Raw genomic sequence first — 57,671 nt, 5'->3', positions numbered from 1 at the left:
GGCAGCCCACCAGCAGCGACAGACGCGCACCGAACATCAGGCGCGACAGCGTGTCGCGGCCCACGTCATCGGTGCCTAACAGATGCGTCCATGTGCCGCCGTCCTGCCAGACCGGCGGGGCCAGCAGCGCATCACGGAACTGCTCCGCCGGGTTATGCGGCGCGATTACGTTCGCAAAAATGGCAATCAGCAGCATGATGACAACATACGCCAGGCCGACAACCGCGCCTTTATTGCGTTTGAAGTAATGCCAGAATTCCTGCAGCGGGGTCATAGGCACCGGCGCAGCGATAACTTTAGTTTCAGTGGTTTGTGACATGATGGCCCCTTACTTCTTATGCCGAATACGCGGGTTCACCACGCCGTAAAGCAGGTCGACCAACAGGTTGACGACAATAATCATCGTCGCGACCAGCAATACCCCGCCCTGCACAACCGGATAGTCACGGCGTTGCAATGCGTCAATCAGCCAGCGCCCCAGGCCCGGCCACGAGAAGATGGTTTCCGTCAGAATAGCCCCGGCCAGCAAGGTGCCTACCTGTAAACCGATAACGGTGACCACCGGCAGCATTGCATTACGCAGTGCATGGACGATGATGACGCGCATACGGGTCAGGCCCTTAGCACGCGCGGTACGGATGTAATCTTCACCCAGCACTTCCAGCATCGAGGAGCGGGTCATACGAACGATTACCGCCAGCGGGATGGTGCCCAGCACAACGGCAGGCAGGATCATGTGCGCCAGCGCATCAATGAAGTTGCCCTCTTCACCCCAGATAGCCGTGTCAATCAGCATAAAGCCCGTCAGCGGATTGCTGTCGTCGAGGAACACCATATCGCTGACGCGCCCGGAGACCGGGGTCAGGTTAAGCTGCACCGAAACCAGCATAATCAGCATCATGCCCCACCAGAAGATAGGCATGGAGTAGCCGGTCAGCGCGATACTGACGGCGGTATGGTCAAAAATGGAGCCACGTTTTACCGCAGCCAGCACGCCTACCGGGATCCCCACGGCAACGGCGAAAATCATGGCGCAGATACCCAGTTCCATGGTCGCTTTAAAGCGCGGCACGAACTCGTCCCACACCGGAAGACGGCTCTTGAGAGAGATGCCTAAATCACCGTGCAAGACACCCCAAACATAATTGACGTATTGCTCCCATAGCGGCTTGTTAAGACCAAGCTCCGCCAACAGCTGAGCATGACGCTCAGGGGAGAGACCACGCTCGCCCGCCATGATCATCACCGGATCGCCGGGGATCATATGAACAAAGGCAAAGGTGAGAAGGGTGATACCGATAAACGTAGGGATAACTAACCCTAAACGTCGGAGGATGAACTGCAACATAACCCGGATTCTCTGTAGTGACGCACCGCCTGGAGGCGAGACGTCTTTATTGCTCACAAATGTAAATTCCCTCTCCTTTTAGAAGAGAGTGAGGGTGAGAGGGTGCATGCACCGCCCCCACCCCTGCCCTCTCCGGGAGGGAGAGGGAGAACATCCTGCTTATTATTCTACTGACACGTTTTCGAAGTGGTGTTTGCCCAGCGGATCAACCACATAGCCTTTGACTTCTTTACGTACTGGCTCGTAAACGGTGGAGTGCGCGACGATCAGTGCCGGAGCCTGATCATGCATCACAACCTGAGCCTGTTTGTAGAGTTCAATACGCTTGTTATGGTCGTCGGTAGCACGTGCCGGCTGAATCAGGTCTTCAAACGGCTTGTAGCACCAGCGAGAGTAGTTGGAACCGTCTTTCGCAGCCGCACAGCTGAACAGGGTAGCGAAGAAGTTGTCCGGATCCCCATTGTCCCCGGTCCAGCCCATCATCACTGCCTGGTGTTCGCCAGCTTTAGCGCGTTTCAGGTACTCGCCCCACTCGTAGGTCACGATTTTGGCTTGCACGCCCACTTTCGCCCAGTCAGCCTGAATCATCTCAGCCATACGGCGAGCGTTCGGGTTGTACGGACGTTGTACCGGCATTGCCCACAGCTCAACGGTGAAGCCCTGCTCGTGGCCCGATTCTTTCAACAACTGTTTCGCTTTCTCAACGTCGTAGGTGTAATCCTTAACGTCGTCGTTGTAGCCCCACATGGTCGGTGGAATCAGGTTTTTCGCCGCAGTGCCAGCGCCCTGGTAAACCGCTTTGATGATCGCTTCTTTGTTCACCGCGTAAGTCAGCGCCTGACGGACTTTCACGTCATCAAACGGTTTCTTCTCGGTGTTGAAGGACATGTAACCGACGTTCAGGCCAGCCTGCTCCATCAGGTTAATGTTTTTGTCCTGCTTCATACGCGCGATGTCAGCCGGGTTAGGGAACGGCATAACCTGGCACTCGTTTTTCTGCAGTTTGGCATAACGTACGGATGCGTCAGGCGTGATGGAGAAGACCAGACGATCGATCTGCGGCTTGGTGCCCCAGTAGCCTTCGAAGGCTTTGTACAGAATGCGGGAGTCTTTCTGATACTGCTGCAACTGGAATGGCCCGGTACCAATTGGGTCCAGATCCACTTTATCCGGCGTGCCGGCTTTCAGCATGTTATCCGCGTACTCTTTGGAGAGAATTGACGCGAAGTCCATGGCGAGATCGGCCAGGAACGGAGATTCCGGACGAGTCAGCACGAACTGAACGGTATTGTCGTCAACTTTTTTCACTTCGCTGATGAGCTCAGGTAAGCCCATGCCTTCGAAGTATTCATAGCTGCCGCCAGAGATTTTGTGGTACGGGTTCTGATCGTTTTTCTGACGATCGAAGGAGAACACCACGTCGTCCGCGTTAAATTCACGCGTCGGTTTGAATGCTTTATTATCCTGCCACTTCACGCCTTTACGCAGGTGGAAGGTATAGGTTTTACCGTCTTCGCTGATTTCCCACTTCTCAGCCAGGCCCGGAATCACTTCAGTGGTGCCGATTTTGAATTCAACCAGACGGTTATAGATAGGCACAGAGCTTGCGTCGTAAGTCGTACCAGAGGTGAAAAGCTGTGGGTTAAAGCCCTCAGGGGAACCTTCTGAACAATAAACCAGGGTTTTTGCCTGCACGCTTGCTGCCACAGTCATCGCCACCAGGCTAAGACCGAGCTTCAGCATCCCTGACTTCTTCAAGGAAATACTCATTATTCTGCTCCAATGTGATATGTGTTGTTACCCTTGCGCTGGGTTATCCGACAGGCCTTTATTTGTTTTTTACCTGGACTTATCGGCAGTTATGAGAGATGGGAAATCCTTTCACGGGGTGAACTGAGTTGCAGTGCAGATTCTCCATGAAATGCCCCTCATGCCCTACAATCTGTCAATAGAATGTCAAAACGTCAATACAGGTAACGGGGATTTACATCGTTGATGAGAATCAACAAACAAAGTTAAAAAAAACTTCAGGGTGCTATTTTCAGCAGGTAAATTTGTGCTATGCGCCACATGGCAGAATAATGCGCTTAAGAATTTGCTGTATATGGTGTTTATCGTTTGTACAGATTATGCAAAATTTCTTAAGAAACGATGAATATGTGAGCGATAAATACCGCGAACGTTAAAACGCACAGCGGAAAATGCTGCCTCTATCCATAAGCAACGCGAAAAAAGATTTAACTATATATAAAAAAATACAATGGAATATGTCACAAAACGGTGAGCTGGCAGGGTGAAATAAGGTTACGGATGGGTTAAAAAAGGGGACTTTTTTTGCCCGACGATGTGAGAAACGTAACATTCGCCGGGCAAAACCCAGGGCAGCTAAACGGAATTAAGCAATCCCGGTGGTGACCGTAAACGAGCGGGTCTGCCGTGGTGCTAACTCAATTAACGAACCATTACGCCGGGCGGCCAGAAAACCTTCCGGGCGACAGGTTGCCGGTAGCGCAAAGGCCGCCACCTGCTGATCGCCGTTGTACAGAATCCAGCGGGTAACATAATTCAGCTCGGCACTTGAGAAGCGGGTGACGAAGGCAGTGCCATCCGGTGCTTCCATGCGAAATTCTGGCGTAGCGGTATACCCCTCCAGCTTATCGGCAAAGAAGACGATTTCCGGATCGTACAAACCGGGTTCACTGAGCGTCCTCAGCGAGGCCTCACCCTGTAAAATCCGCTGATTGAATGCCAGCCACTGCTCGGTCGGTTTTACGTGTGCAGGCACCGACTCGCGCAGTGTCAATGCCTCATCCGGGATGTTCTGGCTGAAGGTGGCGTCCGGCACGTACGCATAGTTCATATGGCACATGTACTGCAACGGCATCGCCACCGACGCCAGGTTGGTCACCGCCATCTGAATATCAAACAACGCGCTCGCCTTACGCACGACCACCGCCGGTTGCGCCTGATAGTGATGGCCAAAGCCCATCACATATTCGTAGCGCCCGGTAATGCGCAGCGCGCACTCCTCCAGTTCCAGCCAGGCGTCGTCCATTGCCGCACAGGCCATTTCACCGTGCAGCGGGTGGGTATCCTCCGGCGAAGGGCAGCCGTTCGCCAGCAGGCCCGAATGAAAGGCAAAGCAGCCGTAGGTCGCCACCACTTCCGTCGCGGGTTTTGGCTGGCTGAACATGTTGCGCATCGTCAGGTCATGACCATCAAACTCGGCATCCCAAATCATCTGCCCCATCCAGGGCAGAATAACGAGGTGACCACGACTGTTCTGCACTTTCAGCCCCTCCACCCCGCTGGCATAGCGAAAGGCGGTGACCGTGAAATCACTGTTTTCCAGCAGGATGCGCGGCTGTTCAGTAAACAGTGAACGCCATAAGGGAAGACGCGTTGTCATGATGTTTCTCCTTAAGAAGCAGTGGCTGCGGTCACATCATCACGCACTTTGCTTTCGCGCCAGAAATAGAAACCGACGTAGACAAAGCACAGCATGGAGACCAGGAACGAGAGCTGCAGCGAGTGGAACATGTCTGCCATATAGCCCTGGATTGCCGGAACGACCGCCGCACCGACAATCGCCATCACAATTACCGCGCCCGCCATTTCGGTATGTTCGTTATCCACGGTATTCAGCGTGCCCGCATAGATGGTGGCCCAGCAGGGTCCAAACAGCACGCTCACCAGCACCGCGACATAGACCGCGCTAAAGCTCGGGGCCAGCGACACATACGCCAGGAACAGCGCACCGATGACGGAGTATAAGATCAACACTTTCTCCGGATTAAAGCGCGTCATCAAAATATTGGCGATAAATTTGCCGATGAAGAAACAGACAAAGCTGTAGACCATGAAGTTGGAGGCATCGCGTTCGTTGATGTCACCCAGTTCCAGGGCCAGACGAATGGTGAACGACCAGACGGCAACCTGCATGCCAACGTACAGGAACTGCGCCACGATGCCGCGACGAAAACGCCCGTTGCTTGCCAGGTAACGCAGCGTATCCATTGCCGTCGGGCGTTTATGGTTCACCGTCTGCGCCACTTTGCAGGTCGGGAAGCGGGTCAGCAGGAACAGGACCATCACCACCACCAGTACCATGATCATGTACTTATAGGGTTCCAGCGTATTTTCCAGCATCAGCACTTTGAAGTTGTGGATCTGCTCAGCGTTCATCCCGGCCATCTGTTTTTCCAGACTTTCCCCTTCGGAGAAGACCAGGTATTTGCCCAACAGAATGCCCGCGACCGCGCCAATCGGGTAAAACGTCTGACTGATGTTTAAACGCAGGGTGGCATGCGCCTTCGGACCGATCATTGAGCTGTAAGTATTGGCAGCCGTCTCCAGGAAGCTCAGGCCAATCGCGATGGCAAATATGGCGGCAAGGAACATGGTGTAAGTCGCCATATGCGATGCCGGGAAAAAGAGCGTACAGCCGACGATATACAGCGTCAGACCGGTGAGTATCGCCACTTTATAACTGGTTTTTTTAATCACCAGCGAGGCCGGAATCGCAATTAAGAAATAGCCGCCATAGAATGCACTCTGCACTAATGCAGAGGCAAAGTTGCTGAGTGAAAATACACTTTTAAACTGCGTAATCAGAATATCATTTAAAGCTGCTGCGCATCCCCACAGCGGGAATAAACAGGATAACAAAATAAACTGGAACAGAGGGGTCTTATTCAGATATCCATCGGGCATCTGAATGATGTTTTTATTGTTCATAGTGCTACCTTTTACTTTGCAGGGTGATTGTTATTCGTTTAAGGACAGATATTCACTAAATTGTTCAATGCTCGGATAAGATGATTGGGTGCCCTTTCCCGTGACGCTAAAGGCGGCAAAAAGGACGGCTTTTTTCATGGCGGCTTCAACGTTGCCGCTCTGGACGTAATAGTGGGCGAAGCAGCCGATGAAGGCATCGCCGGCACCACTGGTATCAATGGCGTTAACTTTGAAGGCAGGCACATGCACCTCCTGGTCTCGGGTCATCCATAACGCGCCTTTTTCGCCCATAGTGACGATAATATTATTCAGCCCCTTGTCGAGAAGGCTACGCGCGGCGGCACGAATATTATCGTAACTGTCGACAGGCATGCCGGTAAGTATTTCCAGCTCGGTTTCGTTTGGCACAAAGAAATCACATTTACAGGCATATGACATATCTAATTCACGTAATGCCGGTGCCGGATTTAATAACACTTCAATACCGTGTTTTTTACCAAACTCAATCGCGTGATATACCGTCTCCAATTGCACTTCCAGTTGCAGAACGATCAACTGACATTTTTTTAAATCTTCCGCCGCGCGATCGATATCTTCCGGCGAAAGGAATTTGTTCGCGCCTTTAATAATCAGAATACTGTTGCTGGAGTTAGCATTAACAAAGATCGGTGCCACACCGCTGCTGGTGCAGGGGACTTTTTCAACATAGGTCGTATTGATGCCCCAGGATTCGAGGTTACGGATGGTGTTATCGGCAAAGATATCGTCACCCACCTTGGTCAGCATCAGCACTTTGGAGTTGAGTTTGGCGGCGGCTACCGCCTGGTTAGCCCCTTTGCCGCCACAACCGATTTTGAAAGCCGGCGCCTCAAGCGTTTCTCCTTCTTTCGGCATCTGGTTGGTATAGGTGATGAGATCCACCATGTTTGAGCCGATCACTGCGATATCCATTTTTACTACCTCTCAGAAACAATCACGTAACAATGATATTTAAATAACATTATCATGTTACTTTAGTATCATTTGTGATTGTGATCGCGATTAGAGGATCATTTTAATGTTTATTTAATCACCACATATTGTGTTTCTTGTCACACCCCTTGTCGGAAAATAAAACACATCCGTTTGAAATCAATGAATTTAATCACAATAAAAAGGGGTGTGACCGTGCTTTTAATTATGGTGCCTGGGCAGTATAGTATTGCAACAACGTGATGTTCCTGAAGCCACACAAATGTTACTAATGGAACATACGCAAGCTAAATGGCGGGGAAGTGAATGGAAACTAAGCAAAAAGAGCGCATCCGGCGCTTAATGGCGCTGCTTAAAAAGACTGACAGAATCCACCTCAAAGAGGCTGCCCGCATGCTGGAAGTCTCGGTGATGACGATTCGCCGCGACCTGAGCCAGGACGATGAACCTCTGCCGCTCACGCTGCTCGGTGGCTACATCGTGATGGTCAATAAACCCGCCTCCTCTTCCCCTTCCCCTGTACCGGTTAAACATCCCCATCATCGGGATGATTTGCCTGTCGCGATTCTGGCAGCCGGGCTGGTCAGTGAAAACGATCTGGTCTTTTTTGATAACGGGCCGGAAATGCCGCTGGTAGTGAGCATGATCCCGGATGACATTACCTTTACCGGCATTTGTTACTCGCATCGGGTGTTTGTGGCACTCAATGAAAAACCCAATGCCACGGCAGTGTTATGCGGCGGCACCTATCGGGCTAAAAGTGATGCGTTTTACGATTCCAATAACCCTTCCGCACTGGATTCCCTTAACCCCAGGAAAGTGTTTATTTCCGCCAGTGGGGTGCATGAGCATTTTGGGGTTAGTTGGTTTAATCCAGATGATTTAGCGACAAAACGGAAAGCGATGGAGCGCGGGCTGCGCAAGATTTTGCTTGCCCGCCATGCTTTGTTCGATGAGGTCGCGCCCGCGAGCATTGGGTCGCTGTCGGCGTTCGATGTGTTGATCAGTGATAAGCCGCTGCCGGTGGATTATGCGGCGCACTGCCGGAATGGTTCGGTGAAGGTGATTACGCCGGATTCAGAGGGGGAGTGAGGGGGCATTTTATTTCGGTGGCATTGTTCAGCCGGACCTACCACACCTGACCTTCTCTGCAAAATTTCGATTGCCGGATGGCGGCTTTCGCCTTATCCGGCCTACAGAAAAGTCATGCACATGGGCAAAACAGGGCGCGCTTTTCCCCCCTCGCCCCTCTGGGGCTGAGGAATCCCCACAAAATAATGCGAGCACGGACAGTCCCCTCTCCTCTTTGGGGAGAGGGTGAGGGTGAGGGGAAACATGCGGCTCTGAGGGGCATTCCGTTCACCTTATGTTTCTTGCTTTTCTGTCGCTCCAAAACCCGTGAACGTGCCAGGGCGGTTCACCGCCACCGCCCTGGCGACCCGGGCTCCCGGCCAGGAAAATCGCCGCTGGCGCGGTCCACTCAGCGCATTCCTTCAGGCTTATCGGGGACGGTCGAAGGTAACGTCCCTGTAAAGTCGCCCTCGCCGCGCATCCCTGCGCGTCGCCCCGGCCCTGCGGATACGCTTCGTCGATTTTCAGCCGGACCCACCACACCTCACCTTCTCTGCAAAATTTCGATTGCCGGATGGCGGCTTTCGCCTTATCCGGCCTACAGAAAAGCCATGCACATGGGCAAAACAGGGCGCGCTTTTCCCCCCTCGCCCCTCGGGGGAGAGGGTCGGGGTGAGGGGTACGGAACGATCCGCCGAACCGTCATATTGGCCCCATAACGCAAAAAGCCTGCTCAAGAGCAGGCTTTTCAAAATTGGTCGGTGATAGAGGATTACTCGCCACTGCGTGGCTCACCCTTCGGGCCGTTGCTCACGCAACGTTCTCTCGCTTCGCTCGAGTCGAACCTCTACCCCCGGAGGTTCTCATCCTCACTGGCCCCATAACGCAAAAAGCCTGCTCAAGAGCAGGCTTTTCAAAATTGGTCGGTGATAGAGGATGACTCGCCACTGCGTGGCTCACCCTACGGGCCGTTGCTCACGCAACGTTCTCTCGCTTCGCTCGGGTCGAACCTCTACCCCCGGAGGTTCTCATCCTCACTGGCCCCATAACGCAAAAAGCCTGCTCAAGAGCAGGCTTTTCAAAATTGGTCGGTGATAGAGGATTCGAACCTCCGACCCCTTCGTCCCGAACGAAGTGCGCTACCAGGCTGCGCCAATCACCGAATGCGGGGCGCATCTTACTGCCACGCCCCGCGATCGTCAATCCCTTAATGTTAAAAAACTAACTGACTGGTGAGAAAGCCATCAGGCCTTATTTTGCTGCTCCGGCAGGCAAATGGCACCAGTTGTTATTTTCATTTATCCCGCCGTCTGGCGAGGTGTAACCGAGGCAACCCATGATGGTGTCGTACAGCTCAACATGGCGACGTGGCACCTTCATGTCCGCTTCCTGTTTCAGGTGGGCAAACATTTTGGCTTTATCCGGATCGGCCAGGTATTTATCCGACATCCAGACCATCATCGGCACACGGAACTGCTCTGGCGGCGCCATTTTACGCGGCGTACCGTGCAGATGTTCCTTTTCATTAATGGATTCACCATGGTCAGCAGCATAGAAAACAATCGCTTTCTTATCGCGGACTTTATCAATCACGCTGTCGATAAAGTGATCCACGTAGGTCACTGAGTTATCGAACGAGTTGATAAGCTCCTCTTTGCTGCACTTGTCGTCGACGCTGACACACTCGGGTTTCCACTGGGCGAAACTACGCGGATAACGCTGGGTGTAATTAAAGTGCGACCCCTTGGTGTGCATAATAATCAGGTGCTTACCACCGATGTTATTATCCAGCGATCGCTGCATTTCGTTAATCAACAGCATGTCATCAACGTTTTTGCCACGGTTACGCGGCTCAGCGCCAATCTGCTCGCGATAGGCAATGTTGTCGGCCATGGTGTTGCTGTAGAACCACATCTCGCTTTGCATCGCATACAGGTCGGAAGAGAACCCGAGCTGCTTGAGCACCGCAAACACGTTCTGCTCCTTCAGCGTACGCTGCGGATTGTCATCAGCCCCGCCCTCGCGCACAAACATGCAGCGCAGCGACAGCTTAGTGGCGGTATCACAGGAGTAGCCACGGAAGGCCACCAGATTTTTCTCCTGCGACAGCTTAGGCGTCGTGTTACGTGAGTAGCCGAGCATCCCCATATGGTCCCAACGCGTCGTCTCACCGATCACAAACACCACAAAGGTATCATCGAGGCCTTTTGGCGCCACGTAGGTATATTTTTTGGCAGGGTTAATCAACGATTTATAATCAGAAGACTCATCCACCTGCGCCCAGGCATACAGCCCAAGAGCGGAAAGCCAGTTAGAGGGCAGATAGGAGTTTGCCACCACGCCGCCGTAGCTTGGCATATCCACGCCCGACGTTCGCTCCTCATGCTTTTGTTGCAGATCCAGCAGACGAATCGGTCCCCAGACCATCAACGCCGCCACCACAACCAGCGACAAGCTTTTCACCCGCTGACCCGGTGTGCGAAGCTGACGCAGCAGCGTATAGCGAGATTTGTTGTTCCAGATAGAGAGCAGCGGCAGGATGCTGACGATAGCCACCCAGACGATAAGCTGCCAGCCCACCACCTCTTTGGAGAGATCGATATCCGTCGTCATCACCGACGCGATAATCCCATAACCAATGACCACATTAAGAAACGTCATGTAGTAACTGGCTGCCGCCGAAAAGACCACCACCAGCGACGCGAGCACGCGCCAGGCGCGGCGTCCACACAATGAAAGCATACGTAATAAAAAGAAGGTCACTAAAACAGTGCCAACCAATTCCACAACCGCAGAGAGTCCTTTCCAGACGGTGAACGCTTGCGCATAACCATCAAACCGACGGAAAAAAACTGCGCTATTCATAAATAAGCCGATATACAACGCCAGCAGAAAGCTAAGCCTCTGCTGAGTCATTGATTTTATATAACTCATGCAAGCAACCCTGGAAAAAGGGGGGGATAACACTGCCGTGCTTACGCCATTCCGAACGTTCGCAGACAGATACAACGCGGGAAGTTAATTGAGGAACTTCTTATGCGCGGGTAAGTAGACCACAAGGTCGCTTAAAAGTGTCTACCGGGAATGCGATCCGGTCATTTATTTACAAAAATATATGACATACAGCAGATTATTTCTTAGATGAATCATTATCAGCATCTCATCACGCGTTTCTGCCGTGCTTTTTTCACGGCGCCTGCCGTTTTTACTCCCGAATGCCGGGGCGAGAGAAACGGTAAATAGCAGGCACAAAAAAGCCGCCAGTATAAAGGCGGCTTTTGTCACGGTTTTAGTTATCAGGCATGCGCATGGCTGTAAGTACGACGCTGCGGCTGACGAATAGTGGTCGACAACGCCAGCGAGAGAATCAGCAGAGCAAAAATGACGCAGAAGGTGACGTAGAAGCCGCCAAACAGGGAGGCAATAATGGACCCGCAAATGCTGCCGATACCAAAGCCTAAGTAAATCACGCCATAGTTTTTCGCCAGGTTATTCAGACCAAAGAATTCGCTGACCAGTGACGGGAAGACGGTGATTGTTCCGCCGAAATTAAAGGCCACGCAGGCAATCGCGGCAAAGAAGGTAGTCGCATTCAGCGGCGCGAACAGGAGCGCGGCCATTCCCACCAGTGAAATCACCTGACCGATGGTAATGACACGGATACGGGACATTTTGTCAGACAAGATACCCAACACCAGGCGGCCGGTCAGATTGGCGATAGAAATTACGGTGACGGCGTTCGCGGCGGTCGCCACGTCCAGATGCACCATACCCTGTGCGATATCTTTTGCGACGCCAATGACGTACAGGCCACTCATGCAGGCGGTGAGGAACATCACGGCCAGCATCCAGTACTGCGGTTTACGCATGGATTGCGCGAGGGTGAAATCGTTCTCGACCACACCGTTGACCGACCCCACCTTCTGCTGCGGTGCATCTGTCATCAGCGTTGCCCCGAAGACAATCATCACCAGCACCATCACGCCCCAGATCATAAAGGTTTTTTCCAGCCCGACGGTGGCGAGCAGATGGCTGTCGATAAACTTAAAGCCCAGGCTACCAAGGCCATATGAACCAATGGAGAACGCCGAAATAAGTCCTTTACGTTCCGGGAACCATTTCACGCAGTTGGACAACGTCAGTAAATAACCCGCGCCGTCGGCCAACCCTACCAGCACACCCGCGCTCAGCCACAGCATCATCAGGCTACCGGAGTGAGCGGTCAGGAAGAAGCCAATACCCAGCAGCACACCGGATGCCATGGTCACGCGTTTGACACCGAAACGCTCCTGCAATTTCCCGGCAACGGACGATGAAATTGCCAGCCCAAGGCTTAACAAACCAAAGGAAAACGCAACCTGGCTGACCGGCTCATCGAGCTTATCCGCCAGTGCGCTGTTGAACAGACTCCAGGTATAGACAGATCCCAATGCAAACTGCGTAATAATGGTGCCGATAAGCGTGAGCCAGCGAGTGCGGTGAGAAAAGGATGTATTCATGGCAGTTGTCCTGCAGAAGAAATTAAAGGAATTCACTGCCAACAAAGATAACGAAGCGCATTTCATGCCAGGGCAAAAAAGGCATGAAATGCAGTGGGGAAGGAATGAAATGCCGCTGAGCGGGAATGAATGACCGCGCGAAATAGCATCCTGACGAATTAATTAAGTAAGTTAGTGCACACTATCGCGCCAGAGTGCGTACTTATTGTTTATATTTTGTAAACCAGATGTACTGAATATGCTTAAAAACGCGCACTCACGCCCATGCTATAAAGATAGTTTTGCCCGACCACCCAGTTTTCAGACTGCGACAGAGAGGCATAGGCGGCGAGATGCTGATTAAGCAACATATCGGCACCCAGGGTCACATCCATCCAGTTGCCATATTGATTAGCGGCAGAGAGACGATTCAGGCCCGACTGAATTTTCCAGACATTTTCGCCAAACTGCTGGTTATAGCTGATTTGTGCCCAGGGTCGAACATCACCAAGCTGGGTATCGACGCGCCATCCCAAAGAGCTAACGCTGGCGTGCCAGAGCGGATCGCTATAGTGATTACTTACAACGCTGTCGCCAAATTCATTGTAAGTTGACGGGGTGGAACCATCGTAATGCCATGTCGCGACAGGCCCGGTAACCACGCCCTTCATCAGCGGAATATTCCAGCCGACGCTCATCGTGCTGACGGCATCCAAAGGGGTGTCATCCGGCAAATTAAAGGTCACGCCAGGGGTATTTTGCGAGGAACGTATTCGCTCTTCGAGGATATCGTTATAACTGGGCTGGTGATCGCTGTCCCATGTATAGCGTTCCACCATATTATTGTGCAGGTCCGGCGCGATATATTCTTGCTGCCAGGCGAATGCCACATGACTAAAAAGCAGACAAGCGGACACCACCGCCAGCACACGGCCACTGTAAAATATTTTCATCAATGCGACTCCAGAAGAGAGCCGAATTCGGCATGGTTGTTATCGTTTTTTTTGGAACGTTTAAAAGGGTAAAATCCCTAACCTAACTATTGTCTTTTTCACAGGTACGTCAAGACACACTTTTAGATTATTTTGATCAAAATCAGCTACGGAGAAGGATATGCAACGCTGCGGTTGGGTGACTCAGGATCCCCTCTATCTCGCCTATCACGATGAAGAGTGGGGCGTGCCACAAACGGACGGACAAAAGCTCTTTGAGATGATTTGCCTTGAGGGGCAACAGGCGGGATTATCCTGGATTACGGTGCTTAAGAAACGCGAAAACTACCGTCATGCCTTTCATCATTTCGACCCACAGCGCGTTGCGGCAATGGGGCCTGATGACGTTGACCGGCTGGTGCTTGACGCCGGGATTATCCGCCATCGGGGAAAAATCGAGGCCATTATTGGTAACGCGCGCGCCTACCTGGCGATGGAGCAAAACGGCGAGCCTTTTCGCGAATTTGTCTGGTCGTTTGTTAACAATGAGCCTCAATTGACCACCGCCACCGCGCTCAGTGAATTACCGACCTCCACCCCGATTTCAGATGCTCTCTCCAAGGCGTTGAAAAAACGCGGCTTTAAGTTTGTCGGCACCACTATTTGTTACTCCTTTATGCAGGCCTGCGGTCTGGTGAATGACCACGTTGCAGGCTGTATCTGCCACCCTGGAGGGCCGCATGATTCGCAAATGGCAAAATGACAATCTCTCTCCTCTGCTCACCCTGTGGCTGGAAAGCACCATTTTTGCGCATCCGTTTATTGCTGAAAAATACTGGCAGGACAGTGAGAAACTGGTGCGTGAGGTCTACTTACCTTCGGCACAAACCTGGGTCTGGGAGGAACATGGCACGCTGCAGGGGTTTGTCAGCGTGATGGAAACACAGTTTATAGGCGCGCTTTTTGTTCGCCCGACCACGGTCAGGCGTGGCATTGGTAAAGCGCTGCTTGACCACGTCAAACAGCACTTTAGCGCCTTAAGCCTGGAGGTGTACCAGAAAAACGAACGGGCCGTGAATTTCTATCATGCTCAGGGCTTTCGTATTGAAGACAGCGCCTGGCAGGAGGATACCCAATCCCCGACGTGGATCATGAACTGGCAGGCGGATCAAACGCCGTCAGCGTAAGCGCAGGCCCGGTGTATTTTTCCATCCATGCCAGCGCCGTATTGCCCGCGCAGCCATTCCCCAGCTTCGAGCTGGGGATATCTTTGGTCAGCACGTTAACCGCACCGTTTTTACAGATCCCGCCTTCATCACGCTCAAGATCCGGCCAGGCTCCCTGATGAATACAGATAACACCAGGCTTGATCCCCTCGCTTACCACCGCTCCGGCCAGCACCTGCCCACGCTGGTTCCAGACGCGCACCAGGTCACCATCAGAAATACCACGCGCGTTGGCATCAATCGGGTGTAACGTCACCGGCTCACGCCCTGCTACCGCATACTGCTCGCGCAACGAAGAGTAGTTCAGCTGACTATGCAGACGGTGCGCGGGGTGCGCCGACAGCACCTGTAACTGTTCAGCCTCGGCGTTGCCGTGCCACTCATCCGGCTCCAGCCACATCGGATGTGGCGGGCAGTCGGCATAACCGAATCCGGCGATGCGCGCCGAGTAAATTTCGATTTTGCCGCTATCGGTTTTCAGCGGATGCGCCTGCGGGTCACGGCGGAAATCGCCAAAGCGAACAAACTTCGCATTCTCGGCGTTCTCCGGCATTTCCAGAATGGCGTTCTCTTCCCAGAATTGTGCGAAAGGCGGTAGCGTCACCCCCTGTGCCGCACCACGCTGACCCGCTACCTCATAGAACGTCTCCAGCCATTGCAGGTCGGTTTTGCCCTCAGTGAACCGCTCGCGCCCGCCTGCTTCCCACAACTCGCTGAGATCGGCAAAGACCTCAAAGTCATCTCGTGCTTCGCCCTGGGGCGCCACCACCCGCTTCATTGGCACCATATGCTGGTTACTGTAATCACCGGTCATCGTCAGATCGTTGCGCTCAAACGAGGTGGTGGCGGGCAATACGATGTCGGCGTGTTTCGCTGCCGCCGTCCAGAAGCACTCGGAAATCACAATCAGCTCCGGCTTTTGCCAGGCGCGGATCAGGCGGTTGGTATCCTGGTGATGGGTAAAGTTTGCCCCACCCGCCCACCAGATAAACTTGATATCCGGGAAGTGGCGATCCATCCCGTTGTGCTGATAGAAAGCACCGGGTTTTTCCAGTGCCTCGATAATGCGGGCCACGGGGATTTTCTCGACCGCTTCAATACCGTCTTTCACCGCACCCTGCATGGAAGCCAGCACCGCTGCACGCCGCGTTGGGTTGCCGCCGTTGGCAAAGTGATAAGAGAGGCCAAAGCCCGTTCCCGGCAGGCCAATCTGCCCGAGCATGGCGGCAAGGGTAACCAGCATCCAGTGTTTTTGCTCACCAAACTGCTGACGCTGCATGCCCCAGCCAGACATCAGCATGGTCTTATTTTCGTGGAAGAGTTGCGCCAGTTCACGGATTTTCGCCGCCGGAATACCGCAAATGCCGGCCGCCCACTCGGCGGTTTTGGCAATGCCGTCGCGCTTACCGGTCAGGTATTCAGCAAAGACGGCATACCCCTCGGTACAGCGGCTGAGGAAATCATCATCCTGCCAGTTGTTTTCCACCAGCGTATGGGCTATCCCCAGCATCATCGCAACATCGGTGCCCATATGCGGGGCCAGCCACTCAACGCTGTCACCGAGGAAGTCGACGGTTTCCGATCGCATCGGATCAATGCAGATCAACCGTTTGCCGCTTTTACGCAGCGCGTCGAAATAAGGAATGCCTTGTTCATCCGTGGCGTTCCAGGCGATTTTCAGGGTATTGAGCGGGTTGGCGCTCCAGAGGACCACCACATCGGCATGCTCCAGCACCAGGGGCCAACTGGTCTGCTGCTGATAGACCTCATTGCCGCCGACCACGTAAGGCATGATGGCCTGCGCCGCGCCGGTCGAGTAATCGCCCAGATGCCCGGTATAACCGCCCGCCAGACTCATGTAGCGCTGCAACAAGGTCGCGGCTTTATGCAGCACGCCGTTGGAGCGCCAGCCATAGGATCCGGCGAAAATCGACGCCGGGCCATGCTGTTCGCGAATGCGTTTATGCTGCTGATGAATCAGCGCGAGCGCATCATCCCAGGAGACACGAACAAACTCGTCCTGCCCACGTAGGCCCTGTGGGCTGTCAGGCGAGGCCAGAAAGCCTTTGCGTACCATAGGGAAACGTACACGGGTTTTACTGTGCACCTGATCGCGCACAACCGTTTGCAGCGAGTTCGGATGGTCAGTGGGTAACGCGCCACGGGAGGAGAAGACCGTTTCGCCGTCGGTGTCGACCAGCATCGGCCCCCAGTGGGCAGCCGTCAGAATGGTTTTAATGTCAGAGTTTGCCAACGCGCGCTCCTGGTGCATGCAGGTGATGGCCGCGTCGTTGTCGCAGCCTTATGGAATAGGAAAGTCGCGCTCTATCATCCACAGGCGCGGCCAATTGGCAAAGAATTAAACGTCATGACGGCGATACACACGGAGATAAGCGGGATTTCCCCCTTGCCTGCTCCATTTTTCGCGCTATGGTGTGGTCACATTCTTCAGGCGAGAGAAGCAGTCATGGCGAAAAAGACGCGCGCGACGATCAGTGATGTCGCGAAAGCCGCAAAAACGGGCAAAACCAGTATTTCACGCTATCTGAACGGCGAAAAACACCTGCTGTCAGAGGCGCTGCTGGCGCGTATTGAAACCGCCATTGCTGAACTCGACTATCGCCCGAGCCTCATGGCTCGCGGCCTGAAGCATGGGCGAACCCGCCTGATTGGGCTGATCATCGCTGACATCACCAATCCCTATTCGGTGCATGTGCTGAGCGGCATCGAAGCCGCCTGCCGGGAGATGGGATTCACGCCGCTGGTGTGTAATACCAACAATGAAATCAACCAGGAGCTGCACTACCTTGACCTGCTGCGCAGCTACCAGGTGGAAGGCATTGTGGTCAATGCTGTCGGGATGCGCGAAGAGGGGCTTAACCGCCTGCAGCAATCCTCACTGCCGATGGTGCTTATCGATCGCAAAATCCCGGACTTTGCCTGCGATGTGGTCGGGCTGGATAACACCCAGGCCGCCACGACGGCCACCGAGCATCTGGTCGAACAGGGCTTTGAAGCGCTGCTGTTCCTGAGCGAGCCGCTGGGCACGGTCAATACCCGCCGCGAACGTCTCGCTGCCTTTCGCGCCACCCTTGCCCGCTACCCCGGTGTGGTCGCCGAAAACGCCGAAGTGCCACTGCATGAAGCCGAGCAGATGGATAACACCTTGCGTCAGTTCCACACCCGTCACCGCGGCATGCGCAAAGCCGTCATCTCCGCCAATGGCGCGCTGACCCTTCAGGTCGCCCGCTCGCTAAAACGCGTCGGTCTCCACTGGGGCAGCGATATCGGCCTGCTCGGGTTCGATGAACTGGAATGGGCAGAGCTGGCCGGAGTCGGAATCACCACCTTAAAACAGCCCACCTGGCAAATCGGCTATGCCGCTGTTGAACAAGTAGTGCAACGCATTGAAGGGAAAAGCGATACCGTGCGTGAACGGGTTTTTTCCGGCGAGTTAATCGTGCGCGGCTCTACCGCACGATAATTCCCCTTCGTGATGACGATCATAAATTCAACACACTAAACTTTTCTTTGGAACCGGTTCCATTTAGCGTTAAAGGCAGATGCAGTCTTTAACTCCGAGGAGCCGGAAGATGAAAAGAAAGATCATCGTGGTTACCGCCGCCTATGGCAACGAACAGATTCGCGCGCTCGGTGGGCAGCTTGCTGTTCTGCCGATCATCGCCGAAGCGGGCGCTGACGGCGTGGAAATTCGTCGTGAACTGCTGAGTCCGAAAGAGCTCAGCCACCTGGCCTCACTCTCCTTTGCTATCGAAGCCCATAACCTGCTGGCTTGTTACTCCGCACCCGAGCCGTTGTGCCTGCAAGATGGCTCGCTGAACCCACGCCTGCCAGCCCTGTTGGAAGAAGCCTACACCCTGAAGGCGCTGTGGCTGAAAGTCTCGCTGGGCCACTATCAGCAAAAAGCAGCGCTTGAGCAGCTGCGCGACTGGCTGGAAGAGAGCGGTATGGCGCTGGTGGTGGAAAACGATCAGACCGAATGCGGCCAATTAGCCCCCATGCAGCGCTTCAAAGCCGCCTGCAGCGTGCTGAATCTTCCGGTCACGCTGACCTTCGACACCGGCAACTGGCTGTGGGTGGGGGATGCCCCGGAAGAGGCCGCTCGCCACCTGGCCCCTGCCGTGAGCTATATTCATGTTAAGGCCGCCGTGCCACATCACGATCGTTTTCGTGCCGTAGCGCCCGACAGGGCCGATGAGCGCTGGCTCTCATTGCTGAACCAACTGCCCCCCGATGCCCCCCGCGGCATTGAGTTCCCGCTTGAAGGGGACGACCTGACCGCCGTCACCCGTCATTACGTTAATTTGTTACGTGAGGAGTAACGCCATGCATAACCCGCTTGATGTCATCACTATCGGCGAAGCTATGGCTATGTTCGTTGCCACCGAGACCGGTGACCTGGCCGATGCCGAGCATTTTGTAAAACGCGTGGCAGGTGCGGAGCTGAATGTGGCTACCGGGCTGGCGCGTCTTGGCATGAACGTAAGCTGGGTCAGCCGCGTGGGTGACGACAGCTTTGGCCGCTTCGTTCTGAATTCCCTGAAAAAAGAGAAAATCGATACCTGTGGCGTCACCGTAGACTGCCGCTTCGCAACGGGCTATCAGCTTAAATCTAAAGCAGAAAATGGAACCGATCCCATTGTGGAATACTTCCGCAAAGGGTCCGCTGCCAGTCACCTCTCGACCGATGATTTTGACGCTGCCGTCTTCCTCCGGGCGCGTCATTTGCACTTGAGTGGCGTGGCGGCGGCACTCTCTTCCACCTCTTATGCGCTACTGGAACATGCGGCGGCAACCATGAAAGCGCAGGGTAAAACGATCTCCTTTGACCCGAACCTGCGGCCGGTGCTGTGGAAAAGCGAAGCGGAAATGGTGGAGAAGTTAAATCGCCTCGCTTTCCAGGCCGACTGGGTACTGCCAGGGCTGAAAGAGGGGGTCATCCTCACCGGCCAGCAAACGCCGGAGGGTATTGCTGATTTCTATCTTGAGCGCGGCGTAAAAGCGGTGGTGATAAAAACCGGTCCGGATGGCGCCTGGTACAAAACCGCTAATGGCGAGCAAGGCGCAGTCGCCCCGGTGAAGGTGGACAACGTAGTGGATACCGTAGGCGCGGGAGATGGCTTTGCCGTTGGCGTTATCAGCGCTCTGCTCGAAGGTAAAACGCTGCAACAGGCCGTACAGCGCGGTAACAAGATTGGCTCGCTCGCCATCCAGGTGTTGGGTGACAGCGAAGGGCTGCCGACTCGGGAAGAGTTGGGCGAATAACGAGTTTTACATCCTCACTCTGACGTTTTCTCCCTCGCCCCTCGGGGAGAAGGCCGGGGTGAGGGGAACATATAATGCGACACAGCCACCCAGGCCCTACAACCCGGCGGCGCAAACCTCAACCATAGAGGCAACCTTATGAAAAGCTCGACAAATGCAGCAAAACGCTGGCTTTACATCATGCCGATTGTTTTCATCACCTACAGTCTGGCCTACCTCGACCGCGCAAACTTCAGCTTCGCCTCCGCCGCGGGTATCAACGACGATCTGGGGATAACCAAAGGGGTCTCTTCCCTGCTGGGCGCGCTCTTTTTCCTCGGTTACTTTTTCTTCCAGATCCCCGGCGCGATTTATGCAGAACGCCGCAGCGTGCGCAAACTGATTTTCGTCTGCCTTATTCTCTGGGGTGGCTGCGCCTCCTTAACCGGGATGGTCACCAACATCCCGATGCTGGCCGCCATTCGTTTTATTCTCGGGGTGGTGGAAGCAGCGGTCATGCCCGCGATGCTGATTTACATCAGCAGTTGGTTTACCAAATCAGAACGCTCGCGGGCGAACACGTTCCTGATCCTCGGTAACCCGGTCACCGTACTGTGGATGTCGGTGGTGTCCGGTTACCTGATTCAGGCGCTCGGCTGGCGTGAAATGTTCATTATTGAAGGGGTCCCGGCCATCATCTGGGCCTTCGCATGGTGGATGCTGGTTCGTGATAAGCCCACGCAGGTAGGCTGGTTATCGGCAGATGAAAAATCGGCGCTGCAGACACAACTGGACCAGGAACAGCAGGGAATTAAAGCAGTACGTAACTATGGCGAAGCCTTCCGCTCGCGTAACGTTATCCTGCTGTGTATGCAATATTTTGCCTGGAGCATTGGTGTTTACGGTTTCGTACTGTGGCTGCCGTCAATTCTCCGCAACGGTGGGGCCAATCTCGGTATGGTCGAAGTGGGCTGGCTCTCCTCCGTTCCGTACCTGGCCGCAACCATTGCCATGATTCTGGCATCCTGGGCTTCTGACAAACTGCAAAACCGTAAATTATTCGTCTGGCCACTGCTGTTGATTGGTGGACTGGCCTTTATCGGCTCCTGGGCCGTGGGCGCCAACCACTTCTGGGTCTCCTACACCCTGCTGGTGATCGCCGGTGCCGCGATGTATGCCCCGTACGGTCCCTTCTTTGCCATTATTCCGGAAATGCTGCCGCGTAACGTGGCGGGTGGCGCGATGGCCCTCATTAATAGCATGGGGGCGCTGGGGTCCTTCTTTGGTTCCTGGTTTGTCGGCTACCTGAACGGCGCAACCGGCAGCCCGTCTGCCTCGTACATTTTTATGGGGGTGGCACTTTTTGCATCCGTGTGGCTTACTTTAATTGTAAAGCCGAGTCCTAAGCCCGCTAACGATAAAACGATTTCCACAGGTGCACGACACGCCTGAATCATACGAGGGAGAATTCATGAAGCCGTCCATCATCCTGTACAAAGCACTGCCTGAAGAGTTGCAACGTCGTCTGGAAGCACAGTTCACTATCACGCAGGTGCCGAACCTGCGTCCTGAAACGGTAGAACAGAACATTGATGCGTTTGCCAATGCTGAGGGGCTGCTGGGTTCCAGTGAAAAGGTGGGAAGCGCCCTGCTGGAGAAGATGCCGAAGCTGCGTGCAGCATCGACCATCTCCGTCGGCTATGACGCTTTCGATATGGATGTGCTGAATGCGAAGAAAATTGTGTTGATGCACACCCCGACCGTGCTGACCGAAACCGTGGCCGATACCATCATGGCGCTGGTGCTCAGTTCCGCACGCCGCGTGGTGGAAGTGGCCGAACGCGTGAAGAAAGGCGAATGGACCAAAGGCATCGGCCCGGACTGGTTCGGTGTCGATGTCCACCATAAAACGCTGGGTATTGTCGGCATGGGCCGCATTGGCCTGGCGCTGGCTCAGCGCGCCCACTTTGGTTTCGGCATGCCGATTCTTTACAACGCACGCCGTCAGCATGAGGAAGCTGAAACCCGCTTCCAGGCGCGCTACTGCGACCTCGACACCCTGCTAAAAGCGTCTGACTTTGTGGTGGTCGTCCTGCCTTATACCGATGAGACACACCACCTGATTAATGCAGAGAAATTTGCCCTCATGAAATCGTCCGCCATCTTCGTCAACGCCGGGCGCGGTCCGGTGGTTGATGAAAATGCGCTGATTGAGGCGCTGAAAAAGGGCGAAATTCATGCCGCCGGGCTGGATGTGTTTGAGAAGGAACCGCTGCCGGTCGACTCTCCGCTGCTGACCTTACCTAATGTGGTCGCACTGCCGCATATTGGTTCCGCCACGCATGAAACGCGATACGGTATGGCTGAATGCGCGGTCGACAACCTTATTGCCGCACTGAACGGCAAGGTCGAGAAAAACTGCGTTAACCCGCAGGTCACGAAGTAATCCCTTCCCTGTAGAAACAAAAAAGAGGCGAACCTGTCGCCTCTTTTTTATTACGGTCTTCGCGCTTACTGGGTCGCGTTTACCGTGGCCGTCCACGCCTGAGTAAATGCCTGATGCTGTGCCGCAAGCGGTCCAATCAGCGTATTGTACTGGCTGGCCTGCTGCGAGGTCGGGAACTGAATGCCGTTCGCCACAAAGCTCACCTGCGTGCCCTGCTGCGCAATAAAATCACCCACCTGTACCAACTGCTGCGTGAAAATTTGTGCTGCCGGGATAAGCGGTTGCAAGGCATTAGCCGGGCTGCTCACCACTTTCGAGTAAATCTGATCAAAGACCGGCTTGAGATCGTCAGACTGTTTCAGGGCAGAATGCGCAGCATCCGCCTGCATTTTTGCATTCTGTAACTGCTGGCTTAACACGCCCAGAGAACCATTCGCCTGGCGCAGTGGCTCGCGTTGAGTCATGTAATCCTGCGGCACACGAATCGCGTTCACGCTGTCGACAACCGGACGCAGACCGGAATCCATCGCCTGATTCACCTGCTGGGAATAGCCGTACAGGATCGCGTAATCGGACACGAACGGACCAAATTGTTTTTTCTGGTCAGCCGTCAGCGCGGGAAGACGTTCGCTACTACGCATTGCGGTGTTCTGCAGGAAATCGATAAACGCTTTACGCTGATCGCCTTCTTTGTCAAAACACCCACTCAGGCCAACCACCATCAGTAACGCCGCAAGTGGCGCAAACCAGCGAGAACAGGACGTTCCTGTCGCCATTTTAAGCTCCTTAAACCCATAAAAAACACAGACTGGCACCCGCGTGCCCAACGCTGACAAGGATAGTCCAGGTCGGCCTCAGAGGATACCCTTTTCCTTGTATTCTTATTGACGTAACCGCAAACACAACGCTTACGTATTCACCGCGTTTCGTCATGCGACTTTTTGCTAACCATTTACAAAAAAATACTGACTTAACACAGATTGTGCGTAATCAAGCAATTAAGGTGTAGCGAAACGTTTGAATATGCATTCTGAAAGCATCAAAAGACCCTTAGCATGCAATATATCTCTTGCAGGGCCCTGCACACGGCGTTTTACCGACTATTCTTAGTCTTGCTGTATCTCTATCCGCTGTGTGATTTTGAGGAGTTCTCAATGGAATATAAAGATCCGATGTTTGAGCTGCTAAGCAGTCTGGAACAGATTGTTTTTAAAAAAGATGTAACGCAAGCGGTAACACTTACCCAGAAGCCGAATACATTCAATGAGCTGGAACAACTCCGCCGTGGCACTGGGTTAAAGTTAGACGACTTTGCTCGTGCGATGGGCGTGACCGTATCGATGGTCCAGGAATGGGAATCGAAACGCGTGCGTCCCTCAGCAACCGAAATGAAACTGATGCGCCTGATTCATTCCAATCCGACGCTCAGTAAGCAGTTGATGGACTAAAGTAGTATGCTCAGGCCCCCGCGATGTCGGGGGTTTATGTTTTCAGACTCTTGCTTCGCCAATAATCTCTGACTCGCGCCACTCAAGACTGTGCGTCAATTTTAACCCCCGCAAAAACGCCTCATCATGTGACACCACTAACAGGGCCCCCGGAAAGGTGGCTAATGCCGTCTCAATCGCGCTCGTCGACGCCAAATCCAGGTGGTTGGTCGGTTCATCAAGCAGTAACAACTGGGTGGCCTCGCGCCGCCAGAGCACACAGGCCAGCGCGGCTTTCAGACGCTCTCCCCCGCTGAGTGCCGACAGCGGCAACGTGACCTTGTCCGCACTCAGCTGCAACTGCGCCAGACGCGTACGTAGCGTGCCCTCTTCCAGAGGCGTGTCTTCAAGGCGGAGATGCGCAAGCACGGACAGTGAGAGATCGAGATGCGAAAGATGCTGATCGAGATACGCCGTCGTGACCGGTACGTGACAGTGGCCGGCAAGCGGCGCCATTTCACCCATGATCACCTTCAGCAGCGTCGATTTTCCACAACCGTTTGGCCCTCGCAACGCCACCCGCATCGGCCCATCCATTCGCCAGCTGAGCGGCGCGCGGGGTACATGCGGCAACACCAGGTCTTCCATGACCAGCACCTGCTTGCCTTCCGCAATCCGACTTCCCGGCAGCGTAAAGAGTACCGGGGCCGCCGCCTCCACCCTCTCCCGCGCTTCGTTTATCGCCGTATTGAGCGCCTCGTTCTGCTCACGATGTTGATGACGGAAGGCACCAGGCCGCTCCTTTGCCGCCCCCTTGTATTTCACCCGCTCAAACGAGGCGATATTCAGCGTATCGACGGTACGTAAGGTCTGGGCAGAGCGCCGCTGGCTGGCATCATGCTCTTTTTGCAGTCGAAGACGCGTGCGGCGGCGTTCAGTGGCGGCATGGTCCAGCGCCGCCTGTGCGGCCTGCTGTTCCGCATCACGCAGGCGCAGGTAATCTGCGTAATTGCCACCATAACTGCGCAATCCTGAGGGGGTAAGTTCAAGGATGCGTGGCAACAGCGCCAACAGTTCGCGATCGTGGGTCGCTACCAGGGTGCCGCCGCGTCTGCGGGTGAGTATGGCGTAAAACCACTCACGCCCCTGCCGATCAAGGTGATTGGTGGGTTCATCCAACAACAGATAATCCGGTTCGTGCATCAATGCAGCGCACAGCAGCGCCCGCATACGCTCGCCGCCGCTGAGCTGGGCGGCCAAACGTTCCGCGGCGAAGGGCGGTAGACTGGCGTCAGCAAAGGCGGCGTCCAGACGCTCCTGCAGATCCCAAAAACCGTCCATTCGCTCAATATCGTCGGCTTGATAATCGCCCTGTTCGATACGTTTGCGGGCGGCAAAGAGAGCGTCATAGCCGAGCAGTTCAGCCATTGTTGTTTCAGGTGTTACCGTCTGCTGTTGCGCAACATATGCCAGCGAGCCGAAGCGCTCGATATGCCCGTGAGCAGGCGAATCCAGCCCTGCCAGCAAACGTAGCAGACAGGTTTTGCCACTGCCGTTACGGCCAACAAGACCACATAGCTCAGTCTCAAGCGTGAGCGTTAACGGGCCAAAAAGGGTGTCGCCCGTCGCAAACTGACAGGTGAGCTGATGCAATATAAAAGAGGGGGATTGGGCGCAATGAGCCATAAGCACTCCTGATTGAAATCAATACCTCCCTGCCCGCACTCAGTGCGTTGCAAGGCGTGAAATTCATCAGTCGTGTTTGTTCATTTTTGGTGTGCGCTCCAGAATGACGAGGGCTTCGTCGGGGCAAAGGATAGACGCAGACCGGTCAGGATTTCAAGGTTAAATTTCGGCCAGTTTATTAATTTAAAAAAAAGCCCCACTTTATGGGGCCGTCTTCAATAATGAATAATATAAAAAGGATGCATTGAGAATACCCGACACCGAAAGAATGGCGGGGATCGCTCCCCGCCATAATCCCTTACCGTTTAATATCGCAGGCTAAAAACACCGCTAACTCCGTGTCATGATGTTTAAATTTAAGTTCACATAATGAATCGTGAACCATCCATATAGATAATAGAACAGTGAAACATATCACTATTAAACTACACAACAACGACTTTCGCGGCATCCTTTGCCTCTTTAGTTGATTTTCAACGAGTAAGAGGCTACCTTTATGGGGTCTAGGCATAGAGGGCCTCACTTTGATTTATAGTCAGGTGGGGCTTTTCTCTGTCTGCCTTTCAGCAAATGCCTGAGACAAACAGTCTCAAGCACCCGGCAGCATTCTAACGTAAATAACGCCACTACCGATGTTGATAGATTCTTAAATTAATTCTGCATAATCAATAACAACTTACCAATATATTTACACGAGTATTATTAAAGGAACATTTAATATTAATTTCAGATAATAAAAAACCCGCCGGGAGGCAGGTTTTTTTAATTAACGTAACCGTTACTGCAACAGCGAAATATCCGCGACCTGCAGGAACAATTCACGCAGTTTGGCGAGCAGCGTCAGACGGTTCAGACGTACATCTTTCTCTTCCGCATTGACCATCACGTTTTCGAAGAACTCATCTACCGGCTCGCGCAGTGCTGCCAGCTCAATCAGGGCTTCCTGATAGCGACCTTCAGCAAAGTACGGCTGCAACTTGTCACGTAATACAACCAGGTTGCCGGCCAGTTTAATCTCTGCCGCTTCTTTCAGCACGGAAGCATGCACAATGTCGTTCAGCGTTTCATCTGATTTCGCCAGGATGTTCGACACACGCTTGTTGGCTGCGGCCAGCGCAGAGGCCTCTTCCAGAGTGCGGAAGTGGGACACGGCCTTCATACGCGCATCGAAATCTGCCGGACGAGTCGGACGACGCGCCAGCACCGCCTGGATGGTATCGACGGTGTAACCTTCGTCCTGGTACCAGGCGCGGAAGCGACCAAGCATAAAGTCGATAACGTCATCCACAACCTTCGCGTTGGTCAGCTTGTCGCCGTACAGACGCACCGCTTCTTCGGTCAGCGTTTGCAGATCCAGATTCAGGTTCTTCTCAACGATGATACGCAGCACGCCCAGCGCAGCACGACGCAGCGCAAACGGGTCTTTGTCGCCTTTCGGATGCTGACCGATACCGAAGATACCCGCGAGGGTGTCCATCTTGTCGGCAATCGCCACGGCACAGGCGACCGGATTAGACGGCAGCGCATCACCCGCAAAGCGCGGCTGATACTGCTCGTTCAGCGCCACAGCCACATCTTCTGCTTCGCCGTCATGGCGAGCATAGTGCATGCCCATCACGCCCTGAGTGTCGGTGAATTCGAAGACCATGTTGGTCATCAGGTCACATTTAGACAGCAGGCCCGCGCGGGTCGCATGGTTAACGTCAGCACCAATCTGACCGGCAATCCAGCCCGCCAGCGCCTGAATACGGTCGGTCTTGTCGCGCAGCGTACCCAGTTGCTGTTGGAACAGCACGGTTTGCAGACGTGGAAGATTATCTTCCAGACGTTTTTTACGGTCGGTGTTGAAGAAGAACTCAGCATCAGCCAGACGCGGACGCACAACCTTCTCGTTACCGGAGATAATCTGAATCGGATCTTTAGATTCGATGTTGGCAACGAAGATAAAGTTCGGCAGCAACTTGCCGTCGTTGGCGTAAACCGGGAAGTACTTCTGGTCGCCTTTCATGGTGTAGACCAGCGCTTCAGACGGAACCGCGAGGAATTTTTCTTCGAATTTCGCCGTCAGCACCACCGGCCATTCCACCAGCGAAGTGACTTCTTCCAGCAGGCTTTCACTGAGATCGGCGTTGCCGCCAATTTTACGTGCGGCCTCTTCGGCATCGGCTTTGATTTTCGCTTTACGCTCAGCGTAATCCGCAATCACTTTGCCACGCTGACGCAGAATCTCAGGATACTGGTCGGCGTTGTCGATGGTGAATTCCGGCTCGCCCATAAAGCGATGGCCGCGAATGACGCGATCGGACTGAATGCCCAGAATGGTTGCCGGAATGAGTTTGTCACCCAGCAGCAAAGTGACGGTGTGCACCGGGCGCACAAAGTGGACGTCGCTTGCGCCCCAGCGCATCAGTTTAGGCACTGGCAGCTTAGCCAGCGAAGAGGCAATCATGTTCGGCAGCAGCGCTTCGGCACTTTCGCCTTTCACGTGCGCACGGTACAGCAGCCATTCGCCTTTGTCGGTCACCAGACGCTCAGCCTGGTCAACGGTGATACCACAACCGCGCGCCCAACCTTCTGCTGCCTTGCTCGGTTGACCGCTGGCATCGAACGCCTGGGCAATGGCCGGGCCGCGTTTTTCCACTTCGCGGTCTGGCTGAGAAGCGGACAGGTTAGCCACTTTCAGTGCCAGACGACGCGGGGCCGCAAACCATTCAACGTTGCCATGCGCAAGGCCAGCCGCGTCCAGTTCTGCCGTCACGTTGGCAGCAAAAGATTCCGCCAGGTTACGCAGGGCTTTTGGTGGCAGCTCTTCGGTGCCGATTTCCACCAGGAAAGTATTCTCAGACATGGCCGCCTCTTATTTATTCTTGTTGCACATCGGGAAGCCGAGGGCTTCACGGGAAGCATAATAAGCTTCAGCTACCGCTTTGGTCAGGGTACGAATGCGCAGGATATAACGCTGACGTTCGGTGACGGAGATGGCTTTACGCGCATCCAGCAGGTTAAAGCTGTGGGCAGCCTTCAGAATGCGCTCATAAGCAGGCAGTGGCAGCGGATTTTCCAGCGCCAGCAACTGCTGGGCTTCTTTCTCATACTGCTCAAAGCAGGAGAAGAGGAAATCCACATCGGCGTATTCGAAGTTATAAGTGGACTGTTCCACTTCATTCTGATGGAACACGTCGCCGTAGGTAGTTTTACCCAGCGGGCCGTCGCTCCAGACCAGATCGTAAACGCTGTCTACGCCCTGGATGTACATGGCCAGACGTTCCAGACCGTAGGTGATCTCGCCGGTCACCGGTTTACACTCCAGGCCACCAACCTGCTGGAAGTAAGTAAACTGCGTGACTTCCATGCCGTTCAGCCACACTTCCCAGCCCAGACCCCAGGCACCCAGCGTTGGGTTTTCCCAGTTGTCTTCAACGAAGCGAATATCGTGGATGGTCGGGTCCATACCCAGCTCTTTCAGCGAACCCAGGTACAGCTCCTGAATGTTGTCCGGGGAGGGCTTAATGACCACCTGGAACTGATAGTAGTGCTGTAAACGGTTCGGGTTTTCGCCGTAGCGACCATCGGTCGGGCGACGGGAAGGCTGCACATAGGCGGTCGCCATTGGCTCTGGCCCTAACGCGCGCAGACAGGTCATCGGGTGAGAGGTGCCGGCGCCAACTTCCATGTCCAGTGGTTGAACAATGGTGCAGCCCTGGCGAGCCCAGTAATCCTGTAAGGTCAGGATCAGGCCCTGAAAGGTCCTGGTATCAAACTTTTGCATATTATTTCGTGCTGGATACGTGTGGATTTAAGGAAGGGGTCAGTATACCCGCTGAGTGCAAGATATACAGTATGAAACAGGTCTGTTTAGGGAAAATTGAACATCTAGCGCATGGAAAGGTGTAAAAACTGCCCTTCCGGGTCAAAAGCGCAGACAAAACGCTCCTTCAGTGGGGTAAAGCCGCGCATTTCATAGCTACTCTGGAACTGTTCAAACCCCGTAACCGCAATCTTCTTTCTGTCGGTATTATAGCGAGACGCCGCATTCTGCCGGCACAGTTGTTCCATTTCCAGAGAGAGTGACGGGCTGACTTTCGCTTTCTGCGCCTTCTGCATCGGTTCAGGGTGCTGGCCACTGCAACCCGCCACAACCAGGAATAACGTAGCCGTCAAAACTTTGAAAATCATTTTTTCACCGTCAGGCTAACCTGCTGTTATTTTTAGTGGGGATGCATTTGAATAGCGGATTTTGCAAAGCCAGAGCCTGCTCTACAAGCGCAGGCGGGAAAACTCAGAATTATCCAATGAGAAACGGGAATAAATCATAAGTCTGAGTCTATTTAACGGGAAAACTGAGGAACTGATGTCGGCGAAAATTGACTGGATTGAAAATCTGCGAGGGATAGCCTGTTTAATGGTGGTAATGATTCATACCACTACCTGGTACATCACCAACGCCGCGAGCGTCAGTGCGTTTAACTGGGAAGTCGCCAATCTCCTGAACTCAGCGTCGCGGGTCAGTGTACCGCTCTTTTTTATGATTTCAGGTTATCTCTTCTTCGGCGAGCGCAGCGCACAACCCCGCCATTTCTTGCGTATCGGTCTCTGTTTACTGTTCTACAGCGCTCTCGCCTTTGCCTATATTTTCTTCTTCACCTCAATCAATAGCGATCTGTCGCTGAAAAACCTGCTGCAAAAACCGGTGTTCTATCATTTGTGGTTCTTCTTCGCGATTATTGTGATTTACCTGGTTTCACCGTTAATTCAGGTGAAAACCGTCGGCGGGAAAATGCTGCTGGCGCTGATGCTGGTGATTGGCGTCATTGCCAACCCGAATACGGTCTCGCAAAAAATAGGGGGCTTCGAATGGCTGCCCATCAATCTCTATATCAATGGCGATACATTCTATTATGTGATGTATGGCCTGCTGGGTCGCGCGTTGGGAATGATGGACACCAACAAAAAGCACCTCACTGCACTTAGCGCCGTGATCTTCGTGCTGGCGGTCTGGGCCATCTCGCATGGCACCTTGCATGAGCTGAAATGGCGCGGCAATTTTGCCGACACCTGGTATCTGTACTGCGGGCCGTTGGTCTTTATTTGCGCCATCTCCCTGCTAACCCTGGTGAAAAACACGCTCAACACCCGCGTTCTGCCGGGCCTGAAAACTGTTTCACGTCACTCACTGGGCATTTACGGTTTTCATGCACTCATCATTCATGCGCTACGCACCCGGGGGGTTGAAATTCAACGCTGGCCGGTGCTCGATATCGTCTGGATATTCAGCGTGACGCTTGCAGTAAGCCTGGTGTTGTCGATGCTGTTGCAGCGCGTTGATACGCGGCGCTACGTCAGCTAGGGATGCGCTGACGTGCACGGTGCAACTGTCGTGGAGAGGAAAAGCCTGCCGCCATTGCCGCCTGCTCCACGCCTCGTCCTTGTAAAAGCCATTGTTCTGCCACCGCGAGACGCAGCTTTTCGAGATAATCGCGCACGCTAATGCCCAAATGCTGCTGAAAAAGGCGTGTCAGGTGACGAGGGCTAATATGTGCCTGAGCGGCAATGTCCACCAGCGGCCACGCTTTTTGCGGCTCCGCAGTTAGAGCATCCTGTACCCGATGGATGGCAGGATGCATATGATTGCGATAGCGTAACCAGGGAGATAACTGCGGATCGTCACCGGAGCGGCGAAACCAGACCACCATCTCGCGGGCTACGGTCAGCGCCACTTCCGCACCGCACAACCGGTTAATCAGATGCAGCGCCAGATCGATGCCAGAGGTGATGCCCGCGCTGGTCCAGATACCCTGATCTTCTATAAAAATGCGATTTTCTTTCACCAGCGCAGCCGGGGCGGCGGTTTTTAATCTGCCGATAAGATTGTGGTGAGTGGTGCAATGAATACCGCTCATTAAGCCCGATTTTGCCGCCAGCAGTGCCCCCGAGCAGACGCACATGAGCTGGATCTTCTGCCGGTGGATTTCGGGTTGCAGCCGCATCAACCAGTGGCTTACCCGCGTCGCCTGAGGCGTGGCAAAGGCATTCGCGGAATCCGTCACACCGGGTAAAACCAACAAACTCCCTTCCGGTAATGTCTCCGGAAGAGGAGCAATACCCGTCATCGTGATGCCAATGGAGGTGGTGATTTCCGCGTCGGGCCCGATGTAATGCAGCCTGAAAGCCCCCTTCGCCAGCACAAAGGTCTCTGCCGGGCCGGTTAAATCCAGCGCCAGCAAGCCGGGCAACATCACAAACCAGACGTCGGTTGTCATAGGGATTTCAGAACCTCACTGACCGTTTTGATGGTGGCAAAACGGCCGTCCAGCACCGTCTCTGTGCGATGCCGAAGCGCATCGGAATCCAGCGTAATGCCTTTGTGCGTCATCGGGAAGGTTAATGTGGCTTCGCTGACAAAGGTCACTTTATAACCCAAATCGGAAGCCACCCGCGCCGTGGTTTCGCAACACTGTTCGGTGCGCATTCCGCAGATCATCACATGGTTGATATCACGCGTGCGCAGCCAGTGATCCAATCCGGTGTCGGTAAACGCATTGTGCACGTGCTTGTAAAAGGTCACCGCAGGCTGATGCGTCAAAAAGGACATCGGCGCCACAAAGCCATTTTCCGAAGAGAAAGGGCCGCCGTTGTCATTCACATGGAAAATATCCACCACCGGCACGCCATGTGACAAAGCCCCCTCAATCAGCGCGGTCATGTTCTGGCGAAACACGGGGAAATCATCCTCCTGCCAGAAATCACAATGCAGGAACGAAAGCTGGGTATCAATGTTGATGAGTGCAGTACGAGACATTTCAGGACTCCTTACGACATGGGTGTAACACCATTGTGACAAGGAGAATCCGCATTGCTAAGACCAAAAAAGGACATCTTCAGGTGAATTACGGACGGGGTGTTTACTTCCCTCACCCCCTGGGCTGAGGGAACCCCGTAATATTACGTTTTGCAGCGATGACACAGCGCAATGTGAATAAAACAGTCACCGCGATGACAGGGTCCGGCTGAAAATCGACGAAGCGTATCCGCAAGGCCGGGGCGACGCGCAGGGATGCGCGGCGAGGGCGACTTTACACGGACGTTACCTTCGCCCGTCCCCGATTAGCCTGAAGGAATATGCGTAGTGGACCGCGCCAGCGGCGATTTTCCTGGCCGGGAGCCCGGGTCGCCAGGGTGGTGGCGGTGAACCACCCTGGCACGTTCACGGGTTCTGGCGTGACAGAAAAGCAAGGAACATAAGGTGAACGGAATGCCCCTCAGAGCCGCATGTTTCCCCTCACCCTCAACCTCTCCCCAAAGAGGAGAGGGGACTGTCCGTGCTCGCATTATTTTGTGGGGATCCCTCCCCCCTGGGTGAGGGAACCCGGATTCAGGACATCAAAGGTAAAAGCTGCTGATAAATACGGCGGAAGGTTTCACGACGCGGCTGATACGCCGCATGACGAGTCGCATCTGGCACGTGCTGCTGCTCAATGGTCAGTTGGGGCAACAGACTCGCCGGAGAGACGTCCGGGTGAAGCGCAATTTGTGCCAGGCGAGCCGCACCCAGCGCGGGACCGACATCGCCACCGGTGCGGTAATCCAGCTGCTGACCGCTGATATCTGCCAGCATTTGTCGCCAGTAGCTGCTGCGCGCGCCACCACCAATCAGGGTTACGCTTTGCGGCGTCACTCCGCAGGCGTGTACCGCGTCCATGCCATCCGCCAGCGCATAGCCCACGCCCTCCAGCACCGCTTTTGCCAGCTCATTCGGACCGTGCTGATGGGTCAGACCAAAGAAAACGCCCTTCGCTTCAGGGTTGTTATGCGGGGTGCGTTCGCCCGACAGGTAAGGCAGGAACCATACATCGCCCGCGCTCTCATCGGCCTGTTCTGCGGCAGAGATAAGCGCCTGCACTGAAGGCTGACCGGTGAGCTTAGCCGCCCAGTCGAGGCAGGACGCCGCACTGAGCATCACCGACATTAAATGCCAGCGCCCAGGCAACGCATGGCAGAAGCTGTGCACCGCGCTCTCAGGTTTGCTGAGGAATCCTTCGCTTACCGCGAAATAGACGCCAGAGGTGCCAAGAGAGAGCATCGCCTGGCCAGCATCCGCCATGCCCACCCCCACCGCACCGGCGGCGTTATCTCCGCCACCTGCCACCACGGGCACCGGGGCTAATCCCCAGCGTTCGGCGACGTCGGGTAACAATGTACCCGTGATTTCGCTGCCTTCAAACAGCGCTGGCATATGGTCACGACTGAGGCCGCAAGCTGCAAGCATGTCGTCACTCCAGTCGCGTTTTGCGACATCCAGCCACATCGTTCCGGCGGCGTCTGACATATCGCTGGCGTACGTACCGGTCATCTGCAACCGCAGGTAGTCTTTCGGCAGAAGCACTTTCGCCACCCGTGCAAACACATCAGGCTCATGGCGTTTCACCCAGAGTAGCTTTGGCGCGGTAAAGCCCGGCATCATCAGGTTCCCGGTGATGGCACGGGAAGGTTTGACCTGGGCTTCCAGTAACGCACACTCCTCAGCACAGCGGCCGTCGTTCCACAAAATAGCCGGACGCAGCACCTGGTCTTCTTTATCCAGCAGCGTAGCGCCGTGCATCTGCCCGGCAAGGCCAATGGCCTTCACCTGCTGTAATGAATGTTGTTCGCCTAATGCGCGAATAGCGCGATCCGTCGCCTGCCACCAGTGACCGGGATCCTGTTCAGACCACAGGGGACGCGGGCGCGACACCGTGAGCTTTTCCGTTTGCGAGGCCAGAACGGTGCCCTGCTCATTGAGCAAAATCGCCTTTACCCCGGATGTACCAAGATCGATCCCGATATACATAGCGATAACTCCTTTAAAAGAAAGGCCCGGTTGCGCAGTGCAAACCGGGCTCACACGCTGCGACTAAACGCTTATTTATCGAACAAATAGTGATTAACCAGATTTTCCAGCAGTTCCTGATGCCCGCTCTGGTGGGACGGCGCGAGGTTCTGCTGTTCAGCGTACTTCGCCAGTTCAGCAAGCGTTAGCTGACCCTGCAGAATTTGCTGGCCCAGTTCACCATTCCAGCCTGCGTAACGTTTGGCGACGCGTTTGTCCAGTTCACCCGCTTGCGTCATTTTTGCTGCCACTTTGAGCGCCAGCGCCATGGTATCCATCGCACCAATATGGCCATAGAACAGGTCATATTTATCGGTACTCTGGCGACGGACTTTGGCATCAAAGTTAAGGCCGCCGGTGGTGAAACCGCCCGCTTTGATGATTTCATACATCACCAGCGCATTCTCTTCGACGCTGATTGGGAACTGGTCGGTATCCCAGCCCAACTGCGGATCGCCACGGTTCGCATCCACTGAACCAAAGATCCCCAGCGCAATGGCAGAGGCGATTTCATGATGGAATGAATGACCTGCCAGGGTGGCATGGTTGGCTTCGATATTCACTTTGATCTCTTTTTCCAGACCAAACTGTTTCAGGAAACCATAGACGGTCGCCACGTCATAATCGTACTGATGCTTGGTCGGTTCCTGCGGCTTCGGCTCGATCAGCAGCGTGCCACGGAAACCAATTTTATGTTTATGCTCGACCACCATCTGCATAAAGCGGCCAATCTGCTCACGCTCCTGACGCAAATCGGTATTGAGCAGCGTTTCGTACCCTTCACGACCGCCCCACAGGACGTAGTTTTCGCCGCCTAATTTATGGGTAGCGTTCATGGCGGTGACCACCTGCGTCGCAGCCCAGCTGAACACTTCGGGATCCGGATTCGTCGCCGCACCCGCACCGTAACGTGGGTTTGTGAAGCAGTTCGCCGTGCCCCACAGCAGTTTGACGCCACTTTGCTGCTGTTTTTCTGCCAGCACATCAACCATGTGTGCGAAGTTGTTCAGGTACTCTTTCAGTGATGCGCCTTCGGGGGAGACATCAACATCGTGGAAGCAGTAGTACGGCACGTTCAGCTTGTGGAAGAATTCAAACGCAACGTCAGCTTTACGCTTTGCCAGCTCCAGCGCTTCACCCGGCTGTTGCCAGGGGCGGTCGAAGGAACCCACACCAAACATATCGGCCCCATTCCAGCAGAACGTGTGCCAGTAGCAGGCAGCAAACCGCAGGTGATCTTCCATTCGCTTACCCAGCACCAACTCATCCGGGTTGTAATGGCGAAACGCTAAAGGGTTGGTCGTATTCGGGCCTTCAAAACGAACGCGTTCGAGCTGGTCGAAATAAGCTTGCATATTGAGCTCCATAATCAGGTGTGCGGCAAAGTTTCGTTCACGAACTAATACTGAATTTTCTCTTTGCCTGGCTCAATTACGTTATTTCACACTGCCATTAAGAGAATACGCAAATGTGCGCTGCATCGCAAAATCACGGTTATTAATTTTGCGGCGTGCCTTCCTGTTTTTTTCGCAAAACCGATTCCGCTTATTTTAAAATCAGATCACGGTCAAAATTCCACAAATAAACCAAAAATCATAACGCCTGGATAAAAACCAGCAATTGCCAGCACTCGCCGACCTGTTAAAAATTTGCAACGTTCAACGCAGTGCATGTTTCTTTTATCTCAGCTTTGTCACCCTACAAAAGGTATTACTATTATGAAGATAAAGAACCTTTGCCTTACTCTCTGTGCTTCATTGCTGCTTGCCAGCATGGCGGGTCATGCGAAAGAAGTGAAAATTGGTATGGCGATCGATGACTTACGTCTCGAACGTTGGCAAAAAGACCGTGATATTTTCGTGAAAAAGGCCGAATCGCTGGGCGCAACGGTGTTTGTGCAATCAGCCAACGGCAATGAAGAAACACAAATGTCGCAAATCGAAAATATGATAAATCGCGGCGTTGATGTGTTAGTGATTATTCCTTACAACGGTCAGGTTTTAAGTAATGTGGTAAAAGAAGCCAAACAGGAAGGGATTAAAGTGTTGGCTTACGATCGCATGATCAATAACGCCGATATTGATTTTTATATCTCCTTCGACAATGAAAAAGTGGGTGAATTACAAGCACAAAGCCTGGTCAGCAAAGTGCCACAAGGGAATTACTTCTTAATGGGCGGTTCGCCGGTTGATAATAATGCCAAGCTGTTCCGTGCAGGGCAGATGAAAGTATTAAAACCTTACGTGGACAGTGGAAAAATAAAAATTGTCGGCGATCAGTGGGTTGACGGCTGGTTACCAGAAAACGCGCTCAAAATTATGGAAAATGCGCTGACCGCTAACAACAACAAAATTGATGCGGTTGTGGCCTCTAACGATGCCACCGCAGGCGGGGCGATTCAGGCTCTGAGCGCCCAGGGTCTCGCCGGGAAGGTCGTCATTTCCGGCCAGGATGCAGACCTTGCTGGCATTAAACGCCTGATCAATGGCAGCCAGACAATGACAGTCTATAAACCGATCACTCAACTGGCCAATACCGCCGCAGAAATTGCCGTTGAGTTGGGCAATGGCAAGACGCCAAAAGCCGATGCCACCCTCAACAACGGTCTGAAAGACGTGCCTTCCCGTCTGCTTACACCGATTGAAGTCACCAAAGACAATATCGACGCCACGGTCATTAAAGACGGCTTCCATCAGAAAGATCAGCTTTAAGCCTCACGGCATGTCTCCCGCTCGGAGGCATGCCGGGTTGTCTCTTCAGGCGCTGTGAATACCTCGAATTACGTGGAGCAGTTATGCCTTATTTACTTGAAATGAAGAACATCACCAAGGCCTTTGGCGCCGTCAAAGCCGTGGATAATGTGAGCTTACAGCTGAATGCGGGGGAAGTGATGTCCCTGTGTGGTGAGAATGGCTCCGGCAAATCCACGTTGATGAAAGTACTCTGCGGTATCTATCCGTGGGGGAGTTATGACGGTGACATTGTTTTTTCCGGAGAAACGCTTCAGGCGGGCCACATCCGCGATACCGAACGCAAAGGAATTGCGATCATTCACCAGGAACTGGCACTGGTGAAGCACCTGACGGTGCTGGAAAACATCTTCCTGGGCACCGAAATCACACGGCATGGCGTGATGGATTACGACACCATGACGCTCAGGTGCGAAAAACTGCTCGCCCAGGTGAGCCTGAATATTTCGCCGGACACCCGAGTGGGCGATCTCGGTCTGGGGCAGCAACAGCTGGTGGAAATAGCCAAAGCGCTGAATAAACAGGTCCGTTTGTTGATTCTCGACGAACCGACCGCTTCCCTTACCGAGCAGGAAACCGCCGTCCTGCTCGACATTATCCGTGACCTGCAAAACCACGGTATTGCGTGTATTTATATTTCGCACAAGCTCAACGAAGTCAAAGCGATATCGAACGTCATTTGTGTTATCCGCGACGGTCAGCACATCGGGACCCGTGATGCTGAAGGCATGAGCGAAGATGACATCATCACCATGATGGTCGGGCGAGAATTAACAGCGCTCTATCCGAACGAACCGCACACCACGGGCGATGAAATCTTGCGTGTTGAGCACCTGACCGCATGGCATCCGGTAAACCGGCATATCAAGCGGGTCAATGACGTTTCGTTTTCCCTTAAGCGCGGTGAGATTCTGGGGATTGCCGGGCTGGTCGGCGCCGGGCGCACCGAGGCCGTTCAGTGCCTGTTTGGGGTCTGGCCGGGGCGTTGGGAGGGCCAAATCTATCTGGACGGCAAACAGGTGCACATTAACAATTGCCAGCAGGCCATTGCGCACGGCATCGCCATGGTGCCGGAAGATCGCAAAAAGGATGGCATTGTACCGGTGATGGCCGTGGGCAAGAACATCACCCTGGCCGCCTTGAACCAGTTTACCGGCAAGCTCAGCAGCCTGGACGACGCTGCCGAGCAGCACTGCATTTTGCAGTCGCTGCAACGTCTCAAAGTCAAAACCTCCTCCCCCGATCTGGCGATTGGTCGCCTGAGCGGTGGGAACCAACAGAAAGCTATTCTGGCACGCTGCCTGCTGCTCAACCCGCGCATTCTGATCCTTGATGAGCCGACGCGTGGCATTGATATCGGCGCGAAATACGAAATCTACAAACTTATCAACCAACTGGTCCAGCAAGGGATTGCCGTTATCGTCATCTCGTCCGAACTGCCTGAGGTGTTAGGGCTGAGCGACCGGGTGCTGGTGATGCACGAAGGCAAGCTAAAAGCCGACCTTATTAATCATCAACTGACCCAGGAGCAGGTTATGGAAGCGGCGCTGAGGAGCGAACATCATGTCGAAAAGCAACCCGTCTGAAGTGAAGTTATCCGCCCCGCTGCCTGGGGCATTTTCCGGGCTAAAATCCCTGAACTTCCAGGTATTTGTCATGATCGCCGCCATCGCCGTGATCATGCTCTTTTTCACCTGGATGACCGACGGCGCCTACTTAAGCGCACGCAACGTCTCCAACCTGCTGCGCCAGACCGCCATTACCGGCATCCTGGCGGTGGGCATGGTCTTTGTCATTATTTCCGCGGAAATTGATCTTTCCGTAGGCTCAATGATGGGGTTATTAGGCGGCGCGGCGGCTATTTTTGACGTCTGGTTGGGCTGGCCGTTGCCGTTAACCATTCTGGTGACGCTGGTGCTGGGCCTGCTGTTAGGTGCCTGGAATGGCTGGTGGGTCGCCTATCGTAAAGTGCCATCGTTCATTGTTACCCTGGCGGGTATGCTCGCCTTTCGCGGTGTACTGATTGGCATCACCAACGGCACCACCGTATCGCCCACCAGCAGCGCTATGTCACAAATCGGTCAAAGTTATTTGCCTGACAGCGTCGGCTTTGGTGTCGGGGCGCTGGCGTTAGTGGCGTTTGTTTTGTGGCAGTGGCGTGGCCGTTTACGCCGTCAGTCACTGGGGCTGGCCACACCGGCCTCCACGTCAGTCGTTGGTCGCCAGGCGCTGATCGCCGTACTGGCACTCGGCGCTATCTGGCTCTTAAATGACTATCGTGGCGTTCCGACACCGGTGCTGTTGCTCGTTTTCCTGTTGATGGCAGGCATGTTCATGGCCACACGCACCGCGTTCGGTCGCCGCATTTACGCTATTGGTGGCAACCTCGAAGCCGCCCGTCTTTCCGGGATCAACGTGGAACGTACCAAGCTGGCGGTCTTTGCCATTAACGGCCTGATGGTGGCGATTGCCGGTTTGATCCTCAGTTCACGCCTCGGTGCAGGTTCTCCTTCGGCGGGTAATATTGCTGAACTGGACGCCATCGCCGCCTGTGTGATTGGCGGCACCAGCCTCGCAGGCGGTATCGGCAGCGTGGCGGGAGCCGTGATGGGGGCCTTCATTATGGCCTCGCTGGATAACGGCATGAGTATGATGGACGTGCCGACGTTCTGGCAGTACATCGTCAAAGGGGCGATTTTGCTGCTGGCAGTGTGGATGGATTCCGCCACCAAACGTCGGGCATGATCGCAATAATGGTCACACTGCCGGAAAATTTTCCTCCGGCAGTGTGATGAATATGATAAGCAAGGTTGATGATTCACTCGCGACGGAACCGACATGTTTGAGAAGCGCCACCGCATTACGTTGTTATTCAATGCCAACAAAGCCTATGACCGCCAGGTCGTTGAAGGCGTTGGTGAATATTTGCAGGCGTCACAATCTGAATGGGACATTTTTATCGAAGAAGATTTCCGCACCCGTATCGAAAACATTAAGGAGTGGCTCGGTGATGGCGTCATTGCGGACTATGACGACCCTGAAATCGAACGACTGCTGGCCGATGTGGACGTACCTATTGTCGGCGTAGGGGGGTCCTACCACAGCGCGGAGCACTACCCTCCGGTGCACTACATCGCCACTGACAACTACGCGCTGGTTGAGCAGGCTTTTTTGCATCTCAAAGAGAAAGGCGTACACCGTTTTGCCTTCTACGGCCTGCCGTCCTCCAGTGGCAAGGGTTGGGCCACCGAGCGAGAGCATGCATTTTGCCAGCTCGTTGCCCAGGAGAAGTACCGTGGCGTGGTTTATCAAGGGCTGACCACGGCCCCGGAAAACTGGCAGCACGCGCAAAACCGGCTGGCGGATTGGCTGCAAACGCTGCCGCCGCAAACCGGTATTATTGCCGTTACCGATGCCCGCGCGCGCCATGTTTTACAGGTCTGCGACCATCTTCATATTCCTGTACCGGAAAAGCTCTGCGTGATTGGTATCGATAACGAAGAGCTGACACGCTATCTCTCCCGCGTGGCGCTTTCGTCCGTGGCGCAAGGGACACGTCAGATGGGTTACCAGGCCGCAAAGCTGCTGCATCGCCTTCTGGATAACGAATCCATGCCGTTACAACGCCTGCTGGTGCCCCCCGTCCGCGTGGTTGCCCGACGCTCGACGGATTATCGCTCGCTTAACGATCCGGCGGTTATCCAGGCCATGCACTACATTCGCAACCATGCCTGCAAGGGAATCAAAGTGGACCAGGTGTTGGATGCCGTAGGGATTTCGCGTTCGAACCTCGAGAAACGTTTTAAGGAGGAAGTGGGAGAAACCATTCACGCGGTGATTCATGCGGAAAAGCTGGAAAAAGCCCGTAGTCTTCTGATCTCCACGTCCCTTTCGATCAATGAGATTTCCCAGATGTGTGGTTATCCGTCGCTACAATATTTCTATTCGGTGTTTCGCAAAGCGTATGACAGCACGCCGAAGGAGTACCGCGAACGCTACGGGGAAGTGTTGCTGCCTTAGGGTAAATCAGAGCGTAGAAAGTAAAAGGCCTTCCAGTTGGAAGGCCTTTTTGCATTCAGAAGCGCAATTACATATGCGCGGCGATGAGCTGCTGATTGTCCTGATACATGGCAAACAGATAATTGTTATAGCTTGCGCCCTTCGTTGAATACCCTTTCAACTTATGAATCATGTTGCTCGCCGTCACTTCCTGATCCGCTTTACGCAACTGCGCACGGGATTTACGGAAGGAGGAGTAAGCCGGATGGGTGTTGAGATTCACCACATACGCGCCGACTGACTGTTCAACAGAGTCGAAGTGCGAGTAACCCTTCACTTTGCCTGGACCGTTGGTGCAACGCCCTTTCCCGCATTTCATGCCGAACAGGTTGTTGTTATTGCGCGCCAGTTTGGAGGTGCCCCAGCCGCTTTCAGCTGCTGCCATGGTCGCCACCATGCTGTCCGGAATGATGTCCACGCGTTCCATTAAGGCATTCCAGGGGATACGGCGGGTATTGCCAGACCAGCTGATTTTATAGCGTTTGGCAATATCCTTCAGGCGCGCACGATCCGTCGTCGACCATTGCTGGCTGTATTGACGTTCCATCAGCCAGTTACGGTCGGCGGTGATTGCCGCATTTTGACGAGTAATATAGGGCATTACGGTCCGGAGAAACGCTTTCTTTCTTGGTGCTCCGGAAGGGTATTTTCGCAAATCAGGAAGTGAACTGCCATTTACACTATTGCGAGAATACTCTTGTTTACTGCTTACCTGTTTTTTACCGGTCGTCTTTGAGATTTGGGCCTTCTGACTCACTGTTTTGCTGTGCGTTTGCGCAAGCGCCTCACCTGAAAATGCTATGGTGAGAACCATGAGTATCGTAGCCCCAAGTCGTCGCAAGGGAATCGATATCATTAAGTCTCCTGGTCGGATATATGCATTCCAACACCTTATTTTTTTCACAATTTTGAGAGCGGAATCTCAAATCATACCAAAAATAACGCCTCAGGGCACGTACACAAATAAGCCAAATCCGAAAGCCTGTCATCACCCACCTGCGACAAAGCGAAAAAATTGCGCCAGTTTTGCAGCGTTTCTCGCAAATTCTGGGCAAAATTTGCGCGCGATCACTCACCCTTCGCCCTCATCCCTGGCGATACCGCGCATGGGATGAGTCTCGTGCGCCCTGCTAATGGCAAGATGGCGGAAACTGACGTCATGAGAAGGTTTCAGATGAGATACAGCGCCCTTTTACTCCTGCTTTTACCGGCGGTGGCCAGCGCCAACTGGTCCGCACCCGGCCTTGCTGACTTTAAAAACGATGGCACCGGCGTCTGGCGCAGTGAGACTCCCCTCAAAAAAGGGGCGTATCCGCTGAAGTTGCAAGCCGATAACCAGTGCTGGCAACCGTCCGCCGACGTTAAACTCAACCAAATGTTGTCGTTAAAACCCTGCGAAGGTGACGCCCCCCAGTGGCGCGTGTTCCGTGAAGGCGATTATCGCATTCAGGTCGATACCCGCTCAGGCACACCCACATTGATGCTGTCGGTGAAAAGCGAGGCGGCGACGAAAGTGGTGAATGTCATGCGCCAGTGCCCGGTGTGGGACGGGCAGCCCCTTACCCTGGATGTCAGTAAAACGTTTCCGGAAGGGAGTGTGGTACGGGATTTCTACAGTCAGAAAACAGCCACCGTGGAAAACGGCAGGATTACGCTGCAACCGGCAGTGAACAGTGGTGGGCTATTGCTACTTGAACGTGCCGAAACCCATGTTGCCGCTCCCTTTAGCTGGCAGAACGCCACCGTCTACTTTGTATTGACCGATCGTTTCGTCAACGGCGATCCGTCTAACGACAACAGCTATGGCCGGCACAAAGATGGCAAGGAAGAGATTGGCACCTTCCACGGTGGTGACCTGAGAGGGCTGACCAGCAGGCTCGATTACCTGCAACAGCTCGGCGTTAATGCGCTGTGGATCAGTTCACCACTGGAACAGATTCACGGCTGGGTGGGTGGTGGAACCAAAGGGGATTTCCCTCATTATGCCTATCACGGCTATTACATTCAGGACTGGACGAAGCTTGATGCCAACATGGGAACCGAGGCCGATTTACGCCAGCTGGTCGATGAGGCCCACAAGCGCGGCATCCGTATTCTGTTTGATGTGGTCATGAACCACACCGGCTACGCCACGCTCGCGGATATGCAGGAATACCAGTTCGGCGCGCTGTACGTGCAGGGTGAAGAACGTAAAAAAATCCTCGGCGAGCGCTGGACTGACTGGCGACCGGGTCCAGGGCAAAGCTGGCATAGCTTTAACGACTTCATTAACTTTAGCGATAAAACCGCCTGGCAAAACTGGTGGGGCAAGAACTGGATCCGCACCGACATCGGCAACTATGACAATCCCGGCTTCGACGACTTAACAATGTCGCTGGCGTTCCTTCCGGATTTGAAAACCGAGTCGACCACGCCGTCTGGCCTGCCGATTTTCTATCAGCACAAACCCGATACCGCAGCCCGCGAGATACCGGGCTATACCCCACGTGATTACCTGACCCACTGGCTGAGCCAATGGGTACGCGAGTACGGCATCGACGGTTTTCGCGTCGACACGGCCAAACATGTAGAGCTCGCGGCCTGGCAGCAGTTGAAGACGCAGGCCAGCGAGGCACTGGTCGAATGGAAAAAATCGAATCCGCAGAAAAAACTCGACGATGCCCCGTTCTGGATGACCGGGGAATCCTGGGGGCACGGCGTGATGCGCAGCGATTACTACAACCACGGTTTCGATGCGATGATCAATTTTGACTATCAGGAGCAGGCCGCCAGCGCGGTTAATTGCCTTGCCGACATGGATCTGGTCTGGCAGCAGATGGCGGAAAAACTGCAAGGCTTCAACGTTCTGAGCTATCTCTCCTCTCATGACACGCGCTTGTTCCGCGACGGCGGGCAGGAGGCGGCTGAACTGCTGATGCTGGCACCGGGCGCGGTACAAATTTACTACGGCGATGAGACCAACCGGCCGTTCGGCCCTACGGGCTCAGACCCGTTACAAGGCACGCGCTCGGACATGAACTGGCAGGACGCTAACGGTAAGGAGGCGCAAACGTTGCATCACTGGCAAACGCTGGGGCAGTTCCGTGCGCGTCATCCGGCGCTGGGTGGCGGAAAACAGACCACGCTAAGCCTGAAGCAGGGTTACGGTTTCACCCGTGAACAGGGCGATGACAGGGTTATGGTCGTCTGGGCCGGTAATCACTAAGACTCACCAGGCTCCCTCTACCCGGAGGGAGCCGCCTCACTCAAACAAAATAAAACCCCATCTAACGGTAAATATTTGGAATAAAGCGTCACGCAACCCGCTCTCATCCGATTTGCACAGCAGGGTATGTAGCGCTATGGTGAGCCATTTTTAAAATCAGACCGACAGAATAACTGCTATGACATTTTCCCTTTTCGGCGACAAATTCACCCGCCATGCAGGCATTACGCGCCTCATGGAGGACCTTAACGACGGTCTGCGCACCCCCGGTGCCATCATGCTGGGCGGCGGAAACCCCGCACAAATCCCGGCCATGACCGATTACTTCCATAACCTGCTCGCAGAGATGCTGGAAAATGGCAAAGCCACTGATGCGCTTTGTAATTACGATGGCCCACAGGGCAAGTCTGAGCTGCTGACGTTACTGGCGGCTATGCTGCGTAAAGAGCTTGGCTGGGATATTGAACCGCAGAATATCGCGCTGACAAACGGCAGCCAAAGCGCATTTTTCTACTTGTTCAACCTGTTCGCAGGCCGACGTTCCGATGGAAGTACCAGAAAGGTGCTGTTCCCGCTGGCACCCGAGTACATTGGCTACGCAGATTCTGGCCTCGAAGAGGACCTTTTTGTCTCCGCCCGCCCCAATATTGAATTGCTGCCGGAAGGCCAGTTTAAGTACCACGTCGACTTTGAGCATCTGCATATCGGCGAAGAAACGGGGATGATTTGCGTGTCGCGCCCGACCAACCCGACCGGCAACGTGATAACCGATGAAGAGCTGATCAAGCTCGATGCCCTGGCCAACCAGCATGGCATTCCACTGGTTATTGATAATGCTTACGGCGTTCCCTTCCCGGGCATTATTTTTAGCGAAGCACGTCCTCTCTGGAATCCGAACATTATTCTCTGCATGAGCCTGTCAAAACTGGGCCTGCCGGGTAGCCGCTGCGGCATCATTATTGCGAATGATAAAGTGATTTCCGCCATCCGCAACATGAACGGCATTATCAGCCTTGCCCCGGGCGGCATTGGGCCAGCGATGATGTGTGAAATGATTAAGCGTAACGATCTGCTGCGTCTGTCGGACACCGTTATCAAACCCTTCTACTACCAGCGTGTGCAGGAGACCATTGCCACTATCCGCCGTTATTTGCCGGAAGATCGCTGTCTGATCCATAAACCAGAGGGCGCTATTTTCCTGTGGCTGTGGTTTAAGGATTTACCGATAACCACCGAGCTTCTCTATCAACGACTGAAAAAACGCGGCGTGCTGATGGTACCGGGTGACTATTTCTTCCCTGGCCTCGATAAACCCTGGCCACACACCCACCAGTGCATGCGTATGAACTATGTCCCGGACCCGGATAAGATCGAAGCGGGGGTGAAAATTCTTGCTGAAGAGATTGAAAACGCCTGGCGCGAGAACAGTTAAATAAATTAGCCCCTCTCCTTGAGGGGCAGTTATAACCTCGCCAATAACCATGCCTATTTAATGGTTAATTATTATTGTCTTGTTTTCCCATCAATATATCGTCAATGCAGATCTCTATATAATTTCAAGGCAAATGAAAAATATATTTCTAAGTTAAACAAGACTACACAACAAAAGACCTGTTAAGCCACGCTAAACTGTTAAATGCATTATTTAACACATTGTTTTTAATGATATTTAATATTGGCAAAATAAATCAAGATTAAGAATAATCATATTTTTTAACTTACTCACAAAATATTTCTAACAATTTCCACCGAGGCCGAAAACCCCATTTACACTGATTAATACGCCAAGCGGCGTTTTATTTCAGAGGGTCTTATCATGGCAACAGATAAAATTAGCCACCTGAGCGCAATCGCGGTGGCGGTCATTCTTGCATTCTCCTTATCGGCCTGCAGTGGGAGCAGCGGCGGGTCATATTCCAAACTGAAAGATAATCAAACCTCGGGTACAGACGGCCAGACCGCAGGTAATGGCTCAGATGGCAGCGGCGGAAGCGGCAGCACCGATGGGGGTACGGGTAGCGGCACTGACGGCGGCACCGGCGGCACGGGTGCCAATAATGGGAGTGGCAGCGGCGGAGGCACGGGTGGCAACAGTGGCGGCAGCGATGGGGGAACCGGTGGGAATAACGGCGGCGGCTCCACCGCCTCTAATGCGCCCTTAAATACCGTTGTCAGCGATGCAGGGACGGCAGTTTCCAACGTCGGCGGCACACTGGATAGCCTGGGCAGCCAGCTCCCGAGCGACAATCCGGTCACCTCAACGGTTGCCACGACGGTCACGGGTCTGGGCGGCGCGTTGAATACCACCGGTACCGGGGTGACCACCGGGATTGGCAATTCAAACAACCCGAATGGCGTCGGCACCACAGTACAGGGGGTCACTTCAACGGTGACGTCGCTTGGCACCACCGTCTCCGGCGTCGGCACCAACCTTGCCAGCACAACAGCGTATACGGGCCTCGCACCGGTCACGGGACTTGCAGGCACGGTTGTCGACAAAACCGGTCAGGTGGTCAGTACCACCGGTAATTCATTGACGAATGTGGTGGCCAGCGATGGCGTCACCAAACTCACCACCGGTACAACAACACTGGTGAATAACACCACCAGCGGCGTCAGTAAATTGACGCAGGGCGTCGGCACCACCACCGGGCTGGGCACGCCGGTGAACAATCTGTTGACCACGGTCGGTAACGGCGTCAGCGGCGTAGGCAGCAACGTCACTGCCTCTAATCCGAACCTTGCAGGCGTTGGTCAGGTTGTACAGACCGTTGGTCAGACGGTGACTGACGTCGGCGGTCTGGTGAAACCCGCGTCAGCGTCGACAGGCAACGGCACCTCCACCGCCAGTACGGGTGGCATTTCAGCAACCGCGGACGTGGACGCCAGCAAGAACGGGCTACTCGCCAACGTCGGGGCGACGGTCAATACCTTAACGGCGGATGTTAACGCTTCCGTCACTAATAACGTATCCAACACCAGTGGGACCACCACCAGCCAGCCGGGATTAGTGAACGGTTTAGTTGGCGGCATTCTGAAACCAAAAAGTCAGTAAGGCCTTTTGTGCCCCCTCACGGGGGCACTTCTTCACAGCACGTGCGTTCACCCGTGCTTTAAAAGGGTGACAAGAACATAAAAGGGACTGAGCGATGAAACTGCCACTCTGCTCCGTGCTGCTCTGCACCGGCATACTGTCACTGGCTCATGCAGATACGCTTCCAGCGATTGTCGATTCCGCAAACCCGGCCAAATCTTCACGCACTACTCAGGAATCTGATACGCGCCCCACTTCCGCACCCAAAGTCTCGGTGACAAAGCCAGAGAGCAAACTCACCCCGAATACGCCAGTACAGGTCAGGCACATTCAGTTCGTCGGCGGCACGGTGTATCCGCTGAAGTCCCTGCTTCAGCCCTTTCGCCCCTATGCCGGAAAGACCGTGCCATTGAAAACCATTATCGCGCTGGCGAACGACATCACCGCACGCTACCGGGCAGACGGTTACCCGCTCTCTTACGCCTGGCTACCGGACGATAATTTTCATGACGGGACGATAAAAATTATTCTCGTGGAAGGCTACGTCGCACACAGCGAAATCAACAGTAACAACGCGAGTATTGCCGCACGTCTCAAACGACTGGCGGAAAAAATCATGGCCGAAAAGCCCCTTTCGCAGGCGCTGTTCGATCGCTACAGTCAGTTAATGACCCGCACACCGGGAACCAAAGTCGACGTCAATGCGCAGTTGCCGAAGAACATTTATGGCGCGGCGGTGATGGACGTTAACGCCGATCAGCCGCACATCTGGGACATCTCGTCGACGCTCGACACCCGCCGTGGGCAAAGCCTGGCGCTGGTGAATGGTACGTTGAGCAATCTGACGAGCTATGGCGATCAGCTTGGGGTTGCCACCTTCGTGCCCCTGGGTGATGGCGATGAACAGGATTATGTCGGACTTAATTATCAGCAGTTCCTTAACGATGAGGGACTGAATCTGCAGCTTAAAGGCAGCTATTACCGCGATGATCCTAAGGGCTACGATCCCATACTTTATCTGCCAAACGGTATCGCGGTTGATGCCCGACAGAAAACCACCCAATACAACGGTGGCTTGAGCCTGAATTACCCCTGGCTGCTGACACGGCAAAAACAGCTCAGCGTTTTTGGCGGCATTGATTACACCGATCGGCGTAACGACTACCGGCTGCGGGCACGCGGATTTGGACAGACGCTGGCTTTGCCGGAGCAAAATCAGCACGTGCGTTACCCGGCGCTGGAGTTTGGTGTGAATGGGTTTCGCGAGTTTACTGCCTCAAAAAGTAGCCTCAGCGGCAGCGTTTCCGTTCGGCATGGGCTGGACGCCTTAGGCGCAGACGCCTCCCCCACCCAGGGTACCGATATCGACTTTACCCGCTGGAAAAGCAATCTCGACGCCGCCTGGCTGGTGGCGGAGAACGTGCGCCTGTCCAGTTCACTGGAAGGTGTATGGTCAGATAACGACCTGCCCGAGGCTGAACGCGTCAGCTTTGGCGCGCAACGCTTTGGCCGCGGCTACCAGGATGGAGAAGCGCAGGGGGATTACGGCTATGGTGGACAAGTTGAATTGCGCTATCTGCATAACCGCAAAGAGAGTAAATGGCTGGCAACCGTGCAGCCCTATCTCCTCGCCGACACCGCACGTACCTGGTTTAACCAGCCGGGTTTTCGTCATCAACGTTTAAGCTCTGTCGCGGCAGGGGTGATGGTGGGTGACAATCGCCACTATAGCGTCGCCGTTGAAGCCGCACGCCCGACCGGGGACATGCCCACCGATACGCACGGGCGCGACTGGCGTTACAGCCTGACGGTGACCTGGAACTTCAATAACTTACGCTAAGTGATTATTAAGGCGCACCTGCCGCAGTCTGGCAGGGTCAATGCAGCTCAGCGCCTGAGTGGGGCAAGCTTCTACGCAAGCAGGCCCGGTCTCGCGGTGCAGGCAGAGATCGCATTTCAACGCCTGTACCTGCCCCTCCTGACTTGTCACCTCCATCGCGCCAAACGGGCAGGCCAACATGCAGCTTTTGCACCCAATACAGAGGGATTGTTCGACGTAGACCGTACCGCTCACCCGGCTGATCGCCCCCACCGGGCAGACGTTGGCACAGGGCGCATCTTCACAATGGTGGCAGGTCACTGCGGTGGTTAGCGCCCCGCTCTTGACCACCCGAATACGGGCACTGAAGGTTTTTGGAGAGACGGATGCGCAGTCCTGATTTTCCTGATGCGACACCACGCAGGCGACTTCGCAGGTGCGACAGCCAATACATTTGGCGGAATCCGCCATAATAAAACGGTTCATTCTCTACCCCGCCTGACGTTGAATGCCGCCAGAGTGCCAGAAAATGCCCCGCCTTCGCTTTGATCCTGGCAAGGGTTGTTGCCAGATCTGTCATCTGCCTAACCACATCTGGCGTTCTGCCTACACCCGCAGCGTAAATCCCAGCTCGTTGGAGATGGCCTCTGCGGTTTCTCGCAGCGGCTTCAGCAGATTTTTCTCGCCGATCTGTTTTAAGCGCGACGTTGAGAGTGAAATGGAGATGGCATAAGGCACGCGGTGGTGAATATCAAACACCGGCACGGCAATACAGGACACACCCAGCTCATTCTCTTCTCTGTCCATCGCCATCACACCTTCACGAATCTGCGCCAGCTCATCGTACATCGCCGGAAGCCCCGTAATGGTATTGCGCGTCAGCGGCTGAATCTGCTCCTGATGCGTCTCCCAGTACTCTTTTACATACTCGGGCTGACCAAACGCCATGTAAATCTTGCCCATCGCTGAGCAGTAGAGCGGCATATGCTGGCCAATGTACGCGCGGGTGCGCAGCATGCCGGTGGTCGGCTCCAGCTTATAAATCAGTATGGCGTGGTCGTCTTCGCGACTGGAGAAGTTGATGGTTTCTCCGGTGGAGAGGTTCAACGCTTCCAGATGCGGTGCCGCAACATGGATGATATTTAGCGACGTCAGGGCCTTTTGCCCCACGGCGATAAATTTGGTGGTCAACCGGTAACTCCCGGCGGCAGGCGCGGGGGTGACGTAGCCACAGGATTGCAGCCCCTGCAGTAATCGGTGCACGGTACTTTTATTTAGCCCGGCCAGTTCTGACAGATGCGCCAGAGGACAACCGTTCGGGTAATTGCTCAATATCTCAATCAACATCAAGCCGCGAAACAAGCTCTGGCTTCCTGCCGGCCGCTCTTTTTCCTGCGTGGTGTCACTCTCTTTTGTGTTCATCGCTTCCGCTCTCCGTTTTGTGGCGACCTGATGGTAGCGCAAAGTGTGTTTCACTTCACGATCTGAACAGAAATTTTGTAATTCATTGATTTAATTGAATTTCAAAAATATATGCATGGATTGCTTTGTGAAATCATGATCGCTATATTTGAAATCAGATTTCGCATAGTGAAATTAAAAGCACATTCACTGCTCTCCGCCAACACCAGGACAGGGGGCACATAATCTCACTGCGCCTCCTTTTTCTCGGGGGGTCATAAAAAACAAAAATGGAAAACGCACCGGCCCTGCTGGTGCATTTTTGCCACCCAACACTGTTTAGTGGAATGCGATTCCACTATGTAAAACGAAGAAGTTATGGAGAAAACGTATGTTGTTGAGTTTTTCTGACCTTAAAAATGAGTTTAACCGTGTCCTGCTGGCACGCGGTGTGGCGGCAGAAACTGCCGATGCCTGCGCGGAGATGTTTGCCCGCACCACCGAGTCCGGGGTCTATTCACACGGCGTAAACCGTTTCCCGCGCTTTATTCAACAACTGGAGAACGGCGACATCATTCCCGACGCGTTACCAAAACGCATCACTTCCCTGGGCGCCATTGAACAGTGGGATGCTCAGCGTTCCATTGGCAACCTGACCGCAAAAAAAATGATGGATCGAGCCATCGAACTGGCATCCGACCACGGTATTGGTCTGGTGGCGGTGCGTAACGCCAACCACTGGATGCGCGGCGGCAGCTACGGCTGGCAGGCGGCGGAAAAAGGCTACATCGGTATCTGCTGGACCAACTCCATTGCCGTGATGCCACCGTGGGGTGCCAAAGAGTGCCGCATCGGCACCAACCCGCTGATCGTCGCCATTCCGTCCACGCCGATCACCATGGTGGACATGTCCATGTCGATGTTCTCCTACGGCATGCTGGAAGTGAACCGCCTGGCAGGTCGCCAGCTACCGGTTGACGGGGGTTTCGACGACGAAGGCAACCTGACCAAAGACCCGGCGCCGATTGAGAAAAACCGCCGCATTCTGCCAATGGGCTACTGGAAAGGTTCTGGCCTCTCCATCGTGCTGGACATGATCGCCACCCTGCTTTCCGATGGATCTTCCGTTGCTGCCGTGACCGAAGACAACAGCGATGAATTCAACATTTCGCAGGTCTTCATTGCCATTGAAGTAGACAAACTGATCGACGGTGCCAGCCGCGATGTCAAGCTGCAACGCATCATGGATTACATCACCACCGCAGAACGTGCCGATGAAGATGTGCCTGTCCGCCTGCCGGGCCATGAGTTTAGCCGTCTGCTGGAAGAGAACCGCCGTAACGGGATCACCGTTGACGACAGCGTGTGGGCAAAAATCAAAGCGCTGTAAGGAATATCATCATGATCTATGGTCACATTTCTCAACCTAACGCCTGCCGGTATCCGGCAGCGATTGAAAAAGCGCTGGAATTTCTGCGCACCACGGACTTCAGCACGCTGGAGACCGGGGTGGTCGAAATTGAAGGACGCACGATTTATGCGCAGATCCTCGACCTGACCACCCGTCCGCACGATGAACTGCGCCCGGAAGTACACCGCCGTTATCTGGACATTCAGTTCCTCTGGTCTGGTGAAGAACAGATCGGTGTGGCTATTGATACCGGGAATAACGTAGTGAGCGAAGAATTACTTGAGCAGCGGGATATTATTTTTTATCACGACTGTGAGAATGAATCTTTAATAGAAATGGTCCCCGGAAGCTACGCCATATTTTTCCCGCTGGACGTTCACCGCCCTGCATGTAATAAACACCGGGAAACCGCCATCAGGAAAATAGTGGTTAAAGTTGCGGTTTCTGCATTGAATTAATCCGTTATTTATTTATCGATAGTCGATAAATAACAGGAGAAGAAAAATGGAAAGAAATGACGCCGGTTATATTATCGGTGCATACCCTTGTGCGCCTTCCTTTCATCAAAAGAGCGAACAAGAAGAGACGGAATTCTGGCGCTTACTCGCGGACACGCCCCACATCCGCGGGCTGGAGCAACCGTGCCATGAGCACTTTCACCCCTATGGCGATGACTGGTTGTTCCAGCATACGCCGCAGGAGTGGGAAATGGTGGTCACCGCCATCCCCGAAACCATGCGTCGCCGTGGCGGCGGCAATGGGGCCTTCGGTCTGGCCTCCAGTGATGAAGAACAGCGCAAGGCATGCGTCGAATTCCATCGTCATTTACTTAACAAAATCAACGCGGTAAACAAGCGTTATGCGGGCAAGGTTATCAGCCTTGAACTGCAGGCGGCACCGCTGGCCGGCAATGCGAACGTGGCGCAGGCGACCGATGCGTTTGCCCGTTCCATCAAAGAGATTGCCGCCTGGGACTGGTCATGCTCACTCGTACTGGAACATTGTGATGCCATGAACCAACCTGCGCCACGCAAGGGTTTTCTGCCACTGGAAAACGTGCTGGAGACGCTTGCCGGTTACAACATTGATATCTGTATTAACTGGGCGCGGTCGGCCATCGAAGGGCGCAATACCACCCTGCCGCGGGTACACACCCAGGCGGTGAAAGCCGCTGGAAAATTGGGGGCGCTGATGTTTTCCGGCACCGCCACTGAAGGGCCGTACGGTGAATGGACTGACCTGCACACGCCCTTCTCTCCTTTCTGCCCGGAAAGCCTGCTCACGGTAGAAAGTGCTAAAGAATTATTTAATGTGGCTGACTCAGCAAAACTACAGTTTGCCGGTATTAAGTTACTGGAAATTGATGCTAATGCTGATGCGAATCATCGCATAGCCATATTACGCGATGGCATTAACGCGTTAAACAAAGCCAGACAATAAATATAAAGCGTCAATTTAATCGCAAGGCCAGTTACTTTTAACGAGAGATTAATATGAACACTTCCTCTTACACTACATCAGCGGATATTCCGCGCCAGCGCTGGTTAAGAATTATTCCCCCCATTCTTATCGCGTGTATTATTTCTTATATGGACCGTGTGAATATCGCCTTTGCGATGCCCGGCGGTATGGATCAGGACCTGGGTATCACTGCGACCATGGCAGGTCTGGCGGGCGGTATTTTCTTCCTCGGTTACCTTTTCTTGCAGGTGCCGGGCGGAAAAATTGCCGTTCACGGCAGCGGTAAAAAATTCATCGGCTGGTCGTTGGTCGCCTGGGCCGTGATCTCCGTTCTCACCGGGCTTGTTACCAACCACTACCAACTGCTGGCCCTGCGCTTCCTGCTCGGTGTCGCAGAAGGTGGCATGCTGCCGGTGGTCCTCACCATGATCAGTAACTGGTTCCCCGATGCTGAACGTGGCCGTGCAAACGCGATTGTCATCATGTTCGTGCCGATTGCCGGGATCATCACCGCCCCGCTGTCCGGCTGGATCATCACCGCACTCGACTGGCGCTGGTTGTTCATCATCGAAGGCCTGCTCTCCCTCGTCGTGCTGGTGTTGTGGGTGTTGACCATCTATGACCGTCCGCAGGAGGCCCGCTGGATTTCTGACGCTGAGAAGAATTACCTGGTGGAAACCCTCGCCGCCGAGCAGCGTGCCATCGCCGGTAAAACCGTGGTGAATGCCTCGCTGAGCGCCGTGCTGTCTGACCGCACCATGTGGCAGCTCATCGCCCTCAACTTCTTCTACCAGACCGGGATTTACGGCTACACCCTGTGGCTGCCGACCATCCTGAAAGAGCTGACCCACACCAGCATGGGCCAGGTCGGAATGCTCGCCATCCTGCCGTACGTGGGTGCCATTGCCGGGATGTTCCTGTTCTCTTCTCTGTCTGACCGCACCGGGAAACGCAAACTGTTCGTCTCCCTGCCGCTGATTGGCTTTGCGACCTGCATGTTCCTCTCCGTGGTGCTCAAAGAGAGCGTCTGGCTCTCCTATACCGCGCTGGTCGGGTGCGGCTTCTTCCTGCAATCCGCTGCGGGTGTGTTCTGGACCATTCCAGCCCGCCTGTTCAGTGCCGAAATGGCCGGTGGCGCACGCGGCGTTATCAACGCCCTGGGCAACCTCGGCGGCTTCTGCGGCCCCTATGCGGTAGGCGTGCTGATCACCCTGTACAGCAAAGATGCAGGCGTTTACTGCCTGGCGATTTCGCTGGCGATTGCTGCGCTGATGGCGCTGCTGCTGCCGTCCAAGTGTGATGCCAAAGCGTCGTCTGTAGGCGTGGTGAACGCGCCGAAACGTGCGGTGTGATGCCCTCACCCCAGCCCTCTCCCACAGGGAGAGGGAGCAGAAGCAAGGTGCGGTCTGATGCCCTCACCCCAGCCCTCTCCCACAGGGAGAGGGAGCAAACCAGGCTCTCCCTGTGGGAGAGGGAGTAAAACAGGAAAAAAAGATGAGTGAAAAAGAGACCTTCTGGCTGGGTATCGATTGTGGCGGTACTTATCTGAAAGCAGGCCTGTACAACAGCCAGGGCAAAGAATTCGATATTGAACGCCAGTCCGTTCGCACTCTCAGCCCGCAACCTGGCTGGGCCGAGCGTGACATGACGGCCCTGTGGCAGCACTGCGCGGCGACCATTGCCCGCCTGCTGCAACGCACCGGTATTCGCGGTGAGCAAATTAAAGGCGTGGGCATTTCCGCTCAGGGCAAGGGGCTGTTTTTGCTCGACAAAAACGACCAGCCGCTGGGCACCGCGATTCTCTCTTCCGATCGTCGTGCGCTGGACATCGTCAGGCGCTGGCAGCAGGACGGCATTCCACAAAAACTCTACCCGTTAACGCGCCAGACCCTCTGGACCGGCCACCCGGCCTCGCTGCTGCGTTGGGTAAAAGAGAACGAGCCGCAGCGTTACGCGCAAATTGGCTGCGTAATGATGGGCCACGATTATCTGCGCTGGTGTTTGACCGGCGTGAAGGAGTGTGAAGAGAGCAATATCTCTGAATCCAACCTCTACCACATGACCAGCGGGCAGTACGACCCCTGCCTGACGCAGTGGCTGGGCATCAGCGAAATCAACGCTGCGCTACCGCCCATTGTGGGCTCATCCCAAATCAGCGGTGAAATCACCTCTCAGGCAGCCGCCATTACCGGTCTCGCGGCGGGCACGCCCGTCGTGGGCGGTCTGTTTGATGTGGTTTCTACCGCGCTCTGCGCAGGGCTTGATGATGAACATACGCTAAACGCCGTAATGGGGACCTGGGCGGTCACCAGCGGCATCGCCGACGGGCTGCGCGATAACGAATCGCACCCTTACGTCTACGGGCGCTACGTTAACAACGGACAGTACATCGTGCACGAAGCCAGCCCCACCTCGTCCGGCAATCTCGAATGGCTGACCGCGCAGTGGGGCGACATCAGCTTTGCTGAGATCAATCAGCTCGTCGACAGCCTGCCAAAAGCCGCCAGCGAGGTCTTCTTCCTGCCGTTCCTGTACGGCAGCAATGCCGGGCTGGACATGACCAGCGGCTTTTATGGCATGCAGGCGCTACATACCCGCGCGCACTTATTACAGGCGGTCTATGAAGGGGTGGTGTTCAGCCACATGACACACCTCAACCGCATGCGTGAACGCTTTACCGAGGTTCGTGCCCTGCGCGTCACCGGCGGACCGGCCCACTCTCCGGTGTGGATGCAGATGCTGGCAGACGTCAGCGGCCTGCCCGTTGAACTGCCGCAGGTCAAAGAGACCGGCTGCTTTGGCGCGGCCATCGCCGCCCTCGTCGGCACCGGGGTCTACGCCAGCTTTACCGACGCCCAGCAGACCCTCAATTACGAGATGCACACCCTGACGCCGGACATGAACGCCCACGCGGCCTACCAGCGCAAATATCACCGTTACCAGATTTTAATTGAAGCACTTCAGGGCTTTCACGCCCGTATTAAGGAGCACTCTTTATGAGCCGACCATTACTGCAACTGGCGCTCGACCACACCGACCTTGCTGCCGCCCAGCGCGACGTGGCGTTGTTAAAAGACCACGTCGACATCGTGGAAGCCGGCACCATTCTCTGCCTCAGCGAAGGGCTGAACGCCGTGCGTGCCTTACGCGCCCAGTGCCCGGAGAAAATCATCGTGGCCGACTGGAAAGTGGCCGACGCGGGTGAAACCCTGGCCCAGCAGGCGCTGGGCGCCGGTGCCAACTGGATGACCATCATCTGTGCAGCCCCCCTGGCAACCATCGAGAAAGGCCATGCCGTTGCCGCCGCCCGCGGCGGCGAAATTCAGATTGAGCTCTTTGGTAACTGGACGTTTGATGATGCCCACGACTGGTACAGCACCGGCGTGCGCCAGGCGATTTATCATCGTGGCCGCGATGCCCAGGCCAGCGGCCAGCAGTGGGGCGACGCGGACCTGGCACGCATGAAAGCGCTGTCGGATATCGGTCTTGAGCTTTCCGTCACTGGCGGTATCACCCCCGCCGACCTGCCGCTGTTTAAAGAGATCAACGTGAAAGCCTTTATTGCCGGGCGCGCCCTTTCGGGTGCCGCCAATCCGCAGCAGGTGGCTGAAGCATTCCATGCGCGCATTCGCGACATCTGGGGAGCCTGAACATGCGTAACCATCCATTAGGTATTTATGAAAAAGCGTTACCGAAAGACCTATCCTGGCCGGAGCGTCTGGTTCTGGCTAAAAGCTGCGGATTCGACTTCGTGGAAATGTCCGTCGACGAAACCGACGAGCGCCTCTCGCGACTCGAATGGACCACCGCCCAGCGCGCCTCATTAGTGGAAGCGATGCTGGAAACCAATGTGTCGATTCCGTCGATGTGCCTTTCCGCACACCGCCGTTTCCCGTTCGGCAGCCGTGATGAAGCGGTGCGTGAACGCGCCCGCGACATCATGACCAAAGCCATCAAGCTGGCGCGTGATTTGGGTATTCGCACCATCCAGCTTGCCGGGTATGACGTCTATTACGAAGAGCATGACGCGGGCACCCAGCAGCGCTTCACCGAAGGGCTGGCGTGGGCGGTGAAACA

General features: G+C 54.5%; 49 protein-coding genes, 1 tRNA gene and 2 other RNA genes (2 of these 52 cut by a window edge). 26 read left to right on the top strand and 26 right to left on the bottom strand.

The features are described 5' to 3' along the window. The 6 genes from dppC to rbsK all read right to left on the bottom strand — a co-directional run. Positions 1-319, bottom strand: the start of a protein-coding gene (gene dppC, locus ACUY4Q_RS01070) for a dipeptide ABC transporter permease DppC (RefSeq protein WP_458045309.1). 584 nt of this gene lie to the left of the window's left edge; the window shows 319 of its 903 coding nt (coding positions 1-319); its start codon is at positions 317-319; its stop codon lies off the left edge, out of view. Positions 320-328: 9 nt separating this feature from the next. Then, entirely contained in the window at positions 329-1,348 is a 1,020-nt protein-coding gene (dppB, locus tag ACUY4Q_RS01065; RefSeq protein WP_437434476.1) for a dipeptide ABC transporter permease DppB, read from the bottom strand. Between the two features lie 162 nt (positions 1,349-1,510). Continuing rightward, positions 1,511-3,118: a dipeptide ABC transporter periplasmic-binding protein DppA gene (gene dppA, locus ACUY4Q_RS01060; RefSeq protein ID WP_458045308.1), complete on the bottom strand. Its 1,608-nt coding sequence runs from the start codon at positions 3,116-3,118 to the stop codon at positions 1,511-1,513. Between the two features lie 625 nt (positions 3,119-3,743). Continuing rightward, entirely contained in the window at positions 3,744-4,757 is a 1,014-nt protein-coding gene (locus tag ACUY4Q_RS01055; protein ID WP_458045307.1) for an aldose 1-epimerase family protein, read from the bottom strand. An 11-nt stretch (positions 4,758-4,768) separates the two neighbouring features. Beyond that, positions 4,769-6,085, bottom strand: coding sequence for an L-fucose:H+ symporter permease (gene fucP, locus ACUY4Q_RS01050; RefSeq protein WP_458045306.1), 1,317 nt, complete (start codon positions 6,083-6,085; stop codon positions 4,769-4,771). A 30-nt stretch (positions 6,086-6,115) separates the two neighbouring features. Beyond that, entirely contained in the window at positions 6,116-7,036 is a 921-nt protein-coding gene (gene rbsK, locus ACUY4Q_RS01045) for a ribokinase (RefSeq protein ID WP_458045305.1), read from the bottom strand. 327 nt (positions 7,037-7,363) lie between these two features. Here rbsK and ACUY4Q_RS01040 point away from each other — a divergent pair, with 327 nt between their 5' ends. After that, positions 7,364-8,149: a DeoR family transcriptional regulator gene (locus tag ACUY4Q_RS01040; protein ID WP_458045304.1), complete on the top strand. Its 786-nt coding sequence runs from the start codon at positions 7,364-7,366 to the stop codon at positions 8,147-8,149. Positions 8,150-8,883: 734 nt separating this feature from the next. Here ACUY4Q_RS01040 and ACUY4Q_RS01035 read toward each other — a convergent pair. From ACUY4Q_RS01035 to ACUY4Q_RS01015, 5 genes are all read right to left on the bottom strand, one after another. Beyond that, positions 8,884-9,016, bottom strand: a non-coding RNA gene (locus ACUY4Q_RS01035) — RtT sRNA. Positions 9,017-9,048: 32 nt separating this feature from the next. After that, positions 9,049-9,181, bottom strand: a non-coding RNA gene (locus tag ACUY4Q_RS01030) — RtT sRNA. 32 nt (positions 9,182-9,213) lie between these two features. After that, positions 9,214-9,290 (bottom strand) — tRNA-Pro (locus ACUY4Q_RS01025). A gap of 89 nt (positions 9,291-9,379) precedes the next feature. Further along, entirely contained in the window at positions 9,380-11,062 is a 1,683-nt protein-coding gene (gene eptB, locus ACUY4Q_RS01020; protein WP_458045303.1) for a kdo(2)-lipid A phosphoethanolamine 7''-transferase, read from the bottom strand. A 362-nt stretch (positions 11,063-11,424) separates the two neighbouring features. Next, positions 11,425-12,627: an L-lactate MFS transporter gene (locus ACUY4Q_RS01015; protein WP_458045302.1), complete on the bottom strand. Its 1,203-nt coding sequence runs from the start codon at positions 12,625-12,627 to the stop codon at positions 11,425-11,427. Here ACUY4Q_RS01015 and ACUY4Q_RS01010 point away from each other — a divergent pair. Then, complete coding sequence (locus ACUY4Q_RS01010) at positions 12,626-12,760, top strand: hypothetical protein (protein WP_458045301.1); 135 nt, start codon at positions 12,626-12,628, stop codon at positions 12,758-12,760. The two genes, ACUY4Q_RS01015 and ACUY4Q_RS01010, sit on opposite strands and share 2 nt — an antisense overlap. A gap of 109 nt (positions 12,761-12,869) precedes the next feature. Here the strand turns inward: ACUY4Q_RS01010 and ACUY4Q_RS01005 are convergent, their stop codons facing one another. After that, the gene (locus ACUY4Q_RS01005) at positions 12,870-13,559 is read right to left on the bottom strand and encodes an autotransporter domain-containing protein (protein ID WP_458045300.1); all 690 of its coding nucleotides are present in this window, start codon (positions 13,557-13,559) and stop codon (positions 12,870-12,872) included. A gap of 160 nt (positions 13,560-13,719) precedes the next feature. Here ACUY4Q_RS01005 and tag point away from each other — a divergent pair, with 160 nt between their 5' ends. Both tag and ACUY4Q_RS00995 read left to right on the top strand, forming a co-directional pair. After that, entirely contained in the window at positions 13,720-14,301 is a 582-nt protein-coding gene (gene tag / locus ACUY4Q_RS01000; protein ID WP_458045299.1) for a DNA-3-methyladenine glycosylase I, read from the top strand. Continuing rightward, positions 14,279-14,725 carry an N-acetyltransferase gene (locus ACUY4Q_RS00995; RefSeq protein ID WP_458045298.1) on the top strand — a complete coding sequence of 149 codons (447 nt, stop codon included), beginning with the start codon at positions 14,279-14,281 and terminating at the stop codon, positions 14,723-14,725. Before tag ends, ACUY4Q_RS00995 begins: the two co-directional genes overlap by 23 nt. Here the strand turns inward: ACUY4Q_RS00995 and ACUY4Q_RS00990 are convergent. Next, positions 14,688-17,036, bottom strand: a complete 2,349-nt coding sequence (locus tag ACUY4Q_RS00990) for a molybdopterin guanine dinucleotide-containing S/N-oxide reductase (protein ID WP_458045297.1) — start codon at positions 17,034-17,036, stop codon at positions 14,688-14,690. The genes ACUY4Q_RS00995 and ACUY4Q_RS00990 overlap by 38 nt on opposite strands. Positions 17,037-17,231: 195 nt before the next feature. Between ACUY4Q_RS00990 and ACUY4Q_RS00985 the strand changes: the two genes are divergently transcribed. The 5 genes from ACUY4Q_RS00985 to ghrB all read left to right on the top strand — a co-directional run bounded on the left by ACUY4Q_RS00985 (position 17,232) and on the right by ghrB (position 22,475). Continuing rightward, positions 17,232-18,248, top strand: a complete 1,017-nt coding sequence (locus ACUY4Q_RS00985) for a LacI family DNA-binding transcriptional regulator (protein WP_458045296.1) — start codon at positions 17,232-17,234, stop codon at positions 18,246-18,248. 109 nt (positions 18,249-18,357) lie between these two features. Then, entirely contained in the window at positions 18,358-19,107 is a 750-nt protein-coding gene (locus ACUY4Q_RS00980; RefSeq protein WP_458045295.1) for a sugar phosphate isomerase/epimerase family protein, read from the top strand. Positions 19,108-19,111: 4 nt separating this feature from the next. Beyond that, entirely contained in the window at positions 19,112-20,050 is a 939-nt protein-coding gene (locus ACUY4Q_RS00975; RefSeq protein ID WP_458045294.1) for a sugar kinase, read from the top strand. Between the two features lie 138 nt (positions 20,051-20,188). Further along, positions 20,189-21,481: an MFS transporter gene (locus tag ACUY4Q_RS00970; RefSeq protein ID WP_458045293.1), complete on the top strand. Its 1,293-nt coding sequence runs from the start codon at positions 20,189-20,191 to the stop codon at positions 21,479-21,481. A gap of 19 nt (positions 21,482-21,500) precedes the next feature. Then, entirely contained in the window at positions 21,501-22,475 is a 975-nt protein-coding gene (gene ghrB, locus ACUY4Q_RS00965; protein ID WP_458045292.1) for a glyoxylate/hydroxypyruvate reductase GhrB, read from the top strand. 65 nt (positions 22,476-22,540) lie between these two features. Here the strand turns inward: ghrB and ACUY4Q_RS00960 are convergent, their stop codons facing one another. Then, a complete protein-coding gene (locus ACUY4Q_RS00960; protein ID WP_458045291.1) occupies positions 22,541-23,251 on the bottom strand; it encodes a DUF3053 domain-containing protein in 711 nt (236 codons plus the stop codon). 378 nt (positions 23,252-23,629) lie between these two features. Here ACUY4Q_RS00960 and ACUY4Q_RS00955 point away from each other — a divergent pair, with 378 nt between their 5' ends. After that, complete coding sequence (locus ACUY4Q_RS00955; protein WP_458045290.1) at positions 23,630-23,923, top strand: HTH-type transcriptional regulator; 294 nt, start codon at positions 23,630-23,632, stop codon at positions 23,921-23,923. Positions 23,924-23,965: 42 nt separating this feature from the next. On the opposite strand, the gene ACUY4Q_RS00950 is transcribed toward ACUY4Q_RS00955, so the two are convergent. The 5 genes from ACUY4Q_RS00950 to ACUY4Q_RS00930 all read right to left on the bottom strand — a co-directional run bounded on the left by ACUY4Q_RS00950 (position 23,966) and on the right by ACUY4Q_RS00930 (position 29,764). Further along, on the bottom strand, positions 23,966-25,588 hold the full coding sequence (locus tag ACUY4Q_RS00950) for an ABC-F family ATP-binding cassette domain-containing protein (RefSeq protein ID WP_458045289.1): 1,623 nt from the start codon (positions 25,586-25,588) through the stop codon (positions 23,966-23,968). Between the two features lie 298 nt (positions 25,589-25,886). After that, the gene (locus ACUY4Q_RS00945) at positions 25,887-26,039 is read right to left on the bottom strand and encodes a Hok/Gef family protein (RefSeq protein WP_458047447.1); all 153 of its coding nucleotides are present in this window, start codon (positions 26,037-26,039) and stop codon (positions 25,887-25,889) included. 327 nt (positions 26,040-26,366) lie between these two features. Next, positions 26,367-28,436: a glycine--tRNA ligase subunit beta gene (gene glyS, locus ACUY4Q_RS00940; protein ID WP_458045288.1), complete on the bottom strand. Its 2,070-nt coding sequence runs from the start codon at positions 28,434-28,436 to the stop codon at positions 26,367-26,369. A 9-nt stretch (positions 28,437-28,445) separates the two neighbouring features. Continuing rightward, positions 28,446-29,357: a glycine--tRNA ligase subunit alpha gene (glyQ, locus tag ACUY4Q_RS00935; RefSeq protein ID WP_004126458.1), complete on the bottom strand. Its 912-nt coding sequence runs from the start codon at positions 29,355-29,357 to the stop codon at positions 28,446-28,448. 104 nt (positions 29,358-29,461) lie between these two features. Further along, positions 29,462-29,764, bottom strand: a complete 303-nt coding sequence (locus ACUY4Q_RS00930) for a YsaB family lipoprotein (RefSeq protein WP_458045287.1) — start codon at positions 29,762-29,764, stop codon at positions 29,462-29,464. Positions 29,765-29,939: 175 nt separating this feature from the next. On the opposite strand from ACUY4Q_RS00930, the gene ACUY4Q_RS00925 reads away from it, so the two are divergent. Next, complete coding sequence (locus ACUY4Q_RS00925) at positions 29,940-30,935, top strand: acyltransferase (RefSeq protein ID WP_458045286.1); 996 nt, start codon at positions 29,940-29,942, stop codon at positions 30,933-30,935. Here the strand turns inward: ACUY4Q_RS00925 and ACUY4Q_RS00920 are convergent. The 4 genes from ACUY4Q_RS00920 to xylA all read right to left on the bottom strand — a co-directional run bounded on the left by ACUY4Q_RS00920 (position 30,928) and on the right by xylA (position 35,809). After that, a complete protein-coding gene (locus ACUY4Q_RS00920; RefSeq protein ID WP_458045285.1) occupies positions 30,928-31,848 on the bottom strand; it encodes a GlxA family transcriptional regulator in 921 nt (306 codons plus the stop codon). The genes ACUY4Q_RS00925 and ACUY4Q_RS00920 overlap by 8 nt on opposite strands. Then, the gene (locus ACUY4Q_RS00915; RefSeq protein WP_458045284.1) at positions 31,845-32,387 is read right to left on the bottom strand and encodes an isochorismatase family protein; all 543 of its coding nucleotides are present in this window, start codon (positions 32,385-32,387) and stop codon (positions 31,845-31,847) included. The genes ACUY4Q_RS00920 and ACUY4Q_RS00915 overlap by 4 nt, the downstream gene beginning before the upstream one ends. Before the next feature lie 573 nt (positions 32,388-32,960). Beyond that, positions 32,961-34,415 (bottom strand): xylulokinase, encoded by a 1,455-nt coding sequence (gene xylB / locus ACUY4Q_RS00910; RefSeq protein WP_458045283.1) that lies wholly within the window; start codon positions 34,413-34,415, stop codon positions 32,961-32,963. A 71-nt stretch (positions 34,416-34,486) separates the two neighbouring features. Then, positions 34,487-35,809 (bottom strand): xylose isomerase, encoded by a 1,323-nt coding sequence (gene xylA, locus ACUY4Q_RS00905; protein WP_458045282.1) that lies wholly within the window; start codon positions 35,807-35,809, stop codon positions 34,487-34,489. Between the two features lie 363 nt (positions 35,810-36,172). Here xylA and xylF point away from each other — a divergent pair, with 363 nt between their 5' ends. The 4 genes from xylF to xylR all read left to right on the top strand — a co-directional run bounded on the left by xylF (position 36,173) and on the right by xylR (position 41,224). Then, complete coding sequence (gene xylF / locus ACUY4Q_RS00900; RefSeq protein WP_458045281.1) at positions 36,173-37,165, top strand: D-xylose ABC transporter substrate-binding protein; 993 nt, start codon at positions 36,173-36,175, stop codon at positions 37,163-37,165. Between the two features lie 83 nt (positions 37,166-37,248). Continuing rightward, entirely contained in the window at positions 37,249-38,790 is a 1,542-nt protein-coding gene (locus ACUY4Q_RS00895) for a xylose ABC transporter ATP-binding protein (RefSeq protein ID WP_458045280.1), read from the top strand. After that, positions 38,768-39,949, top strand: coding sequence for a xylose ABC transporter permease XylH (gene xylH, locus ACUY4Q_RS00890; protein ID WP_458045279.1), 1,182 nt, complete (start codon positions 38,768-38,770; stop codon positions 39,947-39,949). Before ACUY4Q_RS00895 ends, xylH begins: the two co-directional genes overlap by 23 nt. Before the next feature lie 93 nt (positions 39,950-40,042). Next, complete coding sequence (xylR, locus tag ACUY4Q_RS00885) at positions 40,043-41,224, top strand: D-xylose utilization transcriptional activator XylR (protein ID WP_458045278.1); 1,182 nt, start codon at positions 40,043-40,045, stop codon at positions 41,222-41,224. A gap of 67 nt (positions 41,225-41,291) precedes the next feature. Here xylR and ACUY4Q_RS00880 read toward each other — a convergent pair whose 3' ends face one another. After that, positions 41,292-42,119: a protein bax gene (locus tag ACUY4Q_RS00880; protein ID WP_458045277.1), complete on the bottom strand. Its 828-nt coding sequence runs from the start codon at positions 42,117-42,119 to the stop codon at positions 41,292-41,294. Positions 42,120-42,437: 318 nt separating this feature from the next. Between ACUY4Q_RS00880 and ACUY4Q_RS00875 the strand changes: the two genes are divergently transcribed. The 4 genes from ACUY4Q_RS00875 to ACUY4Q_RS00860 all read left to right on the top strand — a co-directional run bounded on the left by ACUY4Q_RS00875 (position 42,438) and on the right by ACUY4Q_RS00860 (position 49,342). Next, a complete protein-coding gene (locus ACUY4Q_RS00875; protein WP_458045276.1) occupies positions 42,438-44,468 on the top strand; it encodes an alpha-amylase in 2,031 nt (676 codons plus the stop codon). Between the two features lie 178 nt (positions 44,469-44,646). Then, on the top strand, positions 44,647-45,900 hold the full coding sequence (gene avtA, locus ACUY4Q_RS00870) for a valine--pyruvate transaminase (protein WP_458045275.1): 1,254 nt from the start codon (positions 44,647-44,649) through the stop codon (positions 45,898-45,900). Positions 45,901-46,284: 384 nt separating this feature from the next. Beyond that, on the top strand, positions 46,285-47,523 hold the full coding sequence (locus tag ACUY4Q_RS00865; protein ID WP_458045274.1) for a collagen-like triple helix repeat-containing protein: 1,239 nt from the start codon (positions 46,285-46,287) through the stop codon (positions 47,521-47,523). Between the two features lie 94 nt (positions 47,524-47,617). Then, on the top strand, positions 47,618-49,342 hold the full coding sequence (locus ACUY4Q_RS00860) for a ShlB/FhaC/HecB family hemolysin secretion/activation protein (protein WP_458045273.1): 1,725 nt from the start codon (positions 47,618-47,620) through the stop codon (positions 49,340-49,342). Here ACUY4Q_RS00860 and ACUY4Q_RS00855 read toward each other — a convergent pair. Further along, positions 49,334-49,807, bottom strand: a complete 474-nt coding sequence (locus ACUY4Q_RS00855; protein WP_458045272.1) for a 4Fe-4S dicluster domain-containing protein — start codon at positions 49,805-49,807, stop codon at positions 49,334-49,336. The two genes, ACUY4Q_RS00860 and ACUY4Q_RS00855, sit on opposite strands and share 9 nt — an antisense overlap. A 120-nt stretch (positions 49,808-49,927) precedes the next feature. Further along, positions 49,928-50,743: an IclR family transcriptional regulator YiaJ gene (yiaJ, locus tag ACUY4Q_RS00850; protein ID WP_458047446.1), complete on the bottom strand. Its 816-nt coding sequence runs from the start codon at positions 50,741-50,743 to the stop codon at positions 49,928-49,930. A gap of 370 nt (positions 50,744-51,113) precedes the next feature. Here yiaJ and yiaK point away from each other — a divergent pair, with 370 nt between their 5' ends. The 7 genes from yiaK to ACUY4Q_RS00815 form a co-directional block, all read left to right on the top strand. After that, entirely contained in the window at positions 51,114-52,112 is a 999-nt protein-coding gene (gene yiaK / locus ACUY4Q_RS00845; protein ID WP_458045271.1) for a 3-dehydro-L-gulonate 2-dehydrogenase, read from the top strand. A gap of 11 nt (positions 52,113-52,123) precedes the next feature. After that, a complete protein-coding gene (locus ACUY4Q_RS00840) occupies positions 52,124-52,591 on the top strand; it encodes a NanQ anomerase/TabA/YiaL family protein (protein WP_458045270.1) in 468 nt (155 codons plus the stop codon). 46 nt (positions 52,592-52,637) lie between these two features. Further along, positions 52,638-53,573, top strand: a complete 936-nt coding sequence (locus ACUY4Q_RS00835) for a DUF4862 family protein (RefSeq protein ID WP_458045269.1) — start codon at positions 52,638-52,640, stop codon at positions 53,571-53,573. 53 nt (positions 53,574-53,626) lie between these two features. Beyond that, positions 53,627-54,946 carry an MFS transporter gene (locus ACUY4Q_RS00830; RefSeq protein ID WP_458045268.1) on the top strand — a complete coding sequence of 440 codons (1,320 nt, stop codon included), beginning with the start codon at positions 53,627-53,629 and terminating at the stop codon, positions 54,944-54,946. A gap of 142 nt (positions 54,947-55,088) precedes the next feature. Next, on the top strand, positions 55,089-56,594 hold the full coding sequence (locus ACUY4Q_RS00825; RefSeq protein WP_458045267.1) for an FGGY-family carbohydrate kinase: 1,506 nt from the start codon (positions 55,089-55,091) through the stop codon (positions 56,592-56,594). Then, a complete protein-coding gene (gene ulaD / locus ACUY4Q_RS00820; RefSeq protein ID WP_458045266.1) occupies positions 56,591-57,244 on the top strand; it encodes a 3-keto-L-gulonate-6-phosphate decarboxylase UlaD in 654 nt (217 codons plus the stop codon). Before ACUY4Q_RS00825 ends, ulaD begins: the two co-directional genes overlap by 4 nt. Positions 57,245-57,246: 2 nt before the next feature. After that, positions 57,247-57,671 carry the 5' end (the start) of an L-ribulose-5-phosphate 3-epimerase gene (locus ACUY4Q_RS00815; protein ID WP_458045265.1) on the top strand. 436 nt of this gene lie beyond the right edge of the window, so 425 of the gene's 861 nt are visible here — the first part of the coding sequence; it begins with the start codon at positions 57,247-57,249; its stop codon lies beyond the right edge, outside the window.

The sequence above is a fragment of the Phytobacter cepae genome (assembly GCF_054165735.1).
The sequence above is the reverse complement of the archived record's forward strand: the minus strand, read 5'-3'. Positions and strand labels throughout refer to the sequence as shown.

Bases quoted from the DNA above. Each gene is read 5' to 3' on its own strand.
- dppB (WP_437434476.1), bottom strand. From the start codon at position 1,348: ATGTTGCAGTTCATCCTCCGACGTTTAGGGTTAGTTATCCCTACGTTT.
- dppA (WP_458045308.1), bottom strand. From the start codon at position 3,118: ATGAGTATTTCCTTGAAGAAGTCAGGGATGCTGAAGCTCGGTCTTAGC.
- ACUY4Q_RS01055 (WP_458045307.1), bottom strand. From the start codon at position 4,757: ATGACAACGCGTCTTCCCTTATGGCGTTCACTGTTTACTGAACAGCCG.
- fucP (WP_458045306.1), bottom strand. From the start codon at position 6,085: ATGAACAATAAAAACATCATTCAGATGCCCGATGGATATCTGAATAAG.
- rbsK (WP_458045305.1), bottom strand. From the start codon at position 7,036: ATGGATATCGCAGTGATCGGCTCAAACATGGTGGATCTCATCACCTAT.
- ACUY4Q_RS01040 (WP_458045304.1), top strand. From the start codon at position 7,364: ATGGAAACTAAGCAAAAAGAGCGCATCCGGCGCTTAATGGCGCTGCTT.
- eptB (WP_458045303.1), bottom strand. From the start codon at position 11,062: ATGAGTTATATAAAATCAATGACTCAGCAGAGGCTTAGCTTTCTGCTG.
- ACUY4Q_RS01010 (WP_458045301.1), top strand. From the start codon at position 12,626: ATGGCAGTTGTCCTGCAGAAGAAATTAAAGGAATTCACTGCCAACAAA.
- ACUY4Q_RS01015 (WP_458045302.1), bottom strand. From the start codon at position 12,627: ATGAATACATCCTTTTCTCACCGCACTCGCTGGCTCACGCTTATCGGC.
- ACUY4Q_RS01005 (WP_458045300.1), bottom strand. From the start codon at position 13,559: ATGAAAATATTTTACAGTGGCCGTGTGCTGGCGGTGGTGTCCGCTTGT.
- tag (WP_458045299.1), top strand. From the start codon at position 13,720: ATGCAACGCTGCGGTTGGGTGACTCAGGATCCCCTCTATCTCGCCTAT.
- ACUY4Q_RS00995 (WP_458045298.1), top strand. From the start codon at position 14,279: ATGATTCGCAAATGGCAAAATGACAATCTCTCTCCTCTGCTCACCCTG.
- ACUY4Q_RS00990 (WP_458045297.1), bottom strand. From the start codon at position 17,036: ATGCACCAGGAGCGCGCGTTGGCAAACTCTGACATTAAAACCATTCTG.
- ACUY4Q_RS00985 (WP_458045296.1), top strand. From the start codon at position 17,232: ATGGCGAAAAAGACGCGCGCGACGATCAGTGATGTCGCGAAAGCCGCA.
- ACUY4Q_RS00980 (WP_458045295.1), top strand. From the start codon at position 18,358: ATGAAAAGAAAGATCATCGTGGTTACCGCCGCCTATGGCAACGAACAG.
- ACUY4Q_RS00975 (WP_458045294.1), top strand. From the start codon at position 19,112: ATGCATAACCCGCTTGATGTCATCACTATCGGCGAAGCTATGGCTATG.
- ACUY4Q_RS00970 (WP_458045293.1), top strand. From the start codon at position 20,189: ATGAAAAGCTCGACAAATGCAGCAAAACGCTGGCTTTACATCATGCCG.
- ghrB (WP_458045292.1), top strand. From the start codon at position 21,501: ATGAAGCCGTCCATCATCCTGTACAAAGCACTGCCTGAAGAGTTGCAA.
- ACUY4Q_RS00960 (WP_458045291.1), bottom strand. From the start codon at position 23,251: ATGGCGACAGGAACGTCCTGTTCTCGCTGGTTTGCGCCACTTGCGGCG.
- ACUY4Q_RS00955 (WP_458045290.1), top strand. From the start codon at position 23,630: ATGGAATATAAAGATCCGATGTTTGAGCTGCTAAGCAGTCTGGAACAG.
- ACUY4Q_RS00950 (WP_458045289.1), bottom strand. From the start codon at position 25,588: ATGGCTCATTGCGCCCAATCCCCCTCTTTTATATTGCATCAGCTCACC.
- ACUY4Q_RS00945 (WP_458047447.1), bottom strand. From the start codon at position 26,039: ATGCCGCGAAAGTCGTTGTTGTGTAGTTTAATAGTGATATGTTTCACT.
- glyS (WP_458045288.1), bottom strand. From the start codon at position 28,436: ATGTCTGAGAATACTTTCCTGGTGGAAATCGGCACCGAAGAGCTGCCA.
- glyQ (WP_004126458.1), bottom strand. From the start codon at position 29,357: ATGCAAAAGTTTGATACCAGGACCTTTCAGGGCCTGATCCTGACCTTA.
- ACUY4Q_RS00930 (WP_458045287.1), bottom strand. From the start codon at position 29,764: ATGATTTTCAAAGTTTTGACGGCTACGTTATTCCTGGTTGTGGCGGGT.
- ACUY4Q_RS00925 (WP_458045286.1), top strand. From the start codon at position 29,940: ATGTCGGCGAAAATTGACTGGATTGAAAATCTGCGAGGGATAGCCTGT.
- ACUY4Q_RS00920 (WP_458045285.1), bottom strand. From the start codon at position 31,848: ATGACAACCGACGTCTGGTTTGTGATGTTGCCCGGCTTGCTGGCGCTG.
- ACUY4Q_RS00915 (WP_458045284.1), bottom strand. From the start codon at position 32,387: ATGTCTCGTACTGCACTCATCAACATTGATACCCAGCTTTCGTTCCTG.
- xylB (WP_458045283.1), bottom strand. From the start codon at position 34,415: ATGTATATCGGGATCGATCTTGGTACATCCGGGGTAAAGGCGATTTTG.
- xylA (WP_458045282.1), bottom strand. From the start codon at position 35,809: ATGCAAGCTTATTTCGACCAGCTCGAACGCGTTCGTTTTGAAGGCCCG.
- xylF (WP_458045281.1), top strand. From the start codon at position 36,173: ATGAAGATAAAGAACCTTTGCCTTACTCTCTGTGCTTCATTGCTGCTT.
- ACUY4Q_RS00895 (WP_458045280.1), top strand. From the start codon at position 37,249: ATGCCTTATTTACTTGAAATGAAGAACATCACCAAGGCCTTTGGCGCC.
- xylH (WP_458045279.1), top strand. From the start codon at position 38,768: ATGTCGAAAAGCAACCCGTCTGAAGTGAAGTTATCCGCCCCGCTGCCT.
- xylR (WP_458045278.1), top strand. From the start codon at position 40,043: ATGTTTGAGAAGCGCCACCGCATTACGTTGTTATTCAATGCCAACAAA.
- ACUY4Q_RS00880 (WP_458045277.1), bottom strand. From the start codon at position 42,119: ATGATATCGATTCCCTTGCGACGACTTGGGGCTACGATACTCATGGTT.
- ACUY4Q_RS00875 (WP_458045276.1), top strand. From the start codon at position 42,438: ATGAGATACAGCGCCCTTTTACTCCTGCTTTTACCGGCGGTGGCCAGC.
- avtA (WP_458045275.1), top strand. From the start codon at position 44,647: ATGACATTTTCCCTTTTCGGCGACAAATTCACCCGCCATGCAGGCATT.
- ACUY4Q_RS00865 (WP_458045274.1), top strand. From the start codon at position 46,285: ATGGCAACAGATAAAATTAGCCACCTGAGCGCAATCGCGGTGGCGGTC.
- ACUY4Q_RS00860 (WP_458045273.1), top strand. From the start codon at position 47,618: ATGAAACTGCCACTCTGCTCCGTGCTGCTCTGCACCGGCATACTGTCA.
- ACUY4Q_RS00855 (WP_458045272.1), bottom strand. From the start codon at position 49,807: ATGAACCGTTTTATTATGGCGGATTCCGCCAAATGTATTGGCTGTCGC.
- yiaJ (WP_458047446.1), bottom strand. From the start codon at position 50,743: ATGAACACAAAAGAGAGTGACACCACGCAGGAAAAAGAGCGGCCGGCA.
- yiaK (WP_458045271.1), top strand. From the start codon at position 51,114: ATGTTGTTGAGTTTTTCTGACCTTAAAAATGAGTTTAACCGTGTCCTG.
- ACUY4Q_RS00840 (WP_458045270.1), top strand. From the start codon at position 52,124: ATGATCTATGGTCACATTTCTCAACCTAACGCCTGCCGGTATCCGGCA.
- ACUY4Q_RS00835 (WP_458045269.1), top strand. From the start codon at position 52,638: ATGGAAAGAAATGACGCCGGTTATATTATCGGTGCATACCCTTGTGCG.
- ACUY4Q_RS00830 (WP_458045268.1), top strand. From the start codon at position 53,627: ATGAACACTTCCTCTTACACTACATCAGCGGATATTCCGCGCCAGCGC.
- ACUY4Q_RS00825 (WP_458045267.1), top strand. From the start codon at position 55,089: ATGAGTGAAAAAGAGACCTTCTGGCTGGGTATCGATTGTGGCGGTACT.
- ulaD (WP_458045266.1), top strand. From the start codon at position 56,591: ATGAGCCGACCATTACTGCAACTGGCGCTCGACCACACCGACCTTGCT.